Below are 57,030 nucleotides of genomic sequence, written 5' to 3' on the forward strand. Positions count from 1 at the left end.
CTGCTGGAAGCGGCGCTGGAGGCTGGCTGCGTCACCGACGCCGTGGTGGCCGAAAGCCTGGCGCAGGCCGCGCAGTTGTGGCACATCCGCGAGAGCATTCCGCTGGCGCAGGCCGAGGAAGGACTGAACATCAAGCACGACATCAGCGTGCCGATCGCGCGCATTCCCGCCTTCGTGGCCGAGACCGACGCGCTGCTGGAGCGCGAAGTCCCCGGCGTGCGGCTGGTGGACTTTGGCCACCTGGGCGACGGCAACCTGCACTACAACGTGCAGGCGCCCGAGGGCGGCGACGCGCGCGCCTTCCTGCAAAACGAGGAGGAGCGCATCAACACCCTGGTGTTCGACGCCGTGGCGCGGCACCACGGCTCGATCAGCGCCGAGCACGGCATCGGCAGCCTGAAGGCCACCAAGCTGCCGCGCTACAAGTCGCCGGTGGCGCTGGGGATGATGCGGGCGATCAAGGGCGCGCTGGACCCGCGGGGGATCATGAATCCGGGGCGGGTGCTGGCGGAGTGACCGCGCGGCGCGCCGTCAGATCATCGCCTCGATGAGGCGCGGCCCGCGCCCCTGCATCGCCGAGGCGTACTGCGCGGCGAATTCCTCGGCCGTGGTCGCCCGGCTGGCCTCCATGCCCATGCCTTCGGCGATGCGGACCCAGTTCATCTCGGGGTTGTGCAGGTCGAGCATGGACAGCGCCTTGGGCCCCGCGCCCTCGGCGCCGACGCGCTGCAGCTCGATGTTGAGGATGGCGTAGGAGCGGTTGGCGTAGATCACGGTGGTGACGTCGAGGTTCTCGCGCACGATCGTCCACAGCGCCTGCAGCGTGTAGGCGGCGCTGCCGTCGCCGTACGGGCAGATTACCTTGCGCCCCGGCGCGGCGATGGCGGCGCCCACGGCCACCGGCAGGCTCTGGCCGATGGAGCCGCCGGTGAGCGCCAGGTGCGTGTAGGGGCGCCCGGTGGCCAGGCTCAGGGCCAGCGGGCGGCCGGAGGTGTTGGCTTCCTCGGCGAAGATGGCGTCGTCGGGGGTCAGCGCGGCGATGATCTGGCCGATGCTGCGCGGGCTCAGTGCGCCGGTGGGCAACTCGGGCAAGCGCAGCGGCACGCGCGCGGCGGGCTGCGGCGGCGCGCCGACGGCGTCGGCCAGCGCGCGCAGGGCGCCCGCGCCGTCCTCGTGCGGGTGGGCCAGGGGGACGATCTCGCACGTCTCGGGCGTGCACCAGCTCGGCTTGCCCGGATAGGCGAAGAAGGACACGGGCGGGTTGCTGCCGACGAGGATGAGCTGATCCAGACCTTGCAGGAACTCGACGATCTGCTCGGCGAAGTAGGGAATGCGCTCGATCGGCACGCGGCCCGCGCCCAGCTCGGTCTGGGGCGCGAAGGTGTCGCACAGCAGCCGCGCGCCGGTTCTGGCCTGGATGCGGCCGGCCGCCTCCAGGCCCTCGCCCAGCAGCGCCTTGCCGCGCAGCAGCAGGGCCGTCTTTTTGCCGTTGGAGACGCGCGCGGCGATCTGCTCGACGACGTCGGCGGCGACCGGGGCCGGCCCGATGTCGGCCAGCGGCTGGGCGGGATGGAAGGCCGGCTCCCAGGCCGTGTCGGCCGGCAGGATCAGGGTGGCGATGCCGCCGGGCGCGGCGCGCGCGGCCTGCACGGCGCGCGCGGTGTCGGCCGCCACGTTGCGCGCGCTGGTCGAGCTGTGGACCCAGCTCGACACCGGGCGGGCGAAGCCGGCGACGTCGGAGGCCAGCGGCGCGTCGTAGCGCGCGTGGTGGGTGGCGTGGTCGCCCACCACGTTGACGATGGGCGTGGCGGCGCGGCGCGCGTTGTGCAGGTTGGCCAGCCCGTTGGCGAGGCCCGGACCCAGGTGCAGCAGCGTGGCTGCAGGCTTGCCGGCGATGCGGCCGTAGCCGTCGGCGGCGCCGGTCACCACGCCCTCGAACAGGCAGAGCACGGCGCGCAGGCCGGGCGCGCTGTCGAGCGCGGCGACGAAGTGCATCTCCGACGTGCCGGGGTTGGCGAAGCAGACCTCGACGCCGCAGTTGACCAGCGTTTTCGTCAGCGATTGGGCACCGTTCATGGGAAGCGTCTCCTCGGTTTCTGGACCTTGGATGTTAGAGCTTCCCGGCGGTGATCACTCCAGGCCGGCGACCGCGGGGCCGCCGGCCGGGCGCGCGGTCTCAGCGCCCCGGCGTGTAGGCCTTGGCGCGAGGACCGGTGCCGCGCGCGGCGCGCTCATGTGGCGCCTGGCGACTATCTTTTTGATAGCTTCCGGCGCTTTTCCCATGCGGGCTAAAGGCCGATTTGTCCTTGAAACTGGGTTTGAAGCCGCTGCCCGCCAGCTTGGGGCCGCGGCGCGGCTCGTCCTGGCGCGGGCCGCTGCCGCGCCGCGCGGGGCCGGCGCGGCGGCCGAACGCGGCCTCGGTGATGGGCGGGAAGTGGCGCGTCGGCTCCAGGCCCTCGATCATCAGGGGCTTGAAGGGCTGCTGGGTGTAGGCCTCGATGTCGGACAGGCGGCGGCGGTCGCGGATCTCGGCCAGGGTCACGGCCAGCCCCTCGCGGCCGGCGCGGCCAGTGCGGCCGATGCGGTGGGTATAGTCCTCGGCCTTCATGGGCAGGCCGAAGTTGATGACGTGCGTGATGGTGGGCACGTCGATGCCGCGCGCGGCGACGTCGGTGGCCACCAGGATCTGCACCTTGCCTTCGCGCAGCGCCATCAGGCGCCGGTTGCGCATGCCCTGGCTCAGCGCGCCGTGCAGCGCCACGGAGGAGAAGCCGGCCTGCTGCAGCTCGATGGCCAGCTCGTCGCACTCGATCTGGGTGCAGGCGAAGACGATGGCCTGGCCGATGGCCGGGTCGCGCAGCCAGTAGTCAAGCAGGCGGCGCTTGTGGTCGGGGGTGTCGGCCCAGTACAGCTCCTGGCGGATGTGGGTGTGGCGCTCCTGCGGCGAATCGACCTGCAGCCGCTGCGCCCGCGCGCCGCCCTCGTGCATGACGCGCAGGGCCAGTTGCTGGATGCGCGGCGCGAAGGTGGCCGAGAACATCATGGTCTGGCGCCGGGCGCGGGTGAGCTGGTGGATGGCCTCCAGGTCGTCGGCGAAGCCGAGGTCGAGCATGCGGTCGGCCTCGTCCACCACCAGGAAGCGCACCTGGTCGAGCACGATCTGCCCGCCGCGCTGCAGGTCGAGCAGGCGGCCGGGCGTGGCAACGACGAGGTCGGCGTTCTGCAGCCGGGCGATCTGCTGCTGGTAGGGCATGCCGCCGACGATGGTGGCGATGCGCAGGCCGCGGCAGTGCTTGACCAGGTCGATGGCGTCGCTGGCCACCTGCTGCGCCAGCTCGCGCGTGGGGCACAGCACCAGCGCGCCGGGCACGGCGGGCTTGAAGTGGCGCGCATCCAGCGGGCTCTTGCGGCGCGGGCGCTTCGGGGCCGGCTCGCCCTTGGCCAGGGCCTCGGCCACCTTGGCGTCCCACTCGGCCTTCTCGCGCCCGGCCTCCTCGGCGCGCAGGCCGAGCAGTGTGTGCAGCACGGGCAGCAGGAACGCCGCCGTCTTGCCGCTGCCGGTCTGGCTGGACACCATCAGGTCGGTGAAACCGCCGGCCTGCGGCGCCAGCGCCAGCGGGATGGCGCGCTGCTGCACGGCCGTGGGCGCGGCGAAGCCCAGGTCGGCGACGGCGGCCAGCAGCTCGGGCGCGAGGCCCAGGGCGGCGAAGGGGTTGGGGGCGGCCGGCGCGTCCAGGGCCTGGAGGGCGGCGGGTTGCAGGGTCTCGTCCAGCGCCAATGCGCTGCTTTCCTCGAAGGAGGCCATTTCGGTTTCTCGCTTTCTGCGTCCGCGCGCAGCCGAAAGCCGGCGGCGCGAGCGCGGTCACATGGCGGACGCGGCGGCGCCCTGGGGTTTCATGAATCGACACCCACCATCTGACCCAAGCGGGCGCTGTCTTTGCCACAGGGGCGAAAGGCCAGTGCCTGAACACAGCCGCCGCGGGTTTTATGGCAAACCACGGCGCTGGAGACAAGGCCGGCGCCCAGGAAGGGCGGCGGCATGCAAGAAAGAAGGAAGATGCGGCTGGGGAAATCTCGCGCCGGCCCGCCGGCCCACTGCGCGAAGCCTGCGATTATCGCACGCGGCTGCTTTTCGTGCAGGGCGGACGCAAGGCGCCGGTCTGCGGGAGCCCCGCGCCGGACGCCCAACCCGCCGCCCGGCGTCGGCTATGCTCGATCGCGCGCACCCAGAAAAAGGAAGCCCCGCCATGCCCCTGCTGAATGAAACGCACGACCCCGGCCTGACGAGCTGGGTCGCCTCCGCCAACGACGGCCGCACCGACTTCCCCATCCAGAACCTGCCGTTCGCCGTGTTCCGCCGCCAGGGCAGCGGCGAGGCCTGGCGCGGCGGCGTGGCCATCGGCGACCGGATCGTGGACCTGGCCGCCGCCGTGGCGGCCGGCGTGTTCACGGACGAGGCGCTGGCGCCGGCCCGGGCGGCGGCCGGTAGCACGCTCAACGACCTGATGGGTTTAGGACCCAAGTCCGCGTCCGCATTGCGCCATGCGCTATCAAAAGGATTGCGAACCGGCGCCACCGAGGAAGCCGCCCTGAGCGCCTGCCTGGTGCCCCAGGCGCAGGCCGAGTACCAGGTGCCCGCGCGTATCGGCGACTACACCGACTTCTACACCTCGGTGCACCACGCCACCAACATCGGCAAGCAGTTCCGCCCCGACAACCCGCTGCTGCCCAACTACAAGTGGGTGCCCATCGGTTACCACGGGCGCTCGTCCAGCATCGGTGTGTCGGGCCAGTCGTTCCGACGCCCGCACGGCCAGGCCAAGGCGCCCGACGCCGACGCACCCGTGGTGCGCCCCAGCCAGCGCATGGACATCGAGTTGGAGATGGGCGTGTTCATCGGCGCGGGCAACGCGCTGGGCGAGCCGGTCGGCATCGGCGAGGCCGAATCGCGCATCTTCGGCCTGGTGCTGCTCAACGACTGGTCGGCGCGCGACATCCAGCCCTGGGAATACCAGCCGTTGGGCCCCTTCCTGGCCAAGAACTTCGCCACCACCGTCTCGCCCTGGGTGGTGACGCTGGAGGCGCTGGCGCCCTTCCGCGCGCCCTTCACCCGCCCCGAGAACGATCCGCAGCCCCTGCCCTACCTGAGCAGCGATGCCAACCGCGCCGAGGGCGGGCTGGACATCCAGCTCGAAGCGCTGATCCAGACCCCGGTGATGCGCGAGCAGGGCGCCGCCCCGGCGCGCCTGGCCCTCACCAACTACCGCCACGCCTACTGGACGGCGGCGCAGATGGTGACGCACCACACCGTCAATGGCTGCAACCTGCAGCCGGGCGACCTGCTGGGCACCGGCACCCTGTCCGGCCCCACGCTGGACCAGGCCTGCGCGCTGATCGAGCTGACCTGCGGCGGCAAGCACCCCATCGCGCTGCCCAACGGCGAGCAGCGCGCCTGGCTGGAGGACGGCGACACCGTGGTGCTGCGCGGCTGGTGTGAGCGGCCCGGCGCCACGCGCATCGGCTTCGGGGAGTGCGTGGGGACGGTGTTGCCGGCGGTGTGATTGCTTTTGTTTTGCCAGCATCTGGCGATTGGTGGAGGGGTGCTGGAGGCCGGTTTGACTTAGGAAACTTGGCTTGTGGTGGATGGGCTGTTGGCCGGGATGTGCGCCCGGCGGCGCACCTACTTTTCTTTGCTTTCTTGCGCGTGCAAGAAAGTAGGTCGCCCGCCGGGGCGAATTCCCGGCCAACAGCGCCTCCAACAAAAAGGCCCGACGCCCCCCAGGCCCTTCAGCGCGCAGTCAAATTCAGCTCGGCGCCCGGCGACCAGGCCCTGCCCGCGGCACTGGCGGTACTGGCCGGCGCGCTGGCCGCGTCGGTACTGGCGGCGGCGGCACCGGTGCGCGCGGCGCCGAGGAACAGGCGCTCGGCCGGCAGGTTCTTGCCCGCCAGGTAGTCCTTGACGGCCACGCCGCGCTGCACGGCGAGCCGGCGCATGGCGTCCTCGTCCACGTCGATGTGCGCCATCAGCAGCGACTCCATCTCGGCCACGGGCAGGTCGCGCGGAAAGCCGATGGCGTTGCGCGGCTTGCCGGGGATGTCGGCGCGACGGTACAGGCGCTTGAGCAGCTCGGGGTATTCGGCGTCCGTCACGGCCACGACAGGAGTTTCAGCTTCGAAAACCGATCCAGCCAGCGCGGATGCTGCGCCAGTAGCTCCTGAAACAGGAGCATTCGTGTCCCCCACCGCATCCGGCGCCGAGGCGACGGCGGCCGGCGCGGCGCCGCGCTTTTCGGCCGCCACCAGCGCCCGCAGGCGCTCGCGCCGATAGCCCTCGCGCTCGGGCGCCAGGCGGGCGGTGCCGGCGACGGTCAGCTTGAGCTGCGGGCGGTCGGCCAGCGCCTTGGCCACCTTGTCGAGCTGCTCGCGCGCCTTGTCGCCCAGCCGCGCGCTGCCGGGCTCGAAGGCCACGTGGGCCATGTCGTCCCCGCCGCCGCCCAGCGCCCGCGCCAGCAGGGTGAAGGGCGCGGTGATGGCCTTGCCGATCAGGTTGATGATGGCCTTGACGATGATCGGCCCGATCGAGAACTGCGGGTCGTTCAGCGAGCCGCTGATGGGCAGGTCGAGGTCGATCACGCCGCGGCTGTCGGCCAGCAGCGCGGTGGCCAGCCGCACCGGCAGGCTGGCGGGCGCGCCGGCCACGGGTTCGCCGAATTCGAGCTGGTTCAGCACCAGCTTGTTGCTGGCCGTCAGGCGCCCGTCGGGCTCGACCTTGTAGGCCACGTCCATGCTGAGCTTGCCGCGCTCGATGCCGTGGCCGGCGTACTTGACCGAGTACGGCGACAGCGGGGGCAGCTCCAGATCGGTGACCTTGGCCTGGATGTCCAGCGCCAGCGGGTCGGCCAGCGGGTTGAGCCGGCCGGCCACGTCGAGCGCGGCGGAGCCCTCGGCGCGGCCGGTGAGCTTCAGCTCGGCCATCTGCGGCGCGCCGCCCGGCGCCACCGAGGCGAAGGCGCCCAGGGTGCCGTTCAGCTCGCTCAAGTTGGCCGAGTAGTTGGGGCGGATGAAGCGGTCGGAGAAGTCGATGCGCCCGCTCGCCAGCCGCGTCGGGCCGAAGCGGAAGACCGGCGCCATGGGATCTGCCTTCCTGGCTGCAGCCGGTGTCCCGCTTGCGCCGGCTGCTCCTGACACCGCAGCGTCGGCATTGCCCTCGCCCGCCGCTGGCTGGCCGCCGGGGGGCGCGCCGGCCGCAGCCGGCGGCGGTGCGCCAGCGGCGGCGCCCTCCTCCGACTTGACCACGTCCTGCAGGTTGATGCGGCCGTTGGGATGGATGACGAGGCGGGCGTAGAAGTCGGACAGCAGCGTGTCCTTGACCTCGACCTGGGGCGCCTGGCCGGGCTCCAGACGCACGTCCAGGCCGGCCAGGCGGAGCTGCTTCCAGCTCAGCAGCTCTTCGCCCAGGCTGGCGCGCACGCCCGCGCCCCCCGGCGCCAGCGGCGCGCGCGAGGCCGCGGGGGCGCGGGCGGCGGCCACGGGCGCCGTGGCGTCGCCGGCGCTGGCGGCGGTGCCGGGCCGGCTGTGGGTGCGCAGCTCTTCCACCCGGGCGTCGCCGGCGAGGCGGGCGCGCGGCCCCTGCGCGGTCTGCGTGAAGGCGAGCTGGCCCTTGAAGCTGGCGTCGGCGCGCAGAATGTCCGCGTTGAGCGCCTCGCCGAAGTACGGCTCGAACACGTGCACCGGCAGCCGCTCGGCCTCGACCGCGCCCTGCGCGGCCAGCGGCTCCAGGCCGACGCTGCCGCGCCAGGACAGGCGCCCCGGCTCGCCCCGCGCCCGCCCGCCGGGGCCGATGCGCGCCGACAGGCTGACGGGCATGGGCTGGCGGCCGGCCAGGTCGATCTTCTGGGCTTGCACCTGCACCTGCGTCAGCTCGGCCTGCACGGGCTTGGCCGGGGTGCTGTCGCGCCAGCCGATGGTGCCGCCGCTCAGGGCCAGGTCGTTCACCACCACCTTCCAGGGGAAGTCGGCCTGAGGGCCGCCGGGCGCGGACTTCCCGGCGGCGGGCTTGGGCGGTGCGGCGGTCGCGGCGGCGGCGGGCTGGCGCAGCCAGTGCTCGGCCATCCAGCGCTGGTCGGCGCCGCGCTCGACGGCCAGGCGCGGCGCGCGCACGCCGAGCTGGCCGACGGTGACGGCGCGCGTGCGCAGGTCGACCAGCACGTCGGCCAGCTCGACGCGCTCGATGCTGGCCAGGGGCTCGCCGCGGCGCGGCGCGGCGGCCCTGCCCGGCCCGGCCGGCGCGGCGCCATCGCCAGCCAGCATCAGCCGACTCAGCACCAGCCGCTCGGCGGCGACCTTCAGCTCGGGCGGCAGGTCGCGCGCCTTGGGCGGCGCCCACTGCAGGCCGACGTGGGCGTCCAGCGCGCCGGTCAGGCGCGGCACCAGGTAGGGCGACAGGTAGGGGCCGGCCAGCGCCAGCGGCACGCCGGCCACGCGAGCGTTGACCTCGGCCTGCCGCGCGCTGGCGCTGCCCTGGAATTCGAGCGTGGGCGCGCCCGCGCCGGGCGCCGGCGCGGCGGCCGAGGCCACGGCCACTGGCGCGGCGCGCCGGGCGCGCCGGGCCGGCGCCGGGGCGGTCTCGGGCAGCGGCGGCGTCAGGCCCTCGGTGCCGGCCAGCGCGGCCGAGCCGCTGAAGCTCATCGGCTGCGTCAGCGGGTAGGCGACGGACGCGGCGGCCAGTTCCAGCGCGTTCAGGCGGACCACGGCGGCGGGCGCGTCGGCGCCGGCGGTGCTCTCGTCGGTGAAGTCCAGCGTGCCGCCATGGACGGCCAGCTTGTCGATGGCCAGCGCAAACGCGGGGGCGGCCGGCGCCCCGCTGGCGGCGGCGCTGGCGCGCGAGGCGGCCGGCGCGGCGGATTTACCGTCAGATCGGCCGCCAGCCCGTTCTGAATCTTCGCCATCAGCTATTTTTTCAGTAGCATCCGGCGGGGGCAGCAGGTTGATCTGCCCGTCCTTGCCGCGCCGCACGGCGATGCGCGGGCCGGTCAGCTCCAGCGAGGCCAGGTGCAGCTTGCGCTCCAGGGGGCGGGCCTCGGCCAGGTGCAGCTTCAGCGCGTCGAAGGCCAGCGCGTCGGCGCCCTGGGCATCGACGGACTGCAGGCCGGTCACCGCCAGCGTGCCGTCGATGCGCAGCGAGGGCTGGGGCGTCTGCTCGAAGCCCAGGCGCAGGTCGGCATCGACCATGGCCGCCTGCAGCCGCACCGGCAGGCCGGCGGGCAGGTAGCCCAGGTAAGGCTTCAGATCCAACCCGCTCAGGCGCAAGGTCGCGTCGGTGTGGCGCGAGTCGGCGAAGGGCAGCGCCTGCGCGCGCGAGTCGAACCGGCTGCCGTTGGCGGCAAAGGCCAGTTGCGGTTGCACCCTGACCTCGCGCGCCGAGGGCAGGTTGCTGATGAAGGGCAGGCTCAGGTGCAGGTCCGCCACCTCGTGCCGGCGGCCAACCGCCTGGTCGTCGAACTCGACGCGCCCGTCCCGCAGGTCGATGTTGTAGAGCGCGAAGCGCGCCGGCTCGCCCTCGTCCTTGGGCTGCGGGCGCGCCGCCAGCCGGGCCAGGATGTCGTCCACGTCGTAGTGGCCGCCACCCTGGTGCGCGAGGCGCAGCACGGGCGCATCGACCTGCACCGCGTCGATCACCGGCGCCAGCCGGAAGACCGACTGCAGCGCCGCGTCGGCGTACAAGCGCCGGGCGCTGAACAGCGGCGGCGCTTCGCCCAGGCCGGCGATGGAGACGTCGCTGAGAGTCAGCTCCAGCGTCCAGGGCTTGAACTCCACCGCGCCGATGCGCACGGCGCGGCCCAGCTGTTCGCTGGCGATCTTCTCGCCCTGCCACTTCAGCAGCGGCGGCACCGCCAGCCAGCCCACGGCCCACAGGCCCAGCACGCCGGCGGCGCCCCAGATGGCGCGGCGCGCCCAGCGATGGGGCGGCAGGCGCACCCACCGGCGCGGCCCGGACGACGGAGAGGCTGGGCTGCGCCGGGGCGAATCAGGGGACTGCGATTGGCCGGACATGTTGGATCGGGATTGTCGCCCCTGCCCGGCGGCGGCGGCCGCGGCGCGGCGGCGGCAAGGCAACAGATCGCAAACAATTTTCACGCGCCAGGCACCGCGTGCCATGAGAAAGCCCGGCGTTCGGGCCTGAGGCCTGAGCGCCGGGCTGGGTGGCAGTGCGACAAAAGCGTCCTCGTCTGCCTTGGTCCGCAAGTCGGAAAGCGCGTTGTTTCCGGCTGCGGGGAAGGCAATGATTGCCTTCTTCAAAAAGGCTGGAGGCGGCCCCATTCGCTGTATCGCTACAGCCGACGGGTGCCTATCAACCCAATGCCCGAGTAGCTCGGACGCCTTCACTTTAAGGGCACCGGGGCTGCGGCGCCAGCCATGAAATTCAATCCCGCGACCCGCCCGCATTGGCACGATCAATCACGCCGTGGGCACCGCGCTGCGCGGCGCGGCGGGCCTCGCTCGGGCGCTCCCAAGGCCCGAGCAGACGCCGGCGCGCCGACTCCGCTTATATGAAAAATAGAATTTGCACTCCAAAAATTAGGATTGACCGCGCATTAGAACGCCTCCTAAAATCCACTGTTCCGTCAAAAAATACTGGGAAACCCTGATTCCCTGCCGATCACGGCAAGCCGCGTTGCGAGGAGTGGAGAGACAAGCGCCCGATGTCACAGGCGCCGCGACGCAAGCCATCGACTGACCCTCAAGACGCCCGTCGTCTTTGCCCAGCGCCCCCGCCCGCTCCCGCCGAGCGAACGCGGACGCTGCCAGGCAAGGCGCCGGGCGCCAGGATCAAGGAGTGCTATGACAGCGTCTGACAATCTGGCCGCCCTGGGGCGCGGCCTCAAGACCTTCGCCGGTGACGTGGCGGAGGGTTTTTTCGAGATCACCCACAACGGCCTGGCCTTGCTGGGCGTGGTGGTGGTGCTGGCCGTCGCGCTGCTCAGCGCCCGGCCCGACCTGCGCCAGCAGGGCGAGGAGCGCCTGGCCGACTGGCTGACCGCCCGCAAGGTGGCGGCCCTGGGCATCACCCCCGAGCTGGGCGCCATCGACCGCGCCACCGCCGCCAACCCCAAGGACCTGCCGCGCGAGCAGGCCAACGTGGCGTTGTGGATCGCCAAGAAATACCGCGTGGCGCCCGAGCCGCTGGCCGCCCTGGTGGCCGAGGCCTATGAGGTCGGCCGCGCCAACAAGCTCGACCCGACCCTGATCCTGGCCATCATGGCGATCGAGTCCAGCTTCAACCCCTTCGCGCAAAGCTCCGTCGGCGCGCAGGGGCTGATGCAGGTGATGACGCACATCCATTCCGACAAGTACGAGCTGTTCGGTGGCCACTACGCCGCCTTCGACCCCAAGACCAACCTGCGCGTGGGCGTGAAGGTGTTGCAGGAGTGCATCGACCGCGCCGGCTCCGTCGCCGGCGGCCTGAAGCACTACGTGGGCGCCGCCAACCTGCCCAGCGACAGCGGCTACGCCGACAAGGTGCTGGCCGAGCATGCCCGCCTGCACCAAGTGGCCAAGGGCAAGCCGCTGCCCGCCGCGCCCAGCCTGCGCGCCGCCAACCCGCCCGCGCCGGCCGCCGAGCCACCGGCGGTCAAGGTGGCTGCGCTGTCCTGATCGCCGGCGGCACGGCCTTTCCGCGCCGCGTCGGCTACACTCCCGCGCGTGCGCGACTGGCGATAGGCGCCCTCCCCGCAGGGCGCCGACGTGGGTCACCACGGGGAAGCGCACCGCCCGACCCGACCGGGTGTTCGGCCGTTCGCCTGGGCAGCCCTGGTTTCACGACACCGGGATTCACCTTACCCCAAGGACTGCCATGTTCAACCGCGCCACCGACACCATCGCCCGCACCGACCCCGAAGTCTGGGCCGCCATCCAGGCCGAGCACCAGCGCCAGGAAGACCACATCGAGCTGATCGCCAGCGAGAACTACACCTCGCCTGCCGTGCTGGAGGCCGCCGGCACGCAGCTCACCAACAAGTACGCCGAGGGCTACCCCGGCCGCCGCTATTACGGCGGCTGCGAGTACGTGGACATCGCCGAGCAGTTGGCCATCGACCGCGTCAAGCAGCTCTTCGGCGCCGAGGCCGCCAACGTGCAGCCGCACTGCGGCGCCAGCGCCAACGAGGCGGTGTTCCTGGCCTTCCTCAAGCCCGGCGACACCATCATGGGCATGAGCCTGGCCGAAGGCGGTCACCTGACGCACGGCATGCCGCTGAACATGTCGGGCAAGTGGTTCAACGTGGTCAGCTACGGCCTCGACCAGAACGAGGCCATCGACTACGACGCCATGGAGCGCAGGGCGCACGAGACCAAGCCCAAGCTGCTGATCGCCGGCGCCAGCGCCTACTCGCTCGAAATCGACTTCGCCCGCTTCGCCAAGGTGGCCAGGGACGTGGGCGCGATCTTCATGGTGGACATGGCGCACTACGCCGGCCTGATCGCCGGCGGCGTGTACCCCAACCCGGTGCCGCACGCCGACGTGGTGACCAGCACCACCCACAAGAGCCTGCGCGGCCCGCGCGCCGGCTTCATCCTGATGAAGGCGCAGCACGAGAAGGCCATCAACTCCGCCGTCTTCCCCGGCCTGCAGGGCGGCCCGCTGATGCACATCATCGCCGCCAAGGCGGTGGCTTTCAAAGAGGCGCTGCAGCCCGAATTCAAGCAGTACGCCGCCCAGGTCAAGAAGAACGCCCAAGTGGTGGCCGAGACGCTGACCCAGCGCGGCCTGCGCATCGTCAGCGGCGGCACGCAAAGCCACGTGATGCTGGTGGACCTGCGCCCCAAGGGCATCACCGGCAAAGAGGCCGAGGCCGTGCTGGGCAGCGCCCACATGACCATCAACAAGAACGCCATCCCCAACGACCCCGAAAAGCCCATGGTGACCAGCGGCGTGCGCGTCGGCACCCCTGCCATGACCACGCGCGGCTTCAAGGAGGACGAGGCGCGCGCCACCGCCCACCTGGTGGCCGACGTGCTGGACAACCCGCGCGACGAGGCCAACCTGGCGGCGGTGCGCGCCAAGGTGGCCGAGCTGACGCGGCGCTTCCCGGTCTACGGCTGAGCGCGAGGGCAGCGCCGATCGCTATGTTTTCAATAGCTTCCGGCGCAATGCCCATGCGGGCTATAGCCCTGAAACACTAGTAAAAGCCGATGCGCTGCCCCTTCTGCGCCCACACCGAGACGCAGGTGGTGGACAGCCGCGTGTCCGACGAGGGCGACGTCATTCGCCGCCGGCGCCAGTGCGCGCACTGCGGCAAGCGCTTCACCACCTACGAGCGGCCGGACGTCAGCTTTCCCACCATCGTCAAGAAGGACGGCCGGCGCGTGCCCTATGCGCGGCCCAAGCTGGAGGCCTCGCTCCAGCTCGCGCTGCGCAAGCGCCCGGTCAGCACCGAGCAGATCGACGCCGCCATCGAGCGCATCGAGGAAAAGCTGCTGGCCACCGCCGCGCGCGAGCTGCCCTCCTCGCGTCTGGGCGAGCTGGTGATGCGCGAGCTTAAAAAACTGGACAAGGTCGCTTACATCCGCTTCGCCAGCGTGTACCGCAGCTTCGAGGACATCGACGAGTTCCGCGCGCTGGTGGACGAGGTGCGGCCAGCCAAGCGCGGCGGCTGACGGCCTGCGCCTAACGCGGCAGGTGCGCCCGCGCCCACTGGGCGATCTGCGCCGGGCTGCTCAAGGCCCCGGCCTGCCGCGCCACCTCGCGCCCGCCGACGAACAACGCCAGCGTCGGGATGCTGCGGATGTTGTAGCGCGTGCCCAGCGCCGGCGCGGCCTCGGTGTTGACCTTGGCGACGCGGAACCGCGGCTCGAGCTGCCCGGCGGCCTGCTCGTAGGCCGGCGCCATCATGCGGCAGGGACCGCACCAGGGCGCCCAGAAGTCGACCAGCAGCGGCAACCGCGAGCGCTGCAGGTGGCGGTCGAACAGCGCCGCGTCGTCCAGCGCCAGCGGGCGGCCGGTGAACAGCGGCTGGTGGCACTTGCCGCAATCGGGCTGGCTGGCCAGCTGGACGGGCTGGACGCGGTTGATGGCCTGGCAGTGCGGACAGACAAGGTGCAGGGGCTCGGTCACGGCCGCGCCTCTCAGATGGCCGCGGCGTCCGGCGCGGCGGCGCCGGGCTCGGGCTTGCGCCGCGCGGCCTCGATGGCCTCGCGCGCGGCGACCTCGGCCGCCACGGCCTGGTCCAGCGGCGCGTGGCACAGGCCGGCCTCGGCGTAGTGAAGGTTCTCGTACACGGTGGCGGCGGCCGGGCTCTGCGCCAGCAGGGGCTGCCAATCGACATCCGGGTCCAGCATCAGGCCGGCCAGGCGTTCGGCCACGATGCGGTACTGGTGGGCGTCCACCGGGACACGTCTGGCATCCAGCCGCTCCAGCAGTCGCGGCACCACGGTGGCGGTGCGGGTGGGTGCGTGGAGGGTTTTCATGCCTCTTGAGTTGAGGCCGCCGCCGGCGATTGCAAGATCGGCAAGCCCTGCGTGCAGTGGCATCGATACTATGAAATTAATAGCTATTTGCGCAATACCCATGCGGGCTGATGCCCTATTTCTGGGATTGCTAAATAGGTATTGATATCTCAACATCCCAGAGCCGCCGGCATGTGATCTCGCCGGCCTGGGGCGCCAGCGCGTGGCCGAACTTGCGCTGCCACACAAACAGCAGCGAGTCGCGCAGGTTGAGCGCGCTCTTGGAGTAGCAGTGCGTCTTGCAGGCGCAGCCGCGCCAGATAGCAGCGCAGCTTGTTGTTCATGCTCTCGATGATGTGCGTGTGCGCCTTGCCTTGGGTGTGCTGCCCGGCGGGGAAGATGGCTGCGTAGCAGCGCCAGTGGTCGGTGCAGTACTGGATGTGAGGGCCTTGAGGAATCTGCGCGCCCAGCGCTCGGGCTGCTCGGGTGTCACGATCGCCCAGCGCCCAGCCGAGAATTCGGCAGGAAGTGCGATCAATAGCCCACCACAGCCAAATTGGTCTTTTTTGAACCCACGTAGCTCCACAGCTCATCGGCCTCGACGTACTGCACCTGCGCCGCATCCAGGCGCGCCAGCGCCTGACCAGCAACCTCCTGGCGCACCCAGCCGATGATGGTGTTGTGACTGGGCCCCACCAGCCGCTCGGTGGCCCGCAGGCCCACGCCTTCGGCGTAATGGCGCAAAGCGCTTTGCTTGATCGCCGGGTCAATGAGCCGGTGATCGCGCTCGCCGAAGGTCAGCGCGCAGCCCTTGCAGCGCCAGCGCTGGTGGCCGTGGCGGCTGCGGCCATTCTTGACCACCTGATCGGTCAAGGTGCAACGTGGGCAAGCGAGGTTCATCCGGCAATCTTGAGGGAAAAATGCAAGTGTATCAATACCTGTTTAGCAATCCCCTATTTCTCTCCAAATCTGGCGCCCGCCCCTGGCGTCAGCCCAACGCGCGCGCCAGCCGGCCGACGCCCTCGCGGATCCGGTCTTCGTCGGCCGTGGCGAACGACAGGCGCAACGTGCCGGGGTCGGGATCGGCGCAGAAGAACGGCGCGCCGGGCACGAAGGCCACGCCCTGCGCGATGGCGCGCCGAGCGAATTCGTTGCCGTCCGCCAGCTTGCCGCCGGTGCCCGTCAGCCGCGCCCACACGAACAGGCCGCCCTGCGGCTGCACGAAATCGATGGCCGCGCCCAGCTCGGCGCGCAGCGCGTCGCCCATGGTCCGGGCGCGCTGTCCGTAGACCTGGCGCACGCGCGCCAGCGTGGCCGGCATGCGGCCGGCGGCCAGGTACTGCGCGGCGGTGGCCTGGGCGAAGGTGCTGGTGTGCGCGTCGGAGAACTGCTTGCACATCGTCGCCTTGGCCAGCAGCTCGGCCGGGGCCACCATCCAGCCCACGCGCAGGCCGGGCGAGAGCACCTTGCTCAAAGATCCGCAGTGCACCAGCCAGTCGCGGCTGCCGGGCACCTCGTGGCTCAGCGCCAGCAGGCTGGGCGGCGGCGGGGCGTCGAAGTAGAGGTCGCCATAGGGGTCGTCCTCGATGACCAGGGTCTGGTACCGCACCGCCAGCTCCAGCACGCGCCGGCGGCGCGCCAGGCTCAGCAGGGCGCCGCTGGGGTTGCCGAAAGTGGGGATGAGGTAGACGAACTTCGGCCGGTGGGTCTGGATCAGCCGCTCCAGCTCGTCCACCTTCACGCCGTCGCCGTCGACCGGCGCGCTGACCAGCTCGGCGCCGTAGAGGCGGAAGCACTGGATGGTGGCCAGGAACGTGGGCCCCTCGACGATGGCCTTGCTGCCCGGATCGACCAGGGTCTTGCCCAGCAGGTCCAGCGCCTGCTGGCTGCCGGTGGTGACGATGAGGTCATGAGGCGCCACGCCCTGCGCGCTCTTGTGCGCCATGAATTGCGCCAGTTGCTCGCGCAGCGGCTGGTAGCCCTCGGTCGCGCCGTACTGCAGCGCGCCGCCGGGCTCGCTGGCCAGGGCCTGCTGGACGGCGGCGGAGATGCCGTCCACGTCGAACATGGCGCTGTCGGGGAAGCCGCCGGCGAAGCTGATGATGCCGGGCTTGCCGAGCAGCTTGAACAGCTCGCGGATGGCGGAAGTTTCGACGTTGTCGAGGCGTTGGGCGAAAGGCAGCGGCATGGGCGGATCGGATCAGGGCACGAAAGAAGCCCCGCATTGTCGCCAATTCAGGCTGGCTAAACTGCCCGCATGACCCCCGCCCAGATCGAGCGCTTCTTCGCCACCCTGCAGGCCGCCAACCCGCGGCCCGCCAGCGAGCTGGAATTCACCAGCGTGTTCGAGCTGCTGACCGCCGTGCTGCTGTCGGCCCAGGCCACGGACGTGGGGGTCAACAAGGCCACGCGCCGGCTGTTCCCGGTGGCCAACACCCCGCAAAAAATCATCGACCTGGGGCTGGACGGGCTGGAGGGGTACATCAGGACCATCGGCCTGTTCCGCACCAAGGCCCGCAACCTGATGCAGACCTGCCGCATCCTGCTGGAGCGGCACGGCGGCGAAGTGCCGCGCACGCGCGAGGCGCTGGAGGCGCTGCCCGGCGTGGGCCGCAAGACCGCCAACGTGGTGCTGAACGTGGCCTTCGGCGAGCCGACCATGGCGGTCGATACGCACATCTTCCGCGTCGGCAACCGCACCGGCCTGGCGCCCGGCAAGACGCCGCTGGCGGTGGAACTGCAATTGCTGAAGCGCGTGCCGGCGCGCTACATGGTGCACGCGCACCACTGGCTGATCCTGCACGGGCGCTACGTCTGCCAGGCACGCAAGCCGCGCTGCTGGGAATGCGCGGTGGCCAGCTGCTGCGACTTCACGCCCAAGACGCCGGCGCCGGCGCCGGGTCAGGTGTAGCGCTTTCCGTCAGCCGCGGCGTGGCCAGGCGCTGGGGCAGCGCGCGGATTTGGGGCGCGGGAGCGCTGTCCTACACTGGCGCGCATCCGCACACCGCATCGCCTGGCCCCATGGACTGCAACGACCCGCTCGCCGCTCCGCCGTCCACCCAGCGCCTGGACTCGCGCGATCTGCCCGGGCGCGACAAGTTCGCCGCGCTGCGGGACATGAGCCGCGAGCTGATGGGCTTCGACCTGCAGCGCCACGGCCGGGCCGACCCGTCCCGGCCGTTCGCGTTCTCCAGCACCGTCACCAGCCTGGGCGGCCAGATGCTGTACGGGCGCACCACGCACACGCCGCTGCGCGGCCTGCGCACGCCCGCGCTGATGCGCGATGGCCTGGACGACGTCTATCTGTGCCGGGTGGACGACGGCATGCTGGTGCGCCGCCCCGATGGCGAATTCACCGTGCCGCCCGGCGGGCTGGTGCTGTCGTCCAAGGCGCGCGCGCACGAGAGCATCACCCCGCCGGGCCGCAGCACCACCTCCACCGGCATCCTGATGCCGCGCGCCGGCCTGGCGCAGCTTGTGCCCCAGCTTGAAGAAGCGCCTTTTCTGCTGCTGCCGCCGGGCGCGTGCGGTGCGCCCGCCGCCAGCCTGGCGCTGGCCTATGCCGAGCTGGTGGCGGGCAGCGCCGCCGCCTTGCCGCCCGCCGACCTGCAGCGCGCCACGGCCCACCTGCGCGAGCTGATCGCCGGAGCCATCGCCCCCGCCTGGGCCGCCGCGCAGCCGCCCGGGCGCGACGCGGAGATCGCGCCCCGCCTGGCGCTCATCCAGCGCGACATCCGCGCCCGGCTCGACTGGCCGGGGCTGGACTTGCACCACGTCGCACGCCTGCACCACCTCACCCCGCGCAAGGTGCAGCGGCTGTTCGCGCACCAGGGCACCAGCTTTTCCGACTTTCTGCGCGAGGCGCGCATGGAGCACGCCCGCGCCCTGCTGGCCGACCCGCAGCACCGCCACCGCCGCGTGCTGGAGATCGCGCTGGACTGCGGCTTCGACGACATCTCCGCGTTCAGCCGCGCGTTTCGCCGCCGCTGGGGGATGACGCCGTCCGACGCGCGCTGATGGATGGACCGACGGCCCGGCGCACGTTTAGCACGCCGGGCACAGCGAATGGCACCGTGGGCACAGACGGGCCGCCGCCGCTTGCGAAGAATCGCGCGCTACGCTACCAGGTTCATCCCATGCCCGCATCCCCTCGCACCCTTCGCCGCGCCAGTGCGCTGGCCATCGCCACCGCCGCCGCGCTCGCCCTGCCCGCACAGGCCCGCACCTGCACCTGGACGGGCGCCACCGACCACCTGGGCGCCACCGGCACCAACTGGGACTGCGACGGCGCCACGGGCAACGGCCCGCCCACCGGCGGCGACGATCTGGTCTATCCCGCCGGCGCCGCCCACAAGGCGGACTACGAACACAACTTCGCCGTCCCCGTACCGGTCTTCTACAACATCGACATCGGGCCCGGCTACACGATGGTGGGCAGCTATGCGCTGCGCTTCAGCAACAGCCTGTACGTCACCGCCCCGTTCACCGGCCACACGATGATCGACGGCCGGGATACCGGCGTGCTGGCCGTGCGCGAGTCGGCCCCGCCCGGCAGCGTTGTGTCCTTCATCGGCACGTTGACGCGGCTGGGCGGCGCGTCGTCGGTGGGCGAGGGCGGGTCGGACGACGCGGTGCGCGTGTTCGTCAACGGCACCGGCTTTGGCACGCCCGTGCCGCTCACCGTCTATCAGGGCGGGCGGCTGTCGGTGACCTTTCCGGGGCAGGTCCAGTTCTCCACCCTCACCGTGCGGCCCGGCGGCACCCTGGCGGTGTCCGACGTGCCGCCGGGCCAATTGCCCCCCACCAACCTGGGCGACGGCCAGGTGACCGGCACGCTCGACCTGCAAAGCGGCGCGGTGCTCGAATACCGCGTGTATTCCAACGGCTTCAACGCTGGGGGCATCGAGATGGCGGCGGGCTCTACCGCGCACTTGGCCGGCGCCGTGCTGCGCCTGGTGCTGGACGACCCCGGCGCCGCGCCCGACCCCATCGGCACCGAGCGCGCGTTCCTGTACTACGCCGCCCCCGGCACCACCATCAACGGCACTTTCGCGGGCCTGCCCGAAGGCGCCACCGTCGAGGCCAGCAACGCGCCCGGCATCTTCTACCGCATCAGCTACGGCACGCCCGGCGACCGCAACGTGCGCCTCACCCGCGTGGCCGCCCCGCCGCCGGGGCCGCAGCCTGCGCCCGGCCCGGCCGCCCCCGTGCCCACGCTGGGCCACCTGGCGCTGGCGCTGCTGGGCGCGCTGGTGGGAACTGCGGGCCTGCGGGCGCGGCGCCAGCGCGCCCGATAGAGGCACCGGGGCGACGGAAATGCTATCCAATCAGTAGCTTTAGACGTAATATCCACGCTGACCAAAGCCCGATTTCCACGGGCCTCATGCCCGACAAGACGCCGTTGGTGGTGGAGCTGAAGCTGCTGCAGCTCCGCGCCAAAGAAGCCGGCGCCGGCTCAGGTGTAGCGCTTCTCCAGCGCATCCCATTCGGGCTTGCCGACCAGCCGCTGGCGCTCGGCGAAGGGCGCCACCAGCCCGCTGGCTTCCTGCACTTCCTTTTCATCGCGCAGCACCGTCAATGCTTTCTGCATGCCCGCCACGGCGCCCTGCAGCGCGGCATTGGCGTACAGCACGATGCCGTAGCCCAGCTCGCCCAGCTCCGTCGCGTTGAAGATCGGCGTGCGGCCACCGATCACCATGTTCATCAACTGGGGCTTGGGCAGGCGCCGGGGCAGCGCGCGGATCTCCTCGGCGGTGGTCACGGCCTCGACGAAGAGGATGTCGGCGCCGGCCTCGGCGAACTTCTGCGCGCGCTCGACGGCGGCCTCGAAGCCGTGCGTGGCGGCGGCGTCGGTGCGGGCCATGATCAGCAGGTCGGCGTCGCGGCGCGCATCGACGGCCGCCTTGATCTTGCTGACCGCTTCTTCGGTGGAGATCACTTCCTTGCCCGAGAAATGACCGCAGCGTTTGGGCGCGACCTGGTCCTCGAGCTGGATGCAGTCGGCGCCGGCGCGCTCCAGCGTGCGCACGGTGTGATGGACGTTCAGCGCGTTGCCGAAGCCGGTGTCGGCATCGACGATCAGCGGCAGCGCGACGGCATCGCGGATGCGCGCCGTGTGGTCGGCGATCTCGGCCAGGCCCATGAAGCCCTGGTCCGGCATGCCGAACCACATGTTGGTGACGCCCGCGCCGGTGATATAGATCGCCTCGAAGCCCAGGTCTTCGATGACCTTGGCCGAGAGCGCGTTGAACGCGCCGGGCACAAGGACGCCGCGCCTGGCTTCGGCCAAGGCCTTGAGTTGCTGTCGGGTGTTCATGGCACGGCTTCAGTCCAGCGAGATGTTGGCCTTCTTGATCACCGGCGCCCACTTGGCGCGCTCCTGGCTGATGAACTGGCCATACGCCTCGGGCGTGCCACCGGCGACGATGCCGCCGGTGCCTTCGATCATCTGGCGGATGTCGGGCTGCTTGAGCGCCTCGTTGACGGCGCTGTTGAGCCGCGCGACGACGGCGTCGGGCGTGCTGGCGGGCGCGATCATGCCCAGCCAGTTGTACGACTCGAAACCCTTGATGCCCGCTTCCTGAAGCGTGGGCACGTCGGGCAGCACCTTCACGCGCTGCTTGCTGGAGACGGCCAGCGCCTTGATCTTGCCGGCCTGGATGGACGGCAGCGCCGCGTAGCCCATCTCGAACATGAACGCCAGGTGCCCGCCCAGCAGGTCGGTGGCCGCCAGCGAGCCGCCCTTGTAGGGCACGTGGACCATCTTGGTGCCGGTATCGAAGGCCAGCAGCTCGCCCGACAAGTGGTGCGCGCCGCCCACGCCCGAGGAGCCGTAGGTGAGCTTGCCCGGGTTGGCGCGGGCATGGTCCACCAGTTCCTTGACGTTCTTGAAGCTCTGGTTCGGCGCGATGGTGAGGAACAGCGGCGCCTCCTCGATGAGGATGATGGGCTTGAACGCCGTCTGGGCGTCGTAGGGCATCTTCTTCATCAGCATGGGGTTGGTGACCAGCGGGGCCGGGGAGCCGAAGCCGAAGGTGTGGCCGTCGGCGGCCTTGGCGATCAGGTCCGTGCCGGTGACGCCGCCGGCGCCGCCGCGGTTGTCCACGATGACGGGCTGGCCCAGCACCTTGCCCAGCGCATCGGCGATCTTGCGCGCGCGCGTGTCGGCGAAGCCGCCCGCCGCGTAGGGCACGATGAGCTTGACGGTCTTGCTGGGCCAGGCCTCCTGCGCATGCGCGGGCAGGCTGGGGACCAGGGCGGCCAGGGCGGCGCAGGCGAGCAGGGTACGGCGGGCGGTGTTCATCGGTGAAAGTCTCCTGTTGGTGTAAGGGGGTGCCAAGCAGGCACTGTGCCACAGGTCAGGCCGCCAGCACCTCGCCCGGCACGCGCACCCAGCCTTCCATGAGGATGCGCGCGCTGCGGCTCATCAGGGCCTTGGTCACCCGCCACTGACCATCAGCCAGCCGGGCCTCTGCGCCCACGCGCAGGGTACCCGAGGGGTGGCCGAAGCGCACGGCCTGGCGCTCGCCACCGCCCGCCGCCAGGTTGACCAGCGTGCCGGGAACGGCCGCCGCCGTGCCGATGGCCACCGCGGCCGTGCCCATCATCGCGTGGTGCAGCTGGCCCATCGACAGCGCGCGCACCAGCAGGTCGATGTCGGCCGCGCGGACGGCCTTGCCGCTGGAGGCCACGTAGTCCCGCGGCGGCGCGACGAAGGCGATCTTGGGCGTGTGCTGGCGCGCGGCGGCTTCGGCCGCGTCGCGGATCAGGCCCATGCGCACGGCGCCGTGGGCGCGGATGGACTCGAAGCGTGCCAGCGCGGCCGGATCGCCGTTGATCGCGCCTTGCAGCTCGCAACCGGTGTAGCCCAGGTCCTGGGCGTTCAGAAAAATGGTGGAGATGCCCGCGTTGATCAGCGTGGCCTGGAACGTGCCGACGCCCGGAACGTGAAGGTCATCCACCACATTGCCGGTCGGGAACATTGCCCCGCCCTCCTCGCCCGCGTCGGCCGGATCGAGGAACTCCAACTGCACCTCAGCGGCCGGAAAGGTCACGCCGTCCAGCTCGAAGTCGCCCGTCTCCTGCACCTGCCCGTCGGTGATCGGCACATGGGCCACGATGGTCTTGCCGATGTTGGCCTGCCAGATGCGCACGGTGGCGCTGCCGTTTCGCGGCATCCGCGCGGGGTCGATCAGGCCCATGTGGATGGCGCACGGTCCGACGGCGGCCGAGAGGTTGCCGCAGTTGCCGCTCCAGTCCACGACGGGCTGGTCGATGGAGACCTGCCCGAACAGGTAGTCCACGTCGTGCCCTGGCCGCGTGCTGCGCGCGAGGATCACGGCCTTGCTGGTGCTGGAAGAGGCGTTGCCCAGCCCGTCGATCTGCTTGCCATACGGATCGGGGCTGCCCAGCACGCGCAGCAGGAGGGTGTCGCGCACGGCGCCGGGCTGCTGCGCAGCCTCGGGCAGGTCTTCGCGTTTGAAGAACACGCCCTTGCTGGTGCCGCCGCGCAGGTAGGTGGCGGGGATCTTGATTTGCGGGTGATGCGTCATGGTCTATCTCCCCTCTCCCCTTGCGGGAGAGGGGCCGGGGGAGAGGGGGCGGCCGCAGGCAAGGCGGCCCAGATGGCTTCCAGCACGCCATTCGTGCGCAGCAAGATGTCGTCGTTCCAGAAGCGCAGCACGGTGAAGCCCTGGCGGCGCAGCCAGGCGTCGCGCACCGCATCGTGCGGCGAGTCGGCGTGCTGGCCGCCATCCGCCTCGACGACCAGGCGCGCGCCGAAGTGCACGAAGTCGACGATGTAGGGACCGATCGGCTGCTGGCGACGGAATTTCTGACCGTCCAGGCGATGGGCGCGCAGGTGCTTCCACAGCCGCTGCTCGGCGTCGGTCATGTTCTGACGCAAGGCTTTGGTGAATTCGCGCGGGTGCATACCCCTCTCCCCAACCCCTCTCCCGCAAGGGGAGAGGGGAGAAATCAGGTGCGTCATGGTTTTTGCTTCTATATTGATAGCTGCCGGCGATTTATCCACGCTGGCTTGGTGCCGATTTGGCCAGGAAATCCTGCGCGAAGCGCTGCAGCACGCCGCCGGCCTCGTAGATCGAGGCTTCCTCGGCCGTGTCCAGGCGGCAGGTCACGGGAACCTGCACGGTCTCGCCGTTCCGGCGCCGGACGACCAGCGTGAGGTCGGCACGTGGGGTGCGTTCGCCGGCCACGTCGTAGGTCTCGGTGCCGTCCAGGCCCAGCGTGAGGCGGTTGATGCCCGGCTTGAACTCCAGCGGCAGCACGCCCATGCCGATCAGGTTGGTGCGGTGGATGCGCTCGAAGCCTTCGGCCACCACCGTCTCCACCCCGGCCAGGCGCACGCCCTTGGCGGCCCAGTCGCGGCTGGAGCCCTGGCCGTAGTCGGCGCCCGCGACGACGATCAGCGGCTGGCGGCGATTCAGGTAGGTCTCGATGGCCTCCCACATGCGCATCACCTTTCCCTCCGGCTCGACGCGCGCCAGCGAGCCTTTTTGCCCCGCCATCTCGTTGACGAGCTGCGGGTTGGCAAACGTCGCGCGCAGGGCCGTCAGGTGGTCGCCGCGGTGGGTGGCGTAGGAGTTGAAGTCCTCCTCGGGCAGGCCCATCCTGGCCAGGTACTCGCCGGCCGCGCTGTCCGCCAGGATGGCGTTGGAGGGCGAGAGGTGGTCGGTCGTGATGTTGTCGGGCAGCAGCGCCAGCGGGCGCATGCCAGTCAGCGTGCGCGGGAAGGCGGCCAGCGCGCCCACGCCTTCCGTGTCCCAGTAGGGCGGGCGGCGGATGTAGGTGGACTGGGGGCGCCAGTCGTACTGCGGGCTCACGCGCTCGCCGTTGGCCGGGCGAATGGCGAACATGGGTTCGTACACGGCGCGGAACTGCTCGGGCTTGACGGCCCGGGCGACGATGGTGTCGATTTCCTCGTCGCTGGGCCAGATGTCCTTCAGGCGGATGTCCTGGCCATCGACGACGGCCAGCACGTCCTGCTCGATGTCGAAGCGCACCGTGCCCGCGATGGCGTAGGCCACCACCAGCGGCGGCGAGGCCAGGAACGCCTGCCTGGCATGGGGGTGGATGCGCCCGTCGAAGTTGCGGTTGCCCGAGAGCACGGCGGTGGCGTAGAGGTCGCGGTCGATGATCTCCTGCTGGATCTTCGGATCGAGCGCGCCGCTCATGCCGTTGCAGGTGGTGCAGGCGAAGGCGACGATGCCGAAGCCCAGCTTTTCCAGATCGCCCAGCAGGCCCGCTTCCTTCAGATACAGCTCAACCGCTCTCGAGCCGGGCGCCAGCGAGGTCTTGACCCACGGCTTGCGCGCGAGGCCCAGCCGGTTGGCATGGCGCGCCAGCAGCGCGGCGGCGATCACGTTGCGCGGGTTGCTGGTGTTGGTGCAGCTCGTGATGGCGGCGATGATCACGGCGCCATCGGGCATCAGGCCCTGAGCCTCTTCGTCCTTGCCGGCGGCCAGCTTGGCCGCGTCGGCGATGCCGCGCTCCTGCAGGGCCGACACGGGCAGGCGGCGGTGCGGGTTCGACGGGCCGGCCATGTTGCGCACCACGCGGGAAAGATCGAACGCCAGCACGCGCTCGTACTGCGCGGTTTGCAGACTGCTCGCCCAGAAACCGGCTTCCTTGGCGTAGGTCTCCACCAGCCTGACCTGTTCGGGGCTGCGGTCGGTCAGCCTGAGGTAGTCGATGGTCTGCGGGTCGATGTAGAACAGCGCGGCCGTGGCGCCGTACTCGGGGCACATGTTCGAGATGGTCGCCCTGTCTCCGATCGAGAGGCTGTCCGCGCCCTCGCCGAAGAATTCGACGTAGGCGCCCACCACCTTTTCGCGGCGCAGGAACTCGGTCAACGCCAGCGCGATGTCGGTCGCGGTGATGCCGGGCTGGCGCTTGCCGGTGAGCCGCACGCCCACTGTTGTTGGCAGGCGCATCCACGACGCGCGGCCCAGCATCACGTTCTCGGCCTCCAGCCCACCCACGCCGACGGCGATCACGCCCAACGCATCGACGTGCGGCGTGTGGCTGTCGGTGCCCACGCACGTGTCGGGGAAGGCCAGGCCATCCTGCACGCAGACCACGGGCGACATCTTTTCCAGGTTGATCTGGTGCATGATCCCGTTGCCCGCGGGGATCACCTGCATGTTGGCGAAGGCCTTCTTCGTCCACTCGATGAAGTGGAAGCGGTCCTCGTTGCGGCGGTCCTCGATGGCGCGGTTCTTGGCGAAGGCATCCGGGTCATCGCCGCCGCACTCCACGGCCAGCGAATGGTCCACGATGAGCTGCACCGGCACGACCGGGTTCACCGCCGCCGGGTCGCCGCCGGCCGACGCAATCGCATCGCGCAGGCCAGCCAGGTCCACCAGCGCGGTCTGGCCGAGGATGTCGTGGCAGACCACGCGCACCGGAAACCAGGGGAAATCGCGGTCGCGGCGGCGCTCGATGATCTGCCACAGGCATTCGTCGAGGATCGCGGGATCGCAGCGGCGCACCAGGTTCTCGGCATGCACGCGCGCGGTGTAGGGCAGCGCGTCCCAGGCGCCGGGGCGCAGCGCATCGACGGCCGCGCGGGCGTCGATGTAGTCCAGCGCGGTGCCGGGCAGGCGTTTTCCGTAGCGTAAGTTCATGGGGCGAAAGAGGCCTTCAGCCGCGCCCCCGATGGGCACGAAGCGCAGATCCTCGGGGCCGGTGTCGCGGGCGCTGGGCCGGATGATCTTATTGTCGATGCGCTGGTCGATCACGTGCGCGCCCCGCAAGCGCGTCGCGGCGCCAGCGCCGTGCGGCATCAGGCCAACGCTCGCCCGCCTCGCTGCCGCGCCCAGGCATCGCGCGCCAGCGTCTGCTCGGCCAGGCGCAGCACCGGCGCATCGACCATGCGGCCATCGAGCACGCACACGCCGCCCTGCGCGTCCTGCATGGCCCGCAGCACGGCGCGCGCGCGCTCGACGCTCTGCGCGTCGGGCGCGAAGACGCCATGCACGGCGGCCACCTGCGCGGGGTGGATGCACAGCTTGGCGCCAAAGCCCAGGCGCAGCGCCCGCTGGGTGTCGGCGGCGGTGTGCTGCATTTCCTGCGTATCGACGGTCACGCCATCCACGGGCGCGGCCAGCCCGGCGCGGCGCGAGGCGAACACCAGGGCCGTGCGCACGGGCAGCAGTTCGTCCTCCCGCGGCCCGCAGCGCAGGCCCGTGTCCACCTGGAAGTCCAGGTGCCCGAAGGCCAGCCGCGCCACCTGCGGCGCGCGGGCCAGCGCGTCCACGGCGTCCAGCCCGGCCAGCGACTCCACCAGCGGCAGCAGCGCGCAGGCCGGGCCGGCGGCGCACGCCACCCGCGCCAGCACCTGGGGATCCTCGGCCTTGGACACCACGGCGCCGCACGCGCCCCGCGCCACCAGGCGCGCCAGCGCGGCCACGTCGTCGTCGAACCAGGGCGTGCCGAAGGCGTTGATGCGCACCAGCAGGCGGGCGCGCTGCGCCGGCGACAGGTGCGTGCCGGCCTGCTCCAGCGCCTGGCGCGCCGCCGGCTTGTCGGCCGGAGCCACGGCGTCCTCCCAGTCGGCGATGACCATGTCCGCCCCGCTGGCCAGCGCCTTGGCCAGCCGCTCGGGCCGGCTGGCCGGGACGAAGAGGAAGGAGCAGGCGTTGCGCACGAGTTCGGTCATGGCGGTGGTCCGAAAAAATCAGGCGTACTCGGAAATCTCGATCAGGTTGCGGTCCGGGTCGCGCACGTAGAGCGATCGGATCGGCCCGCGCGCGCCGGTGCGCTGCACCGGGCCGCATTCGATGGCGATGCCGTGCTCGGCCAGGCGCCGCTCCACCTGATCGAGCGGCACGGCGGCGATGAAGCACAGATCCAGCGCGCCCGGCGTGGGGTGCAGGGCCTTGGGCTCGAACTCGCGCCCCTTCAGGTGCAGGTTGATCTTCTGGCCGTTCCAGACGAAAGCCTGGCGGCCCTCGCCGAAGGTCTGCAGCGCCATGCCCAGCACGGTGCAATAGAAGTGCACGCAGGCCGCCTCGTCGGCCGTGGTGAGGACGAGGTGGTCCAGGCGGTCGATCAGGCAGGCCACGGGCGCTCACTCGGCCGACACGCCGGCGGCGGTGATGACCGTGCGCCAGCGCGCCACCTCGGCCTCCAGGTGCTTGCGCAGCCCTTCGGGCGTGGCCTTGTCGGGCGAGACGAGGTCGGCGCTCAGCTCGGCGATGCGCTTCTTCACCATTTCGTCCTTCAATGCCGCGTTCAGCGCCTTGTTGAGTTTGTCGATCACGTCCTTGGGCGTGCCCTTGGGCGCGTACATGCCGTGCCACACCTTCACGTCGAAGCCCTTGAGGCCCTGCTCGTCCAGCGTGGGCAGGCTGGGCATGGACGCCAGGCGCTGCGGCGTGGTCACGCCGAAGACCTTGACGCGCTTGCCGTCCTGGATCACCGGCACCGTCGACGTGGTCTGGTCGCACAGCAGGTCCACCTGGCCGCCCATGAGGTCGTTCATCGCCGGGCCGGTGCCCTTGTAGGGCACGGTGATCAGCTTGGCGCCGGACTGCTGCGCGAACACCATGCCGCACAGCTGCGAGACGGCGCCGGTGCCGGCATTGGCCAGCGTGACCTTGTCCGGGTTCTTCTTCACGTAGTCCAGCAGCTCGGGCAGGGTGTTGGCCGGGAAGTCCTTGCGCGACAACAGCGTCATGGGCACGTCGAGCACCTGGCCGATGTACTCGAAGTCCTTGAGCGAGTCGTAGGGCAGCTTCTTGTACAGCGTCATGGCCGTGGCCATGCCCATGTGGTGGATCAGAATGGTGTTGCCGTCGGCCTTGGCGCGGGCCACGCGCGCGGGTGCCAGCGTGCCGCCCGCGCCCACGGTGTTCTCGACGATCACGGTCTGCCCCAGCGACTGGCCCATGGGCACGGCCAGCAGGCGCGCCACCACGTCGGTGGGGCCGCCGGCGCTGTAGGGCACGACCAGGGTGATGGGCTTGTCGGGCCAGTTGGCGGCCAGGGCGTTGCCGGCCAGGGCCAGCGCGGCGCAGGCGCAGGCGCAGGCCACGGCGCGGCGGGTGATGTGGATTGCGTTCATGGTTTGTCTCCTTGGGTTGTAAACATGGGTTGTTGAATGCAGACCAGCCGCTGCACGCGCGGCCACCGCGCCACCTGCCACAGCCGCTGCACGGCGGCCTCGGCCTCGCTGGCGGGCACGGCGGCGCCGTACTCGGCCAGGCGCAGGGCCTTGGCGGTGATCTCGTCGCGCGAGAGGGTGTTGCCGGGATCGCCCTTGGGATCATCGACGCGGCCCTGCAGCGCGCGGCCGTCAAAGGTCCGCACGGTGACCTTGCCGATCCAGCGCCGCGGGTAGGCGGCATCCACCTCGGCGTCCAGCTCCATGCGCACCTTCTCGCGCAGGGCCACGGTGTCGGGCGCGAGGTAGTCGCGGTCGAACTCGGTCAGCCCCGCGTGGCCGTGGCGCGCGGCCAGCGCGAGCACCGTGCCCATCGAGAACTTGCTCTGGTGCACCGTGGCGGGCGAGACCACGGGGCCCAGCACGTCGATGGCGCCCTGGTGCACGTGGCAGGTGACCTGCGCGATGTCGCCGGTGCCCACGCCGTGCTCGCGCATGACCTGCAGCAGCGCATCGGCCGCCGGGTGCGTGTGGCGGCACGAGGCATGCCATTTGAAGCTGGTCTCGGCCGTGGCCCAGCGCGTGCCCAGCCCTTCGGTGAGCTTGGCGGGATTGGCGTCGCTGGACATGCCGGCCGCCATGCCCTGCGGGCCGGTGAAGATGTCCTGCGCGCCGGTGAAGCCGTCCTTCGCCAGGTACGCCGCCATCAAACCGGCGGCGGCGGCGTGGGCCGTGTGCAGTTGCTTGCTGTCGGCGGCGGTGCGCAAGAATTCCCACAGCCCCGCCGACTGCGTGCCGGCCGAGCCGAAGGCGTGCTGCATCTGCGCGGGCGTCAGCTCCAGCAGGCGGCCCACGGCGGCGGTGGCGGCCAGCGTGCCGGCCGTGGCCGTGGTGTGGAAGACCTTGTAGTGGCTGCGGCCCAAGAACTCGCCCACGCGGATGCCCACCTCGTAGCCCGCCACGCAGGCGGCCATGAGCTGCGCGCCGCTCGCGCCGATCTGCTGCGCCACGGCCAGCGCGGGCGGGAAGACCACGGCGGCCGGGTGGAACACCGAGCCGTTGTGCACGTCGTCCTGCTCGGCCACGTGGCTGGCGGCGGCGTTGGCCAGCGCGGCCATCATGGGCGAGCTGCTGGCGCCCAGGCCGATCACCTCGCTGGGCCCCTGCGCCGGGCCCTGCGACAGCGCGAAGCGCGCGATGCTGGCCACGGGCCGCGCCTGGCAGCCCGCGAGCACGGAGCCGAACCAGTCCACCCACAGGTCTTCCGCACGGCGCTGCACGGGCGCCGGCACGTCGCTCCACCGGAGCTGGGCGGCGAACTGGGCGAGGGGGTGGATGCTCACTTGGGTTTCTTGCTTCATTTTGGCCTCCAAGGCTTATGGGACAAGCGCGGGCAGCTATGGTTTTAGATAGCCTGGGGTGCCTGCAGCGCGTCGATCTGCTCGGCGCTCCAGCCCAGCTCGGCCAGGATGGCGGCGTTGTGCTGGCCCACGGCGGGCACGGCTTCCATGCGGTACTCGAAAGCGCTGTTCACGCCCGGCGGCAGCGGCGCGGGCACCTCGCCCGCGGGCGTGGCCACGGTGCGCCAGCGGCCCCGCGCCTGCAGTTGCGGGTGCGCCCACAGGCCGGCCATGTCGTTGACGCGCGCGTTGGCGATGCCGGCGGCGTCCAGCCGCTCGACGACCTGCGCGGCGGTCAGGGCGGCGAAGGTTTCGAGGATCAGCGCCTGCAGCTCCACCCGGTTGGCGTTGCGCTTGGCGTTGGCGTCGAAGCGCGCGTCGCCCGCCACTTCGGGGCGTTGCAGCACGGCGTCGCAGAAGGTCTTCCACTCGCGCTCGTTCTGCAGGCCCAGCATCACCGTGCCGCCGTCGCCGGCCTGGAACGGCCCGTAAGGGTAGATGCTGGCGTGCGATGCGCCGGTGCGCGGCGGCGGGGGCGCGCCGTCGAAGGCGTAGTACATGGGGTAGCCCATCCATTCGCCCATGGCTTCGAGCATGGAGACGTCGATGTGGCAGCCCTCGCCCGTCTTGCCGCGCAGCAGCAGGGCCGACAGGATGCTGGTGTAGGCGTACATGCCCGCGGCGATATCGGCGACCGAGATGCCGGCCTTGGAGGGCGTGTCGGGCGTGCCGGTGATCGAGAGAAAGCCCGCCTCGCTCTGGATCAGCAGGTCGTAGGCCTTCTTGTCGCGGTAGGGGCCGTCGCTGCCGTAGCCGCTGATGTCGCAGACGATGAGCCTGGGGTTGTGGCCCTTGAGCGCTTCGTGGGACAGGCCCATGCGCGCCGCCGCGCCGGGCGCGAGGTTCTGCACCAACACGTCGGCGGTTTGCAGCAGTTGCAGCAGCGCGGCCTTGGCCTGGGGCTGCTTGACGTCGAGCGCCAGGCTTTCCTTGCTGCGGTTGATCCAGGTGAAGTGCGAGGACTGGCCCTTCACGCGCTGGTCGTAGCCGCGCGCGAAGTCGCCGCCGCCGGGGCGCTCGACCTTGATGACGCGCGCGCCCAGGTCGGCCAGCTGGCGCGTGCAGAACGGCGCGGCCACCGCGTGTTCGAGCGTGACGACGGTGATGCCGTCCAGCGGTCGTGTCATGGCGCGGTCCTCAGAACGAACGCGGCAGGCCCAGCACGTGCTCGGCCACGAAGGAATAGACCAGGTTGGTGGAGATCGGCGCCACCTGGTACAGGCGCGTCTCGCGGAACTTGCGCTCCACGTCGTATTCGCAGGCGAAGCCGAAGCCGCCGTGGAACTGCAGGCAGGCGTTGGCCGCCTCCCAGCTCGCCTTGGCGGCCAGGTACTTGGCCATGTTGGCCTGCGTGCCCATGGGCTGGCGCGCGTCGAACAGCTGGCAGGCCTTCCAGCGCATCAGATTGGCGGCCTCCACCTCGATGAAGGCATCGGCGATGGGGAACTGCACGCCCTGGTTCTGGCCGATGGGGCGGCCGAACACGTTGCGGTCCTTCACGTAGTTCGTCACGCGGTCGAGGAACCAGTAGCCGTCGCCGATGCACTCGGCGGCGATCAGCGTGCGCTCGGCGTTCAGGCCGTCGAGGATGTACTTGAAGCCCTTGCCCTCCTCGCCGATCAGGTTCTCCTCGGGGATCTCCAGGTCTTCGAAGAACAGCTCGTTGGTCTCGTGGTTGACCATGTTGAGGATGGGGCGCACCGTCATGCCCTTCTTCTCGGCTTCGCGCAGATCGACCATGAAGATCGACATGCCCTCGCTCTTCTTCGTCACCTCGGCCAGCGGCGTGGTGCGCGCCAGCAGGATCATCCAGTCGCTGTGCTGGATGCGGCTGATCCACACCTTCTGGCCGTTGACCACGTAGCGGCCGTCCTTCTTCACGGCGCTGGTCTTGATCTTGGTGGTGTCGGTGCCGGTGGTGGGCTCGGTCACGCCCATGGACTGCAGGCGCCATTCGCCGGTGGCGATCCGGGGCAGGTACTTGTCCTTCTGCGCCTGCGAGCCATGGCGCAGCAGCGTGCCCATGTTGTACATCTGGCCATGGCAGGCGCCGGAGTTGCCGCCGCAGCGGTTGATCTCTTCCATGATGACCGACGCCTCGGTCAGGCCCAGACCCGAACCGCCGTACTCCTGCGGGATCAGCGCGGCCAGCCAGCCGGCCTTGGTCAGCGCATCGACGAAGGCCTCGGGGTAAGCGCGCTGCTCGTCGATCTTGCGGAAATATTCATCGGGGAACTCGGCGCACAGCGCACGGATGGCGTCGCGGATTTCGGGGAAGTTGTTCGATTGGGTGTGTTCGATCATTTCTCAAGCCTTTTTGGCCTCCGGCCTTTATGGAATAAGCGCAGTAAGCTAGATTTTTAATAGCAAACTCAGGCCAGCGTGGCCGTGGCCCGCATGGTCAGCCAGCCCTCGTGGTCCTGCGCCCACAGCGCCACGGTCCGGCCATCGGCGGACGGCTGGCCGTGCACGCTGAACGGGTTCAGGTCGAACGTGGGCCGCACGGCCTTGAACTCGAAAGCGGCCACCCGCGCACCGGGCAGGCTGCGCCGCGACAGGTCGACGAGCAGCGTGGCGATCAGCGGGCCGTGCACGATCAGGCCGGGGTAGCCCTCGACCTCGGTGACGTAGTGGCGGTCGTAGTGGATGCGGTGGCCGTTGAAGGTGAGCGCGGAGTAGCGGAACAGCAGCACGTCGTCCGGCACGATGGTGCGCGACCACGCGGCTTGCGCTGGGGGCTTTTGCGGCGGCGGCGCCGGGTCGCCTGCTTGAGCGGCGGCGCGGTAGACGATGTCGTGCTCCTCGGTCAGCGCCACGCCGTGCTCGTTGGAGAAGCGGTGCTCGACCAGCACGAACAGCAACTCGCCCGAACGGCCGCCCTTGTGCGTGATGGACCGGATGGTGGAGGTGCGCCGCACGTCCTGACCCACCCGCAAAGGATTTTTCACATCCCAGCGCAGCCGCCCGCCAGCCCACATGCGGCGCGGCAGCGGCACGGGCGGCAGGAAGCCACCGCGCCTAGGGTGCCCGTCGGGCCCGATCTCGCTCTGGCGCGCGTGCGGCAAAAAATACAGCCAGTGCCCCAGCGGCGGCAGCGCCGTGCCGGGCACGGGCGCCGGATCATCGCGGTCCAGCGTGGCCGACAGGGCGCGCACGGGCGCGGCGGTGAGGGTGTCGGGCGTGGTTTCGCTCCTGCCCTGCCAGCTTTGCAGGTGCGCCAGGGCGGCGGCGTCGATGGTGGCGGTCATGGTCTGGTTCCTCAGTTGATCGTGGCGCCGGAGGCCTTCACGATGCGCGCCCACTTGGCGATGTCCTGCTTCAGGATGGCGGCGAACTCGGCGCCCATGACGGGCTTGTCGGGCGTGCCGGCCAGCTCCACGCCCTGCGCCTCCAGCTTGTCGCGCATCTCCTTGTCGGCCATGGCCTGGCGCATGCCGTCCCGCAGCCGCTCCATCACGTCCCTGGGCACGCCCGCCGGCGCGAACAGGCCGATCCACAGCGTGCCGCTGTAGCCCGGCACGAATTCGCCCAGGGCGGGCACGTCCGGCAGCACGGGCGAGCGCTGGGCACTGCTCACGGCCAGCGCGCGCAGCCGGTCCGCCTTGATGTGCGACAGCGTGGACGGCAGGCTGCCGAACAGCAACGGCAACTGCCCGCCCAGCACGTCGTTGAGCGCCGGGGCCACGCCCTTGTAAGGCACGTGCCGCAGCTCGACGCCGGCCATCTGGTTGAGCATCTCGCCCAGCAGGTGGTTGAGCGTGCCGTTGCCGGCCGAGGCGTACTGCAGCTCGCCCGGCCTGGATTTGGCCAGCGCCAGCAGCTCGGGCACCGTCCTGGCGGAAAACGAGGGGTGAGCCAGCAGCACGTTGGGCACGGCGCCGACCAGGCTGACGGGCTGGAAGTCGGCCACGGGGTCGAACCCCGGCGCCTTGTAGAGCGCCGGGTTGATGGCCTGGCTGCTGCTGATCGTCATGAGCAGCGTGTAGCCGTCCTTGGGCGCCCTGGCCACGGCCTGGGTGCCGATGTTGCCGCCCGCGCCGGGGCGGTTGTCCACCACGGCACTGCCGCCCAGCTTGTCGGCCAGCTTCTGGCTCACCACGCGGCCCACGATGTCGTTGGTGCCGCCCGCGGCCTGGGGAACGATCATCACGATCGGGCGGCTGGGATAGTTGCCCTGCGCGAAGGCGCCGGGCATGGCCGTCAGGCCAGCGGTCAGCAGTGCACCCGTGCAGAGCGTGCGGCGCGACATGGCCGTGAAAGAAGCAGCGAACACGTGATTTGTCTCCCCGGATGCGTGGAAAAGCCGTGGTGCGCAACGGCTTCGGGCATGGCTCGAAGCAAATGAGGTGGCGCCGTCGGAAACCCGATGATCTCCGTCTTCGACGGTGTGAACAATCTGCGAATCCAGAACCAAGCCTTCGGAAATACCGAAGCCTGGTTCAGAATGCGCCCATGCAATTCGACCTGACCGACCTGCGCCTGTTCGTGCGCGTCGCCGAGGAAGGCGCCCTCACCCGCGCCGCCGCGCGCCAGTTCCTGTCGCTGGCGGCGGCCAGCGCGCGCGTCAAGACGCTGGAGGAGCAGGCCGGCGTGCCCCTGCTCTACCGCGAGGCGCGCGGCGTGCGCCTGACGCCGGCGGGGGTGGCCTTCCTGCACCACGCGCGCGGCGTGCTGCGCCAGACCGCCCAACTGCGCGCCGAGCTGCAGGAATACGGCGGCGGCCTGCACGGGCACCTGCGCGTGCAGGCCAACACCACGGCGGTGATGGACTTCCTGCCCGAGCTGCTGCCGCCCTTCCTGTCGGCGCACCCGTGCGTCAACATCGACCTGCAGGAGAAGCCGAACGCCGAGATCGCGCGCGGCGTGCGCGACGGCCGCGCCGACCTGGGAATCGTGGCCGGCGACGTGGACGCGGCGGGCCTGCGCGCCACGCACTTCTCCACCGACCGGCTGGTGCTGGTGGTGTCGCGCCAGCACCCGCTGGCCGGCCAGCGGACGATCGCCTTCGCCGACACGCTGGAGCACGACTACATCGGCATGCACGCCGGCAGCACGCTGCAGGCTTACCTGAGCCGCATCACCGAGGACATCGGCCGCCCGCTCAAGCTGCGCATCCAGCTGTCCAGCTTCGACGCCATGTGCCGCATGATCGGCGCCGGCGTCGGCATCGGCGTGGTGCCCGAGAGCGCGGCGCGGCGCAACCTGGCGACGATGAAGCTGGCGCGCATCGAGCTGACGGACGAATGGAAGTGGCGCGAGCGGCGCGTGCTGGTGCGCGAGGGCGAGGCGCTGCCGGGCTACGCCGAGGCGCTGATCGTGCTGCTCTGCGAGCACTTCCGCAAACCCGCACGCTCGTCCGCCTCGGGCCGGCCCGGCGGCAGGAAATGAGCCGGATCAGCGCGGCGGCGCCACCCCCGGCGCCGGCGTTTCGAGCCACGGCGCCTGCCAGCCGCCGCCCAGCGCCTGGATCAGCGCCACCGCCGCCTGCTGGCGCTGCAACTGCAGTTGCAGCAGCCCGCGCCGCGCGCTCAAGGCGCCGGCCTGGGCGGTGACGACCTCGGTGTAGGCCGACAGGCCGGCCTGGTAGCGGTTGAGCATCTGCTGCTCGATGCGCTCGGCCGCGTCGGCGCTGGCGCGCGCGTGCCCGGCCTGCTCGGCCAGGGTGGCCAGGGCGCTGAGCTGGTCCTCGACCTCCTTCATCGCCGCCAGCCCGGCCTGGCGGTAGCGCGCCACGGCGGCGTCGCGCGCGGCCAGGGCCTGATCCACCCGGGCGTCGCGCGCGCCGCCATCGAAGACGGTCTGCGCCAGCGCCAGGCCCAGCGACCACAGCAGGCTGGGCGCCGACACCAGGTCGGCCAGGTGGCCGGCGCCCGCGCCGAGGCTGGCGCTCAGGCTGAAGTCTGGGAAGTACGCGCTGCGCGCCACGCCGATGCGCGCGTTGGCGGCGCTGACGGCGCGCTCGGCGCCGGCCACGTCGGGGCGGCGCAGCAGCAGCAGCGACGGCACCTCGGCCGGCACTTGCGGGGCCACGCCGGCCCAGGGCGCCGCGGGCAGCGAGAAGGTGGCCGGCGCCTCGCCCACCAGCAGGGCGATGGTGTGCTCGTAGGCGGCGCGGCTGCGCTGCAGCGCCACGCGCGTGGCCTGGGCGCCGCGCAGCGTGGCCTGGGCCTGGAAGGTGTCGGTGCGCGGCACCACGCCGACGTCGTAGCGGTTCTGCGTGATCTTGGCGGCGCGCTGGTAGCCGGTGATGATCTCGTCCATGAGGGCGATCTCGGCGTCCGTCTCGCGCAGCGCCAGGTAGGCCGCGGCCAGGCTGGCCTGGGCCGACAGGCGGGCGCCGGCCAGGTCGGCCTCGCTGGCCTGGACGCTGGCCGACTGCGCGCTCACCGCGTCCCGGATGCGGCCCCACAGGTCGGGCGCCCAACTGGCGCCCAAGGACAGGCTGGCCGATCCGGTGGCGGCGCGGTCGTCGCCGCCGCTGCGCTGCTGGACCAGTTGCGCGCCCACCTGGGGCCAGCGCTGGGCCTGCTGCTCGCGCAGCAGGGCCTGCGCCTGGGCCACGTTGGCGGCGGCGAGCTTCAGGTCCTGGTTGGACAGCTCGACGCGCGCGGCCAGCGCGTCGAGCACCGGGTCGCCGAAGAGCCGCCACCATTGCCCCGCGTCCCAGGCGCGCGCCTGGCTGGCGCTGGCCCAGCCGGGCGCGGGGGCGGGGGCGGCATGCTTCCACGCGGCGGGCACGGCCAGCGGCTCCATCGGCTGCACGGGGGCCAGCGAACAGGCCGACAGCACGCCCGCCGCCGCGACGGCGATTACAAGCCTTTTTGGCCTCCAGCCCGCGTGGATATTGCTCATAAAGCTATTCATTCAGTAGCATCCTTCAGCTCATGCCGCGCGCCAGCTTCGCTTCTCCGGCCGGACGGCGGCGCAGCCTGTCGAGCAGCACGTAGACCACCGGCGTGGTCAGCAGGGTGAGCAGCTGGCTGGCGATGAGGCCGCCGACGATGGTCACGCCCAGGGGCTGGCGCAGCTCGGCGCCCTGGCCGAAGCCGACGACCAGCGGCAGCGCGCCCAGGCCGGCGGCCAGCGTGGTCATGAGGATGGGACGAAAGCGCAGCAGGCAGGCCTCGCGCACGGCCTGCACCGCCGTCAGCCCGCGCGAGCGCTCGGCGTCGAGCGCGAAGTCGATGATGAGGATGGCGTTCTTCTTGACGATGCCGATGAGCAGGAACACGCCGATCAGCGCCATGATGGAAAAGTCCATGCGCATCGCCATCAGCGCGACCACCGCGCCGAAGCCGGCCGAGGGCAAGGTGGTGAGCACGGTCACGGGGTGGATCAGGCTCTCGTACAGGATGCCCAGCACGATGTAGATGACGACGATGGCGGCCAGCACCAGCAGCCACTGCTGCGCCTGCTGCTGCTGCGCCGCCGCGGCCGCGCCGGAGAACACGCCGCGCACGTTGTTGGGCAGGCCGATGGTGGCCTCGGCCTCGCGCACGGCGCGGCGCCCCTCCTCGATCGACACGCCGTCGGCCAGGTCGAACGACAGGGTCGACGACAGCTCGCCGCCGTCGTGCATGACGGCCGAGGGCACGGCACGCTCGCGCACGGTGGCGAAGGCCGACAGCGGCACCATGCGGCTGGCGCTGCCCGACAGCGGCTGGCCGGTGGAGGCGCTGCGCAGCGCGGGATTGGCCGACGTGGCCGCGGCGGCCGGCGCGTCGGATGCCGCCGCGCCCGGCGCGGTGGCGGCGGCGCCCGCCCGGCCGGCCGGCACGTACAGGTCGCGCAGCACCAGGGGCGACTGGGCGTATTCGGGCGCCCACTCCATCACCACCGAATACTGGTTGAGGTCGGCGTACATGGTGGCCACGCCACGCTGGCCGAAGGCGTTGTAGAGCGCGCCGTTCAGCGCGCTGGTGCTGACGCCGAGCTGGGCGGCGCGGTCGCGGTCCACGACGATGGCGGTTTCCACGGCGTTGTCGCTCTGGTCGTCGTCCACGTCGGTCAGGCGCGGATCCTGCTTGAGCGCGTCGGACAGGCGCTTGCCCCAGGTCTTCAGGTCGGCCTGGTTGTCGGCCTTGAGCGTGAACTGGTAGGTCGAGTTGCTGCCGCGCCCGCCCATGCGCAGCTCCTGCGCCGGGCCGAGGAACACGCGCAGGCCGGTCATCTCGCCCAGCGGCGCGCGCAGCCGGTTGATGACCTCGCGCGTGCTCTCGCGGCGCTCGCCGGCAGGCTTGAGCACGGCCGACAAAAAACCCCCGCCCCCACCGCCGCCCGCGAAGCCCACCACCGTGGCGACGGCCGGGTCGGCCCGGATGATGTTCACCGCCTGCTGCAGCTTGTCGGCCATGGCGGTGGAGGAGATGCTCTGGTCCGCCCGCAGGCCGCCCACCAGCTGGCCGTTGTCCTGCTCCGGGAAGAAGCCCTTGGCGATGGCGCCGAACAGGTAGACGTTGAGCGCCACCACCACGGCCAGCACCGCCAGCACCGTCCACGGCGAGGCCAGCGACCCGTCGAGCGCGTGGCCGTAGCCGCGCTGCAGGCCGGCCTGGGCGCGCTCCAGGGCACGGGCGACGGCGCCGCGCCCGCGCTGCGCCAGGCCGCGCCGCTCCTGGCCGGGGCGATGCGCCTTCAGCAGCACGGCGCACATCATCGGCGTGGTGGTGAGCGAGATGACGAGCGAGATCATCACGGCGATGGACAGCGTCATCGCGAACTCGCGGAACATGCGCCCCACCTGCCCGCCCAGGAACAGGAGCGGAATGAACACCGCCACCAGCGACAGGCTGATGGTCAGCACCGTGAAGCCCACCTCGCGCGCGCCGCGCAGCGCCGCCTGCCGGCGCGGCTCGCCGCGCTCCAGGTGGCGCGTGGTGTTCTCCAGCACCACGATGGCGTCGTCCACCACGAAGCCGGTGGCCACCGTCAGCGCCATCAGCGTCAGGTTGTTGAGCGAATAGCCCAGCAGGTACATCACCGCGAAGGTGCCCAGCAGCGACACCACCGTGGCCACGGCCGGGATCAGGGCCGCGCGCAGGTTGCGCAGGAACAGCCCCACCACCAGCACCACCAGCAGCACCGCGATGGCCAGCGTCAGTTCCACCTCGCGCACGGAGGCGCGGATGCTGCCGGTGCGGTCGATCGCCACGTCCAGCGCGATGTCCCGCGGCAATTGGGCGCGCAGGCTGGGCAGCAGCGCGTCGATGGCGTCGGCGGTCTCGATCAGGTTGGCGCCGGGCTGCTGCGTGACGTTGACGATGATGGCCGGCTGTCCGTTGAACATGCCGCGCCGGCGCGTGTCCTCCACGCCGTCGGTGACGCGCGCCACGTCGGACAGGCGCACCTGCGCGCCGCCGCGCGAGGCGACGACCAGGCCCTGGTAGTCCGCGGCGCGCAGACCGGGCGCGGGCGTCAGCACCTGCAGCGCGCGGCCGTCCGTGCTGCCGCCGACCTCGACCGTGCCCTTGGGCCGGTTGGCGTTGTTGGCCTGGATGGCGGCGCGCACGTCCTCGCTGGACACGCCCAACTCGTGCAGCGCGAAGGGGTTCAGCTCCACCCGCACGGCGGGCAGCGAGCCACCGCCCAGCTCCACGTCGCCCACGCCCGGCACCTGCAGCAGGCGCTGGCTGACGACGTTGCTCATCGCGTCGTAGATCTGGCCCGGCGTGCGCGTGGCCGAAGTCAGCGCCAGCGTCAGGAAGGGCTGCGCGGCCGGGTTGCGCTTGCGGTAGGTGGGGTTGCTGCGCAGCGTGGCGGGCAGGTCGGCCCGCGCGGCGTTGATGGCCGCCTGCACCTCGCGCGCGGCGCTGTCGATGTCGCGCTCCAGGTCGAACTGCAGCGTGACGCGGGTGGAGCCGGTGCTGCTGAACGAGGTCATCTCGTTGACCCCGGCGATGCTGCCCAGGGTGCGCTCCAGCGGCGTGGCGACCGAGCGCGCCATGTCCGCCGGGCTGGCGCCGGCCAGGCTGGCGCTGACGGTGATGACCGGGAAGTCCACCGCCGGCAGGCGCGCCACCGGCAGCAGGAAGAACGACACGACGCCCGCCAGCGCCAGGCCCAGGGTGAGCAGCGCGGTGGCGATCGGCCGCTCGATGAAGGGGCGCGACAGGTTCACCGCGCGCCCTCCTCCGCCGCCTGGCTGGCGCCCCTGCCCGAAAACCCGCGGCCCAGGCGGTCGAAGGCCAGGTACACCACCGGCGTGGTGAACAGCGTCAGCAACTGGCTCAGCACCAGCCCGCCGAAGATGGCGATGCCCAGCGGGCGGCGCAGCTCGGCCCCGTCGCCGAAGCTGAGCATCAGCGGCAGCGCCGCCGCCAGCGCCGCCAGCGTGGTCATCAGGATCGGGCGGAAGCGCAGCAGCGCGGCTTGGTGGATGGCCTCGCGCGGCGCCATGCCCTGCGTCCGCTCGGCGTCCAGCGCGAAGTCGATCATCATGATCGCGTTCTTCTTCACGATGCCGATCAGCAGGATCAGGCCGATGATGCCCACGATGTCCAGCGCGTGCCCGGTGGCCCACAGCGCCAGCAGCGCGCCCACGCCGGCCGAGGGCAGCGTGGACAGGATGGTGAGCGGGTGCACGTAGCTCTCGTACAGCACGCCCAGCACGATGTACACGCACACCACGGCCGCCAGGATCAGCCAGAGCTGGTTGCCCAGCGAGCCGAGGTAGGCCCCGGCGGTGCCGGTCATGCGCAGCGTGACGGATGGCGGCAGCCCCTCGGCCGCCGCGGCCGCGCGGATGGCATCGACGGCCGCGCCCAGCGACACGCCCGGCGCCACGTCGAAGCCCACGGTGGCGACCGGGTACTGCGCCACGCGCGTGACCTGCAGCGGCGCCGGCTGCTCGGCGATGCGGGCGATGGACGACAACGGCACCGCGCCGCCGCCGCTGGTGCGCAGCGGCAGGTTCATCAGCGCGTGCAGCGACGCCGCCTCGTCGCGCCCGGCCTCCAGGATCACGCGGTACTGGTTGGTCTCGGTGAAGATGGTGGAGACGATGCGCTGGCCGAAGGCGTTGTACAGCGCGTCGTCGATGCCGCTGGCCGCCAGACCCAGGCGCGCGGCGCTGTCTCGGTCCACCTGCACGAAGGCCGAGCGCCCCTGGGCGCCGGCGTCGGTGGTGGCGGTGCGCAGCTCGGGCAGCGCGCGCAGGCGCTCGGCCAGGCGCCGCGCCCACTGGTTGACCAGGGCGGTGTCCACGCCTTCGAGGGCGAAGCGGTATTCGGTGGGGCCACTCTCGCTGTCCACCGTCAGGTCCTGCGTCGGCTGCGCCTGCACCGTGATGCCGGGCGCGGCGGCTTCGGCGCGCTCGCGCAGCCGCTGCATCACCGCGGCCTGGCCGTCGTCCAGCACGCCGAGCGGGCGCAGGTTGACCACCAGCCGCCCGCTGCTGAGCATGGTGTTGTTGGCCGCGTCCACGCCGACGACCGAGCTGAGCGAGCGCACCGCCTCGTCGGCCAGCACCGCGCCCGCCGCCGCCTGCTGCAGCGCCGCCATGCGGTCGTAGGACACGTCGGCGGGGGCCTGCACGCGCAGCTGCAGCTGGCCGGTGCTCTGCGTCGGGAACAGGCCCTTGGGGCTGGCCCAGTACATCAGCGCCGTCAGCACCAGCGTGCCCACGGCCACCAGCAGCGTGAGCCCGGCGTGCGCCAGCACCCAGGTCAGGCTCCGGTCGTAGCGCGCGACGACGCGGTCCATGCCGCGCTGCACCCAGGCGCCGATACCGCGCTGCGTGGCATGGCCCAAAGCCCCGCCGCCGCCCGGCCGCCCGAAGGCGGCGGGAGCCCCCTCGGGGGGCAGCGCACCAGGCGCAGCCGGGGAGCGTGGAGGCACGTTCCCCAGCCAGCGGGCGGACATCATCGGCACCAGGGTCAGCGACACCACGGCCGAGATCAGGATGGTGATGGCCAGCGTGACGGCGAACTCGCGGAACAGCCGCCCGATCACCTCCTGCATGAACAGCAGCGGGATCAGCACCGCGATCAGCGACACGGTGAGCGAGATGATGGTGAAGCCGATCTGCGCCGCGCCCTTCATGGCGGCCTGCAACGGCGGCTCGCCCTCTCGATGTAGCGCGAGATGTTCTCGATCATGACGATGGCGTCGTCCACCACGAAGCCGGTGGCGATGGTCAGCGCCATCAGGCTCAGGTTGTTGAGCGAATAGCCCAGCAGGTACATCACGCCGGCCGAGCCGATCAGCGAGATCGGCACCGCGATGCTGGCGATGACCGTGGCGCGCAGGCTGTGCAGGAACAGGAAGATCACCAGCACCACCATGGCCACGGCCAGCAGCAGCTCCATCTGCACGTGGCGCACCGAGGCGCGGATGCCCTGCGTGCGGTCGGCCAGCACCTGCACGCGCACGCTCTCGGGCAGGCCGGCCTGCAGCTCGGGCAACTGGCGCGCGATCGCGTCGGCGGTGGCGATCACGTTGGCGCCGGGCTGGCGCTGCACGTTCAGGATGATGGCCGGAGCCAAGGGCGCGGTTTCAGGTGAAACACCCGTCTTGCCCGCATCCGAACTGCGTGGATCGCTATTATTTTTGATGCCTGCCCAGGCGCCCAGGCGGCTGTTCTCCGAGCCGTCGATGACGCGCGCCACGTCCTTCAGCCGCACCGGCGCGCCGCCGCGCCAGGCCACCACCAGCTCGCGGTAGTCGCTGGCCGTGAGCAACTGGTCGTTGCTGTTGATGGCGTAGGCGCGCAGCGGGCCGTCGAAGCTGCCCTTGGCGCCGCTGGCGTTGGCGCCGGCGATGGCCGTGCGCACGCTGTCCAGCCCCAGGCCCATGGCGGCCAGCGCGTCCAGGTTGCCCTGCACGCGCACGGCCGGGCGCTGCCCGCCGGCCAGGGTCACCAGGCCGACGCCGCTGATCTGGCTGATCTTCCGCGCCAGCCGCGTGTTGACCAGGTTCTGCACCTCGGTCAGCGGCAGGCTGTCGGAGGTGATGGCCAGGGTCAGGATGGGCGCGTCGGCCGGGTTGACCTTGGCGTATACCGGCGGCGCCGGCAAGTCGGCCGGCAGCAGCGAGCCGCCGGCGTTGATGGCCGCCTGCACCTGCTGCTCGGCCGAGTCCATCGACTCGCTCAGCGCGAACTGCAGCGTGACGATGGACACGCCCGCCGCGCTGGTGCTGCTCATGCGCGAGAGGCCCGCCATCTGGCCGAACTGGCGCTCCAGCGGCGCGGTGACGGTGCGGCTCATCACGTCGGGGCTGGCGCCGGGGTACAGCGTCTGCACCTGGATGGTCGGGTAGTCCACCTGCGGCAGCGCCGCCAGCGGCAGGAAGCGCAGCCCCACCAGGCCCGCCAGCACGATGGCGAGCATCAGCAGGCCGGTGGCCACCGGGCGCTGGATGAACAGGCGCGAGACGTTCATGCGCGGCCCTGGGCGCCGTCAGTCGGCAGCGCGGCGGACGCCGGATGCTGCGTTTTCAGGAGCTGCTGGAGTAGTATCGGTGCGGGTTGATGGCGTATTTCGTTCAAAACCGGCCGAGGCCGCGGCGCGCGGGCCGCTGGCGCCGCCGCGCGGCCCGCGCGCCCGGCCGGCGCCCGAGCCCCGCTCGCCCGGCGGCCGCGCGCCGGCCGGCGCTTCGCCCGCCAGCCGCACGGGCCCGCCGTCGCGCACGCGGTCGCCGCCCTCGGTCACCACGGTCTCGCCGGCCTGCAGGCCGGTGGCGATCAGCACCTCGTCCACCGTGGCGCCGCCGCGCGTGACGGCCCGCATGCGCGCCACGCGGTCGGCGTCCACCACGTACACGTAGTCGCCCCGGGGGCCGGTGCGCACGGCTGTCACCGGCACCAGCACGCCGGGCGTGGCGCCCAGCCGCAGGCGCACGTTGACGAACTGGTTGGGAAACAGCTCGCCGCCGGCGTTGGCGAAGCGCGCCTTGGCCTGCAGCGTGCCGGTGGTGGTGTCGATCACGTTGTCCAGCGTGGAGAACTGCCCGCGCGCCAGCACCTGGCCGCGCCCGCGGTCCAGCGCGGACACCGGCAGCGCCCCATCTTGCGACGGCCCGCCAGCAGCGCGCTGAGCCGCCAGCACCTCGGGCACGCGGTCCTGCGGCACGGCGAACTTCACGTCGATGGGCGCCATCTGGGTGATGGTGGCGATGCCGGTGGCGGCGCCGGCCGAGACCATGTTGCCGGGGTCCACCGCGCGCAGGCCGATGCGCCCGGCGATGGGCGCGGTGATGCGCGAGAAGCCCAGGTTGATGCGCGCCGTCTCCTCGGCGGCGCGGTTGCTCTGCAGCGTGCCTTCGAGCTGCTTGACCAGCGCGGCCTGCGTGTCCACGTCCTGGCGGGCGATGGAGTCCTGACGCCACAGCGTCTCGTAGCGCCCCAGCGTGACGCGGGCGGCCGTCAGTTGCGCCTGGTTCTGCGCGCGCGCGCCCTGGGCCTGCGCCAGCGCTTGCTCGAACGGGCGCGGGTCGATGCGCGCCAGCAACTGGCCCTTCCGCACCGTCTGCCCCTCGGTGAACAGCACCTCGGTCAGCACGCCCGACACCTGCGGGCGCAGCAGCACCGACGCCACCGGCGTCACCGTGCCCAGCGCCTCGATGACCGTGGGCAGCTCGCCCTGGCGCGCCACCGCCGCGCCCACCGTGGCGGCGCCCATCCCGGCCGCGCCCCCCGCGCCAGGCGGCCCGCCGCCGCCGCGGCCCATCGGCGCCGAGCCACCCGCGGGCGCCTTGGCGCGCTGCACCAGCCACCAGGCGCCGCCGGCCAGGGCCAGCACCAGCAGCAGGGCCAGCACGCGCCCGAGCCAGCGGCGCCGGGACGGCGCCGTCGAGGGTGCGGGAGGCAGCGGCGGGACGGCGTGGGGATCGGACATGATCGGCGACGATGGGCGGTGCGCAGCTGGGCGCGGGGTATGTTCTTTTGCTTACATCACATCGTAGCCGCCAGTCGCAACTCGCCGATGAGCGGCGCTTGAAGAAATGTAAAGCTGGCGCGGCTGCATGGACCGGCCGTAGGGGGCGATGCCTTATTCTTCGGCGGGTTGCCGCCGACCTCTGGCGGCCGTGCGTCCGAGGCACGCAAGAACGATACAGGGTGCCGATCAGCCAGGCTCGCCTGCCCGGATCGCGTCCCACGCCGACCTCCGATATGCCCCAAGAAATGCCGCATCATTTGGCCGTTCAAGAAGTTTTCTTTCCAGCAGAAACTGAAGAGTCGTTTGGCGAGCGCTCGTCCGGCGCCAACATCACGATGCCGTCCACGACGTTCACGGCGTACTTCTTGACCTCAAGCGTCGGCGCGCTCGGCTGGCAGACGACATCCAGGTCGAACTTCAGTCCGTGCGCCGGGCAGGTGACGCGCGTGCCTTGCAGCTTGCCGTTGCTCAGCGAGGCGCCCGCGTGCGGGCAGCTGTCGTCGATGGCGTACACCGCGTCCCCGATCCTGAACACGGCCAGGTCCAGCCCGACTTTGCAGACCCGTCGCCCGCGGCCCTCGGGCAGAGCGCTCAGTTCGATCAGCGGGATCGGCGTGCTCATCAGATCACCATTCCACCGTTCGGGCTGATGACCTGGCCGACCAGGTAGTGCTCGTCCGAGGCCAAATAGATCGCGAGCGAAGCGTATTCCTGCGGCGTGCCGAGGCGGCCCAGCGGCATCATCTGGAACAGGCTGTTCTTCTGCTGCTCGGTGGCCGTGGCGAGGTAGGCCTCGAAGGGCGGTGTCATCACGCCGCCACAGGCGATGGCGTTGACGTAGACGTTGGCCCCCGCCACATCGTAGGCGGCGGTCTTGGTCAGGCTGATCACGCCGGCCTTGGTGGCCGAGTAGCCCGGACTGTGCATGCTGCCTGTGCTCAGGCCCGCGATCGAGGCAATGTTGATGATCTTGCCCGAGCGCTGTGGCTCCATCAGCCGCAGCGCCGCACGGGTGCAATAGAACACGCCGTGCATGTTGACACCCCACCACTTGAGCCAATCGTCATCCGACAACGACGAGACAATGCCCAGTGATTGGCGTGGTATCGACGTAGTGGCATAAGCGTAGTGCTTGTTTCGCCGCTCGGTCTCTGCCGGTGAGCTCGGCAGGCGCGCCGCGTTATTGACAAGAATGTCCACTGTGCCGAAGCGCTGAACGGCCTGCGCGAACATCGCGTCGACCGCGGCGCTGTCGGACACGTCGCAGCACACGGCCAAGTGCTCGGCGCCCATTTCTGCGAGCTGGGCCGCGACGGTCTTCAACGCTTCGGGGTTGATGTCGCAGATCACGAGGCGCGCGCCCTCATGCGCCATCGCCGTGGCGATCACGCCGCCCAGGCCCGGCCCGGCGCCGGTGATCAGGGCAACCTTGCCGTTCAGTCGGCCGGTACGGGAGTTGGTTGCGGTGTTCATCAAGAGTCTTCTCCATGCCCGTCGGTCGTGACGGGCGTCATCCAGCGATCGGTGTGCATGCGCGCTGCGACCGCCACCGATCGCGGCAGCGTCTCAGCGGCCACTGCAGCGCCAGGTCGGTGCACACGACCGCGCGCTGGCGCCGCAGCGTTCTTGCCTCAGCTTCCGAGGTCCTGCGGCTTGACGCCGAGGGCGCGCAGCGTGGCGCCTTGCTTGTCGTAGGCCTTCCGCAGGGCCTCGCTCAGTTCCTCCGGCGTCGCGCCGCCGCCCTGGTCGAAACCGAACTCCAGCAGCTTCGCCTTCGCGGCCGGCTGCGCCATCACCTTCAGCGCCGTGTCGCGAACCTTGGCCTGCACGTCGGCCGGCACGTCGGGCCTGATCCACAGGATCATCATCGCCACGTCGTCGATCATCGGGTAGCCCTGCTCGGCGAAGGTCGGCACGTTGGGCAGGGCCGGGTTGCGCTTCGGGCCGCTGACCGCGAAGGCCTTCAGTCTGCCGCCCTTGAGCATCGGCAGCGCGGTCGCCGGGCCGTCGAACATCAGCGCGACATGGCCGCCCATCACGTCCTGCAGCGCCGGCGGCGAGCCTTTGTAGGGCACGTGCGTCATGTCGATGCCGGCAGCCTTGTTCAGCCCCAGCCCCATCGTGTGCGAGATCGTGCCCGCGCTGTACGACGCGTAGCTGACCTTGCCTGGGTTAGCCTTGACGTACGAGATCACCTCGGCGACGTTCTTCGCCGGCAGCGAAGCGTTGCCGACGAAGACGAGCCCACACTGGCCCAGATCGACCAGCGGCTTCAGGTCCTTGAACGGGTCGTAGCGCACCTTGATCACGTGCGGGATCTCGGTAACCGCCGCATTGACCGCGAGGTACAACGTGTGGCCGTCGGCCGGCGACTGCATCAAGTCGTTGACGCCGATCGTGCCGGCGCCGCCGGGCTTGGCGTCGACGATCACCGGCTGGCCCCATGCCTTCTGCATGCCGTCGGCCAGCATGCGCGCCAGGACGTCGGAGGTGCCGCCGGCGGGCGCGCCGATGACGATGCGCACGGGTTTGGTGGGCCAGGCCTGCGCCATCGCGGCCGGCATGGCAGCCAGCAGCGAGGCGCCGGCGATGGCGCCGAGCAGGGCACGGCGCAAAGGGATCTTCGGGTTTTTCATCAAGATGTCTCCAGTGATTGGGGGATCAGCGTTCAGCCGGGCGCTCAGGTCGCCAGGCGCAGCGGCACCCCGCGCTGCATGGGTTGCCGGTTGGGCGCCATGCCGAGGTTCTCCAGTGTTTCGTCGGCGCTCGTCCATTGCCTGCCGATCTGGTAGATGCGATGGGCGTCGTCGCCGGTGGCGACTTCGCGGTTGAGTTCACGTGCGATGCGCACCATCTTTTCGATCTGTTGGACCGACGTGGCACGCTGGCCGTCGGGGCCGAACAAGGTGTCCTCGATGCCCACACGCACGTGCAGGCCCATGGCGATGGCCATGGTCGTCATCGGCGCCACGTTTCGGTTGAGTGTTTCGATGGTCAGCACGGCGCCGTCGGGCGTGCGGCGCACGAACTCCAGCATGTCCGCCGGATGCAGGCCGGCGGCCCCTCCGCCGATGGCCACGTAGTTGAGGATCAGCGGCCCGCAGTAGACGCCGCGCCGAATCATGCGCTCGACCGTCTCCAGCCCTGTCAGGGTGCCCAGCATGAAGTGCGGCTGGATACCGCTGGCCACCAGGCGGCGGATGTGCTCCTCATGCCAGGACGGGTTGGACGGCACGATCATGTCGCGGTACGCGGCCTGTATCGCCGGGTTGGTCAGGGACGTGCCCACGTAGTCGCGCTCGGTCATCAGTTCCATCAGGTTCATCTGGGTGGTGTTGATCGCCACCGTCACCTGATCCGGCCGAGGATTCAATTCGGCCAGCATGTGGCGCGTGTCATCGCTCAGCCATTTCGCTTCCTGGCCCTCGTCTTCCGGCGCAAAGGAGATCGACCCCCCCACCTGCAGCACCATCTTCGGCACCGCCTCGCGCAAGCGCGCCAGCATCTCGTTGAACATCGACATGCGCTTGCTGCCCTTGCCATCGGCTTCGCGCACGTGCACGTGCAGCACGGTGGCGCCGGCGTTGTAGCAGTCGACGGCCTTCTGAATCTGCTCGTCCAGGGTGACGGGAATATCGTCGGAATCGCTGGGCGACCATTGCGGCCCGTAGGGCGCCACCTGGATCACGAGCTTTTCCTGGTTTTCAGGCAACAGGGAATCGTCAAGGAATTGCATGATGAAAGTCTCCGAAGGTTGTGTAGGGGTGGATAAAGCGAAGCGGAAATTCAGGAAGCTGCCTTTGCAGCGGCCAGCTTGCGGCTCTCCAAGGCCGCCAGCTCTTCCAGCAGAATGGGCGCGCCCAGGCTGCAGGTGTGGATGCCCAGCACGCTCACCAGTTGCAGCACGGCGGCGATTTCTTCCTTGGTGGCGCCCAGCTCCAGCGCCATGCGGATGTGGCGGCGCGTACCGGGCGCGTACATGTGGGTGCACGACGCATCCACGGCGATGGCGATGAACTCCACCGTCTTGGGATCGAGCGCGCCCGACTGCTTGTAGTGCGTGCCCATCGCCATGAATTTCTCAGTCCAGATCGGGTCGAGTTCAGCGAAGGGATCCCACGCGGGGTTCCAGGTGCCGGTCGCCCGCATCTGATCGCAGAGGGGGGTCGCGCTCGGGGCGGCTTTGTCGCTGGCTGCTTGGCTCATGGCCTTGTCTCCTTTGGTAAGGGTGGGTTGGGGTGACTGCGAAAGCAGTTCTTGTGTGGAGCTGAGTATGAGGAATCCATCTATTTCGATTTGACATTTTGGGAAGCAGGATTGACATTTCGGGAGCCAAGGGAAAACCACATGTCCCACTTCGTCCGCAGCGCCAGCCTCGTCAACTACGCGGAGATCGCCCATTCGGTGGGCTTGGATCCGCTCTCGCGATTGCGCGCGGTGGGCATCAGCTACCAGGCGCTGCTGGATCCGGACACGAAGATCTCGGCCACGTCGGTCTCCCGCCTGCTTGAGTCCTCCGCGCGTGCGTCCAAGACCGAAGACTTTGGGCTTCGCATGGCCGAGACGCGCCAGCTTGCCAACTTGGGGCCGCTGGCCATCGCCCTGCGCGAAGAGCCGACGCTGCGGCGGGCGGTCGAGGCGATGGCGCGCTACATGCGTCTGCACAACGAAGCGCTTGCGACCCGTATCGAGGAAACCGACGGCCTTGTGATGATCCGGTGCGACACGCTGGGCCGGCAGCTCGGTCCGGCGCGCCAATCGACCGAATTGGTGGTCGGCGTGATGTACCGCATCCTGCAGCTCTTCCTGGGACCGGCATGGCGACCGCGGAGCATCTGCTTCGCACACGCGGCACCGGTCAGCAATGCCACGCATCTGCGCGTATTCAGCATCGCGCCCATGTTCAACCAGGAGTTCGACGGCATCGTCTGCCGCAGCGCCGACCTGGAAGTGGCCCTGCCCTCTTACAACCCCGCGGTGGCGCAGCAAGCGCACCAGTACCTCGACACCCTGCTGGCGCAAAGCAGCGCCTGCATGGCCGACAAGGTGCGGCAAGTGGTGTTGTCCATGCTGCCCGTGGGCTCCTGCTCGGTCGAGCGCGTGGCGCTTCAATTGGGGGTGGACCGGCGCACCGTGCATCACCACCTGAGCGCAACTGGCGAGAGCTACTCGACAATTCTCGCGGCCGTCCGCAAGGAACTCGTCGAGCGCTACGCCGCGAACAAGGAACGCTCGCTGTCGGAAGTCGCCGAACTGCTGGGCTTTGCTTCCCTCAGCGCCTTTTCGCGTTGGTTTCGACACGAGTACGGCTGCAGCGTTTCCCGCTGGCGTGCCCGACCGGCGCCATGAGCCATGGCGCCGAACGTCAACTCCCTGAGAAACGCTGCCCATCGTCGACCGTTATCGTCGACCCCGTGATGAAGGCGCTTGCTGGAGAAGACAGCAGCAGCAAGGCGCCGTCGAGGGCCTCGGGCGTTCCCAGCCGTTGTCGTGGCAGACTCTCCACGGCCTTCTGTCCGGCAGGACTGCGGAACATCGCGCGGTTGATGTCGGTCTCGATGTATCCTGGATTGATGGCATTGACATTGATGCCATGGGATATCCACTCACGGGCCATCGATCGGGTCAGGTGCTCAAGCGCTGCCTTGCTGGCGCCGTAGACCGCCAAGCCCACCGGGTGCGTCTGCGCTGCGAGCGAGCAAATGTTGACGATGCGCCCCTGCAGTTGGCCTGCCAACAAGCGTTGCGCGAAGGCTGCCGCCGCCAGCAGTGCGGCCTTGGTATTGACACCCAGAATCTGGTCGATCTGCTCTGCGCTGACGTCAAGCAAAGGCGCGCGCCCGCCAACTCCCGCGTTGTTGACCAGCACCCACAGCGGCGGCATGTCCCGCTGTATCGCGTCCAATGTCTGGCCCAATGCGTCGCGGTCCGTCACATCGACAGAGAAACTGCGCGCTCGCCCCCCTTGATGTCGGATCAGTTCTTCCGTTTCCTTCAACGGCGGCTTCCGTCGGCCCAGCAAGGCAACCTCGGCGCCTGCAGCCGCCAGAGCCTTCGCGGCCTGCCGTCCCAACCCCGAGCCAGCGCCGGTGACAACGGCAGTGCGGCCGTCCAGGCCGAAGCACCGGGAGAGAAACGTCGTGTCGATGTGGGTCATGAATTGATGCCTTTCGCAAGAGGACTCGGATGGGTGCGGCGCGCGTGCTCTATTCCAGCTTGATGCCGACGCGCTGCACGATGCCTTGGTTGAAACTGGACTGCGCTTTCAACTCGTCGCGTTGTTGCGCCAGCGTCTTGTCCGCTACTGGATCGAAGCCTGCGGCCAGCAGACGCTCGCGCACCGCCGGGGTATTCCATGCGCGCCAGACCGCCTCATGGATCTGGCCTGCCAGAACTTCGGACGTGCGCCCGGTCACCCACAGGCTCATCCATCCGGAAAACTGCAGGTCGGGGAAACCGCGCTCGGCGAAGGTGGGAACCTCAGGCAACAAAGGTGAACGGCTCCCGGCCGCGAGCGCGAAGGCTTTCATCTTTCCGGCCCGGATATAAGGCAGCATGTTTGGCACCACGTCAAAGGCCAGAGCCATGTGCCCGGCGATCAGGTCGGTGATGACAGGCGGCGACCCCTTGTAGGGCACCTGCAGCAGGTCCAGCCCAGCCTTTGCATTGAACAGAATGCCGGCGTACTGCGAGCGGGTGCCTGGGCTGTACGAGGCTATACCGAGCTTGCCGGGGTTCGCCTTGGCGTACTGGACGAGTTCGTCGAGCGTCGTCGCGGGCAGTGAGGCCGTGCCAACCAGCACCATGGGCGAATGCGACAGCTTGGCAACCTGCAGCATCTCCTTGAGCGGGTCGAAGGGCAGCGTCATGACGTGCGGGACCTCGGTCACGATGCCATTGGGACCCACCATGAGGACGGAGCCATCGGGCGCGCTCTTCATCAGCGCGCGCGCTGCAATGGTGCCGCTGGCGCCGGCCATGTTCTCGACGACGAATGGCTGTTTGAACATGGTGCCAAGCCGCTCTGCCAGCAGGCGCGCGGTCATGTCGGAGACACCTCCCGGCGGAGCCGGCACCAGCACACGCACGGGGCCTTGCGGCCAGGGGGGCGCCGCTGTGGCGTTGCCTCCCGCCAGCATCACGAGCCCACCCAACGCAAGTGGCCTCCAGACCTTGTTCAGCCAAATCCAAGGCGCCATTCGCCCCAGAAATGGGATCAGCTGTTTTGACATGACGATGCTTCCCCAGGTGGTTCGCGATCCGCGCTTTGCTATTCGAGCGTGACCTGCGCGGTGCGCGCCAGTTCCAGCCACTGGGCGACGTCCTCGCGCAGGGTCTGGGCGAACTCGGCGGAAGTCTTCGCCGGAGGCGTGTTCATGTTCTGGTTTTGCAGCGCGGCACGCGTTTCCGGCGTGGTCAGGATGCGGTTGACCTCGGCATGAAGACGCTGCACGATGGGTTGCGGCGTATTTGCGGGGACGAACAAGCCATACCAGCCGTCGCCGCCCAGCGAGTAACCCTGCTCCCGCATCGTCGGCAAGGCCGGCAGAGCAGGAACGCGGTGCGTGCCGGTGATGCCCAATGGCACCAGTTTGCCTGCCTTGATGAAGGGCATCGGGGAAGCGGCGTCCACGAAAGCGATCTTGATCGTTCCGCCTACCAAGTCGGCCACCATCTGCCCCATGGTCTTGTAAGGCACGTGGGTGAGTTTCAGATCCTCCTTGGCCCGAAGCGCCTCCATCGACAGGTGTCCGGTGGACCCGGTGCCCCAGGTGCCGTACGACAGTGGTGTGGGGTTAGCCCGGACGTACTGGACGAAACTGCGCATGTCCTTGGCGGAGATGTCCGGTGCCACCACCAGCAGCACACCACCCGAGCCGATCTGCGCAACGGGCACCAGATCCTTCAACGTCTGGTATGGCATCTTTGCATGCACGGCCGGATTGATGGCCATCGCCGAGGCATTGCTGAACAGCAGCGTGTAGCCGTCGGGAGCAGCCTTGGCCACACTGTCGTTACCGATGATCCCGTTGGCGCCGGCCTTGTTGTCGAAGACGATCGTCTGCTGCAACGCTTGCCCCAAGCGTTCGCCGACCAAGCGCGCGAAAATGTCCGTGCCCGTGCCGGCGCCGCCGGGGATGACCATCCGGATCGGACGGGCTGCGGGCCACGCCGGCTCGGCGGCGAACGCATGGGCGCACAGCGCCAGCGGAAGGGCCGCCAGCAATTGGCGCGCGAAAACGATGATCGAGGTTCGTTTCATTGGTTTCTCCTGGCGCCAGCGAGGACGGGCGCACGATGAAAGGGGCTACCGGGTGAGGCAGCTTCAGTCCGGATACAGATTCGCCTTGAGCTCGACGCCGGGCAGCCGGATTCCGTCCGGACGCCCGCTGACGGTTCGACCCTGGAATTCAGTGGTCATGTAGTCGGGCAGGGACGGACCATCGGGGCAGGCCAACCACAAGCGCAGCAAGTGGCGCCTGCGCTCAGGCTCGGGCCAGTCCTCGTAGGAGGTGCGCGAATGCAATATCGAATGGTTGCACAGGAACTGCATGTCACCCGGTTGGAACGCCATGTCCAAACGGATGCCATCCTCCGATGCAAGTTCGTTGACGAAGGCGATGGCGTCGCGCTGCCGCGGTTCCAGCGGCTCCACGCCGGGCAACGCCTGCCCCTTTTCGATCGCCCCTGCAACGAATACGGCAATCATCCGCCCCTCGTGCGCGTGAAACAGGGGGATGTGGAAATACGGCCTCTGCCCAGGTCGCACTTCACCCCAGCGGGTGAAGCTGTAACTGCGCAGCAGTTCTGCGGCCAGATCGGGGCGGCGACGCACGGCCTCGTTCCATACGGTGGTAGAGCTGGCGATGCGAGAGAGTCCCCCCGAGCGCGCTCCGCGAATGCACATCAGGCCCACGATGTCGGCAGCGTCTGTGTGGAAACGCAGTTCGGCGGGCGTTTGGTAGCCGCGTGTGGTCGGGTCGGAATAGTCCAGACCCAGATTGGCGACGTGGCCGAGGACGTGGCCCTTGGCGTTCTGCGACACCGCCTCGCCGAAATGAGCGCCAACGCCGCGGAAAGCATAGGCTTTCTCCACGAGAGTCAATTCCATGGTGTCGAGGCCGCGGATCAGTGCGAAGCCGCGCCCGTGCTTGAGGTCATGGCCGATAACTTTCAACCTAGCGCCGAGGGTGGCGAGCGGGAAATCCTCTGCCTTCATTGCCACCAAGTCGACCTCGCCGGCAATGGCCCGTGCGACCGCTTGGTGCACTTCCCTCTGTTCGTCGTCGGACAACTCGTGGATCCAATCGGTGCGCTGCTGCAGGTCCTTGCCGTACCAGCTCTGGCCGTTCTCATATAGGGGCAGTTCGCGGCTGCTGGGGATAGCGAGTGTGGTCATTGGAAATCCTTCTTTCTTGATGGCAGCGCGCATTCAATGTGCGAGTTCGGCATGCACCGCCGAGAGGTCGAAGATCGGCGGCCGAGGATGCTGAAGCCACGCACGCATGTCGGCGTAGCGCTCTTCGTAGGAAGGCGGCAGCTTCGGGATCAGGCCTGTGTCGAGCCACAGGCGCAGCAGGTAGCGGCGACGCTCCGGGTCCGCCCCGTCCGCATAGTCGGTGCGGGAGTGAAGCGTGGTGTAGTTCGAAATGAACTGCATATCGCCACGCTTGAGTTCCATCGAGAGATGCAGCCTGGGGTCTTCGCACAGTGCGTCGATCCGTGCGGTAGTCAAGGCCGAGATTGGTCACGTGCCCCAACAGGTCGCCCTGCGCGTTCTGCGCCGCGCCCGTGCCCATCTGCATGCCCAGGCCCCAGTAGGCCAAGGCGGCGTCCTCCAGCGAATAGCGATCCATGTCGAAGCCTTCCAGCTGCACGAAGCCGCGACCGTGCATGACTTCCTGCTGAATGTGCTTGAGCTTGTCGGCCAGAGGGCCGAGGTCCAGGTCGGCCTGCGCCAGGGCGGGGATGCCCAAGCCTCGCGCGCGCGCCCGCAACACTTTGTCGTGCAGCACATCGTTGTCGCGATCGTCCAACTGCACGATCCATTCGCTCGTACGACTCATCGCTTCGCCGATCCATGCGCTGGAGTGCTGATAGGGAAGGTAGGCCTCACCGGTCATCTCGTTCGCTCCGTCGAAAAGAAGATGGTTGGAGCTTAGATTCCACCCGCTTATTTCATTTACCCTATCCGGACATTCGATTTACATTCTCGGACATCGAGGGAATACCATGATCTCGCTGGTTCGCAGTGCTGCCTTGACCAACTACGCTTCGCTGGCACAAGCAGCCGGGCTCGATCCGCTACGCATGCTCAGGGGTTTCGGGCTGGATCCAGCGTGCTTGGACAATCCAGATCTGAAGATCCCGGCATCCGCCGTTGGCCGCTTGCTGGAGGATTCTGCGAAGCGCTCGGGTTGGCAGGATTTCGGACTGCGGCTCGCGGAAACGCGCCAGTTCGCCGTGTGGGGACCACTGGCGTTGCTGGTGCGCGAGCAGGCCAAGCTGCGCCACGCCATTGGCGCGCTGGCGCGCTACCTTTCCGTGCACCACGAATCCTTGCACGTCTGGCTGGAAGAGGACCACCAAACCGCCGCTATTCGCCTCGAATTCCTTGGGCGCGAAGGCCCGGTCCGCCAGTCGCTGGAGTTGTCCGTGGGTATGTTGTACCGGCAAATCCAGCAGATGCTTCCGGAGGCGTGGCGCGCTCGTCGCGTGTGCTTCATGCATGCTGCACCGCCAGACGCGCGCGTGGCACGCCGCCTGTTCTCGAACCGTGTTGAGTTCGCAGCGCCTTTCAATGGCATCGTGTGTGCAGTAGCGGACTTGGAGACGCCGCTCGCCACCTATGCACGACTGGAGCAGTACGCGCAACAGTATGTGGAGTGGATCAGTTCTGACCAGAACCGTTCATCGACGGAAACGGTGCGCCAACTGGCACTGACGCTGATGCCGTCCGGAACCTGTACGTTGGGACGAATTGCGAAGCTTCTGGATGTGGACGAACGCACTGTGCGGCGCCATCTTCTGAACGAAGGTACCTCCTATCACGAGCTGCTGAACCAGATACGCAGAGAACTGGTGCAGCGACATTTGGGCAATGCACCACGCAAGCACGCGGAGATCGCCTTGCTGTTGGGCTTCAGTGGACCGACACAGTTCTCTCGCTGGTTTCGCCAGCAGTTCGGCTGCAATGCCTCGGCGTGGGCCGGCACCACTTGGGTACGCTGACAAGGAGTTCCGTCGGAACTGGTGAAAAAATCCGTACAGCTGTCCACAAGACCGCAGCGGCCATGCCGATGTAGGAGCGGCAGGCCGCGAGCACACGAACTGATCGTGGAGCTGACAAATCTTTAACATCTGATCGTTCCAGCAGTCGATGTCCTGCCTATCGCAGACTCTGCGGCGAAGTTTTCCTTCCGTTAGGCTATCTACCTTTGACCTCGACATGCGTAACCCGGCACCTGTCGCTCATCGACAAGGACTGCCTGCACCCCATCGACAAGGCCGCCGTGACGGTGGCCGTCTACACCGGGCCGCGATCGAACGAGCTATTTGCCCTGACGATGGAGGACGTGGTGCGGGACTTCAGCAAGATCACGGCGCGCCGCTCGATCACGCAATCGGTGACGTTCAAGATGCCCAAGACGAAGAAGGGGCGTACCGTGCTATTGCAGCCCCCGGCGCGCGATGCCTTGAAGGTGCTCGTCGCCGATGCCGAGAAATGCGAAGCGGCCGATCTGACCGTTTGGCTGAACCGTCATGAATCGCGCACCGACCATGTGCGCGTGCTGCTGTCGCCCAAGACGCAGACGCGCAAAGCGGTCGTCAACGATTACTTCGTGCCGAGCGCCTGGAACACCAAATGGGCAACCCTGGTCCGGCGCGCCGAGATCCGTGCGCGTTCGGCCTACCAGACCCGGCACACCTACGCCTGCTGGAACCTCACGGCCCGGGGCAACCTGGCCTTCATCGCCAACCAGATGGGGCACAAGGACTACTCCATGCTCGTGACGGTCTACGGCCGATGGATAGACACGGAGTCCTCCAAGGAGCTTGAGCGCATCTGGGAGGGCATGCAAAACATGGCTCAGATTACACCGAAATTACACCAAAAAGTGAC

Annotated in this window: 47 protein-coding genes, 1 pseudogene and 1 riboswitch (2 of these 49 running past the window's edge); of the genes and pseudogenes, 13 read left to right on the forward strand and 35 right to left on the reverse strand. The window is 69.8% G+C overall.

The features are described from left to right. Positions 1-516: the 3' portion of an FAD-binding oxidoreductase gene (locus IPG65_RS18860; RefSeq protein WP_293192811.1), read on the forward strand. Its footprint begins 906 nt before the window's first position; the window shows 516 of its 1,422 coding nt (coding positions 907-1,422); its start codon lies beyond the left edge, outside the window; it ends in the stop codon at positions 514-516. Positions 517-531: 15 nt separating this feature from the next. Here the strand turns inward: IPG65_RS18860 and IPG65_RS18865 are convergent, their stop codons facing one another. Beyond that, on the reverse strand, positions 532-2,076 hold the full coding sequence (locus IPG65_RS18865) for an acetolactate synthase large subunit (RefSeq protein WP_293192813.1): 1,545 nt from the start codon (positions 2,074-2,076) through the stop codon (positions 532-534). A gap of 100 nt (positions 2,077-2,176) precedes the next feature. After that, entirely contained in the window at positions 2,177-3,805 is a 1,629-nt protein-coding gene (locus IPG65_RS18870; protein WP_293192815.1) for a DEAD/DEAH box helicase, read from the reverse strand. A gap of 442 nt (positions 3,806-4,247) precedes the next feature. Between IPG65_RS18870 and fahA the strand changes: the two genes are divergently transcribed. After that, on the forward strand, positions 4,248-5,561 hold the full coding sequence (gene fahA, locus IPG65_RS18875) for a fumarylacetoacetase (protein ID WP_293192817.1): 1,314 nt from the start codon (positions 4,248-4,250) through the stop codon (positions 5,559-5,561). Positions 5,562-5,787: 226 nt separating this feature from the next. On the opposite strand, the gene IPG65_RS18880 is transcribed toward fahA, so the two are convergent. Continuing rightward, complete coding sequence (locus IPG65_RS18880; RefSeq protein WP_293192819.1) at positions 5,788-9,978, reverse strand: DUF748 domain-containing protein; 4,191 nt, start codon at positions 9,976-9,978, stop codon at positions 5,788-5,790. An 864-nt stretch (positions 9,979-10,842) separates the two neighbouring features. On the opposite strand from IPG65_RS18880, the gene IPG65_RS18885 reads away from it, so the two are divergent. From IPG65_RS18885 to nrdR, 3 genes are all read left to right on the forward strand, one after another. Continuing rightward, positions 10,843-11,655, forward strand: a complete 813-nt coding sequence (locus IPG65_RS18885; protein WP_293192821.1) for a lytic transglycosylase domain-containing protein — start codon at positions 10,843-10,845, stop codon at positions 11,653-11,655. A gap of 42 nt (positions 11,656-11,697) precedes the next feature. Continuing rightward, positions 11,698-11,814, forward strand: a riboswitch (ZMP/ZTP riboswitch). A 40-nt stretch (positions 11,815-11,854) separates the two neighbouring features. Next, positions 11,855-13,102, forward strand: a complete 1,248-nt coding sequence (gene glyA / locus IPG65_RS18890; RefSeq protein WP_293192823.1) for a serine hydroxymethyltransferase — start codon at positions 11,855-11,857, stop codon at positions 13,100-13,102. 89 nt (positions 13,103-13,191) lie between these two features. Continuing rightward, positions 13,192-13,656: a transcriptional regulator NrdR gene (nrdR, locus tag IPG65_RS18895; RefSeq protein ID WP_293192825.1), complete on the forward strand. Its 465-nt coding sequence runs from the start codon at positions 13,192-13,194 to the stop codon at positions 13,654-13,656. A 10-nt stretch (positions 13,657-13,666) separates the two neighbouring features. Here nrdR and trxC read toward each other — a convergent pair whose 3' ends face one another. From trxC to IPG65_RS18915, 5 genes are all read right to left on the reverse strand, one after another. Then, positions 13,667-14,113, reverse strand: a complete 447-nt coding sequence (gene trxC / locus IPG65_RS18900; RefSeq protein ID WP_293192827.1) for a thioredoxin TrxC — start codon at positions 14,111-14,113, stop codon at positions 13,667-13,669. An 11-nt stretch (positions 14,114-14,124) separates the two neighbouring features. Continuing rightward, the gene (locus IPG65_RS18905; RefSeq protein ID WP_293192829.1) at positions 14,125-14,466 is read right to left on the reverse strand and encodes a hypothetical protein; all 342 of its coding nucleotides are present in this window, start codon (positions 14,464-14,466) and stop codon (positions 14,125-14,127) included. A gap of 149 nt (positions 14,467-14,615) precedes the next feature. Next, on the reverse strand, positions 14,616-15,068 hold the full coding sequence (locus IPG65_RS19450; protein WP_366932149.1) for an IS1 family transposase: 453 nt from the start codon (positions 15,066-15,068) through the stop codon (positions 14,616-14,618). Then, positions 14,980-15,345 (reverse strand): IS1 family transposase, encoded by a 366-nt coding sequence (locus tag IPG65_RS18910; protein WP_293188723.1) that lies wholly within the window; start codon positions 15,343-15,345, stop codon positions 14,980-14,982. Before IPG65_RS18910 ends, IPG65_RS19450 begins: the two co-directional genes overlap by 89 nt. Before the next feature lie 88 nt (positions 15,346-15,433). Then, positions 15,434-16,627 carry a PLP-dependent aminotransferase family protein gene (locus IPG65_RS18915; RefSeq protein ID WP_293193072.1) on the reverse strand — a complete coding sequence of 398 codons (1,194 nt, stop codon included), beginning with the start codon at positions 16,625-16,627 and terminating at the stop codon, positions 15,434-15,436. Positions 16,628-16,702: 75 nt separating this feature from the next. Between IPG65_RS18915 and nth the strand changes: the two genes are divergently transcribed. The 3 genes from nth (at position 16,703) to IPG65_RS18930 (ending at position 19,742) form a co-directional block, all read left to right on the forward strand. Next, a complete protein-coding gene (gene nth, locus IPG65_RS18920) occupies positions 16,703-17,356 on the forward strand; it encodes an endonuclease III (protein WP_293192831.1) in 654 nt (217 codons plus the stop codon). Positions 17,357-17,466: 110 nt separating this feature from the next. After that, a complete protein-coding gene (locus IPG65_RS18925) occupies positions 17,467-18,462 on the forward strand; it encodes a helix-turn-helix transcriptional regulator (protein ID WP_293192833.1) in 996 nt (331 codons plus the stop codon). A gap of 119 nt (positions 18,463-18,581) precedes the next feature. After that, positions 18,582-19,742, forward strand: coding sequence for an IPTL-CTERM sorting domain-containing protein (locus IPG65_RS18930; protein WP_293192835.1), 1,161 nt, complete (start codon positions 18,582-18,584; stop codon positions 19,740-19,742). Between the two features lie 158 nt (positions 19,743-19,900). Here IPG65_RS18930 and IPG65_RS18935 read toward each other — a convergent pair whose 3' ends face one another. The 13 genes from IPG65_RS18935 to IPG65_RS18995 all read right to left on the reverse strand — a co-directional run bounded on the left by IPG65_RS18935 (position 19,901) and on the right by IPG65_RS18995 (position 34,225). Further along, positions 19,901-20,761 carry an isocitrate lyase/PEP mutase family protein gene (locus tag IPG65_RS18935; protein ID WP_293192838.1) on the reverse strand — a complete coding sequence of 287 codons (861 nt, stop codon included), beginning with the start codon at positions 20,759-20,761 and terminating at the stop codon, positions 19,901-19,903. A gap of 9 nt (positions 20,762-20,770) precedes the next feature. Continuing rightward, positions 20,771-21,748, reverse strand: a complete 978-nt coding sequence (locus tag IPG65_RS18940) for a tripartite tricarboxylate transporter substrate binding protein (RefSeq protein WP_293192840.1) — start codon at positions 21,746-21,748, stop codon at positions 20,771-20,773. A 55-nt stretch (positions 21,749-21,803) separates the two neighbouring features. Next, positions 21,804-22,997, reverse strand: a complete 1,194-nt coding sequence (prpF, locus tag IPG65_RS18945) for a 2-methylaconitate cis-trans isomerase PrpF (RefSeq protein WP_293192842.1) — start codon at positions 22,995-22,997, stop codon at positions 21,804-21,806. Further along, positions 22,994-23,377 (reverse strand): DUF559 domain-containing protein, encoded by a 384-nt coding sequence (locus tag IPG65_RS18950; RefSeq protein WP_293192844.1) that lies wholly within the window; start codon positions 23,375-23,377, stop codon positions 22,994-22,996. The genes prpF and IPG65_RS18950 overlap by 4 nt, the downstream gene beginning before the upstream one ends. Positions 23,378-23,468: 91 nt before the next feature. Continuing rightward, positions 23,469-26,090 carry a Fe/S-dependent 2-methylisocitrate dehydratase AcnD gene (acnD, locus tag IPG65_RS18955; protein ID WP_293193074.1) on the reverse strand — a complete coding sequence of 874 codons (2,622 nt, stop codon included), beginning with the start codon at positions 26,088-26,090 and terminating at the stop codon, positions 23,469-23,471. A 158-nt stretch (positions 26,091-26,248) separates the two neighbouring features. Continuing rightward, a complete protein-coding gene (locus tag IPG65_RS18960; protein ID WP_293192846.1) occupies positions 26,249-27,124 on the reverse strand; it encodes a CoA ester lyase in 876 nt (291 codons plus the stop codon). A gap of 18 nt (positions 27,125-27,142) precedes the next feature. Then, the gene (locus IPG65_RS18965) at positions 27,143-27,520 is read right to left on the reverse strand and encodes a VOC family protein (RefSeq protein WP_293193076.1); all 378 of its coding nucleotides are present in this window, start codon (positions 27,518-27,520) and stop codon (positions 27,143-27,145) included. A gap of 15 nt (positions 27,521-27,535) precedes the next feature. Beyond that, positions 27,536-28,531 (reverse strand): tripartite tricarboxylate transporter substrate-binding protein, encoded by a 996-nt coding sequence (locus tag IPG65_RS18970; RefSeq protein ID WP_293192849.1) that lies wholly within the window; start codon positions 28,529-28,531, stop codon positions 27,536-27,538. After that, a complete protein-coding gene (locus IPG65_RS18975) occupies positions 28,528-29,931 on the reverse strand; it encodes an MmgE/PrpD family protein (RefSeq protein WP_293192852.1) in 1,404 nt (467 codons plus the stop codon). The genes IPG65_RS18970 and IPG65_RS18975 overlap by 4 nt, the downstream gene beginning before the upstream one ends. Positions 29,932-29,975: 44 nt before the next feature. Next, on the reverse strand, positions 29,976-31,157 hold the full coding sequence (locus tag IPG65_RS18980; protein WP_293192854.1) for a CaiB/BaiF CoA-transferase family protein: 1,182 nt from the start codon (positions 31,155-31,157) through the stop codon (positions 29,976-29,978). A gap of 10 nt (positions 31,158-31,167) precedes the next feature. Then, on the reverse strand, positions 31,168-32,334 hold the full coding sequence (locus tag IPG65_RS18985; protein ID WP_293192857.1) for an acyl-CoA dehydrogenase family protein: 1,167 nt from the start codon (positions 32,332-32,334) through the stop codon (positions 31,168-31,170). A 68-nt stretch (positions 32,335-32,402) separates the two neighbouring features. Then, positions 32,403-33,278 (reverse strand): MaoC family dehydratase N-terminal domain-containing protein, encoded by an 876-nt coding sequence (locus IPG65_RS18990; protein WP_293192860.1) that lies wholly within the window; start codon positions 33,276-33,278, stop codon positions 32,403-32,405. 11 nt (positions 33,279-33,289) lie between these two features. Continuing rightward, a complete protein-coding gene (locus IPG65_RS18995; protein WP_293193079.1) occupies positions 33,290-34,225 on the reverse strand; it encodes a tripartite tricarboxylate transporter substrate binding protein in 936 nt (311 codons plus the stop codon). A gap of 257 nt (positions 34,226-34,482) precedes the next feature. Between IPG65_RS18995 and IPG65_RS19000 the strand changes: the two genes are divergently transcribed. Continuing rightward, complete coding sequence (locus IPG65_RS19000) at positions 34,483-35,418, forward strand: LysR substrate-binding domain-containing protein (protein ID WP_293192862.1); 936 nt, start codon at positions 34,483-34,485, stop codon at positions 35,416-35,418. A gap of 6 nt (positions 35,419-35,424) precedes the next feature. On the opposite strand, the gene IPG65_RS19005 is transcribed toward IPG65_RS19000, so the two are convergent. The 9 genes and pseudogenes from IPG65_RS19005 to IPG65_RS19045 all read right to left on the reverse strand — a co-directional run bounded on the left by IPG65_RS19005 (position 35,425) and on the right by IPG65_RS19045 (position 49,112). Further along, positions 35,425-36,882 (reverse strand): efflux transporter outer membrane subunit, encoded by a 1,458-nt coding sequence (locus IPG65_RS19005; protein ID WP_293192864.1) that lies wholly within the window; start codon positions 36,880-36,882, stop codon positions 35,425-35,427. 25 nt (positions 36,883-36,907) lie between these two features. Continuing rightward, positions 36,908-40,147 carry an efflux RND transporter permease subunit gene (locus tag IPG65_RS19010; protein WP_293192865.1) on the reverse strand — a complete coding sequence of 1,080 codons (3,240 nt, stop codon included), beginning with the start codon at positions 40,145-40,147 and terminating at the stop codon, positions 36,908-36,910. Next, a pseudogene (locus tag IPG65_RS19015) lies at positions 40,144-43,409 on the reverse strand (efflux RND transporter permease subunit). Before IPG65_RS19015 ends, IPG65_RS19010 begins: the two are co-directional and overlap by 4 nt. Positions 43,410-43,427: 18 nt before the next feature. Beyond that, entirely contained in the window at positions 43,428-44,864 is a 1,437-nt protein-coding gene (locus IPG65_RS19020; RefSeq protein WP_293192868.1) for an efflux RND transporter periplasmic adaptor subunit, read from the reverse strand. 307 nt (positions 44,865-45,171) lie between these two features. Further along, positions 45,172-45,528, reverse strand: a complete 357-nt coding sequence (locus IPG65_RS19025; protein ID WP_293192871.1) for a Rieske 2Fe-2S domain-containing protein — start codon at positions 45,526-45,528, stop codon at positions 45,172-45,174. Beyond that, positions 45,528-46,379, reverse strand: a complete 852-nt coding sequence (locus IPG65_RS19030; RefSeq protein WP_293192873.1) for an SDR family oxidoreductase — start codon at positions 46,377-46,379, stop codon at positions 45,528-45,530. Before IPG65_RS19030 ends, IPG65_RS19025 begins: the two co-directional genes overlap by 1 nt. A 158-nt stretch (positions 46,380-46,537) precedes the next feature. Next, on the reverse strand, positions 46,538-47,542 hold the full coding sequence (locus IPG65_RS19035; protein ID WP_293192875.1) for a tripartite tricarboxylate transporter substrate binding protein: 1,005 nt from the start codon (positions 47,540-47,542) through the stop codon (positions 46,538-46,540). A gap of 44 nt (positions 47,543-47,586) precedes the next feature. After that, positions 47,587-48,642, reverse strand: a complete 1,056-nt coding sequence (locus IPG65_RS19040) for a 3-keto-5-aminohexanoate cleavage protein (protein WP_293192877.1) — start codon at positions 48,640-48,642, stop codon at positions 47,587-47,589. 50 nt (positions 48,643-48,692) lie between these two features. Continuing rightward, on the reverse strand, positions 48,693-49,112 hold the full coding sequence (locus IPG65_RS19045) for a carboxymuconolactone decarboxylase family protein (protein ID WP_293192879.1): 420 nt from the start codon (positions 49,110-49,112) through the stop codon (positions 48,693-48,695). 141 nt (positions 49,113-49,253) lie between these two features. Here IPG65_RS19045 and IPG65_RS19050 point away from each other — a divergent pair, with 141 nt between their 5' ends. Beyond that, positions 49,254-50,255: an AraC family transcriptional regulator gene (locus IPG65_RS19050; RefSeq protein ID WP_293192881.1), complete on the forward strand. Its 1,002-nt coding sequence runs from the start codon at positions 49,254-49,256 to the stop codon at positions 50,253-50,255. A gap of 16 nt (positions 50,256-50,271) precedes the next feature. On the opposite strand, the gene IPG65_RS19055 is transcribed toward IPG65_RS19050, so the two are convergent. The 5 genes from IPG65_RS19055 to IPG65_RS19075 form a co-directional block, all read right to left on the reverse strand. Beyond that, on the reverse strand, positions 50,272-51,063 hold the full coding sequence (locus IPG65_RS19055) for an SDR family NAD(P)-dependent oxidoreductase (protein ID WP_293192883.1): 792 nt from the start codon (positions 51,061-51,063) through the stop codon (positions 50,272-50,274). Between the two features lie 49 nt (positions 51,064-51,112). Continuing rightward, entirely contained in the window at positions 51,113-51,952 is an 840-nt protein-coding gene (locus tag IPG65_RS19060; protein WP_293192885.1) for a tripartite tricarboxylate transporter substrate binding protein, read from the reverse strand. Positions 51,953-52,176: 224 nt separating this feature from the next. Continuing rightward, on the reverse strand, positions 52,177-53,169 hold the full coding sequence (locus IPG65_RS19065; protein ID WP_293192888.1) for a tripartite tricarboxylate transporter substrate binding protein: 993 nt from the start codon (positions 53,167-53,169) through the stop codon (positions 52,177-52,179). 63 nt (positions 53,170-53,232) lie between these two features. Beyond that, positions 53,233-54,306, reverse strand: a complete 1,074-nt coding sequence (locus tag IPG65_RS19070; RefSeq protein ID WP_293192891.1) for a TauD/TfdA family dioxygenase — start codon at positions 54,304-54,306, stop codon at positions 53,233-53,235. 33 nt (positions 54,307-54,339) lie between these two features. After that, positions 54,340-54,588, reverse strand: coding sequence for a TauD/TfdA family dioxygenase (locus IPG65_RS19075; RefSeq protein ID WP_293192894.1), 249 nt, complete (start codon positions 54,586-54,588; stop codon positions 54,340-54,342). On the opposite strand from IPG65_RS19075, the gene IPG65_RS19080 reads away from it, so the two are divergent. From IPG65_RS19080 to IPG65_RS19090, 3 genes are all read left to right on the forward strand, one after another. Then, the gene (locus tag IPG65_RS19080; RefSeq protein ID WP_293192896.1) at positions 54,578-55,069 is read left to right on the forward strand and encodes a hypothetical protein; all 492 of its coding nucleotides are present in this window, start codon (positions 54,578-54,580) and stop codon (positions 55,067-55,069) included. The genes IPG65_RS19075 and IPG65_RS19080 overlap by 11 nt on opposite strands. A 70-nt stretch (positions 55,070-55,139) precedes the next feature. After that, positions 55,140-56,138: an AraC family transcriptional regulator gene (locus tag IPG65_RS19085; protein ID WP_293192898.1), complete on the forward strand. Its 999-nt coding sequence runs from the start codon at positions 55,140-55,142 to the stop codon at positions 56,136-56,138. A 206-nt stretch (positions 56,139-56,344) separates the two neighbouring features. Next, a protein-coding gene (locus tag IPG65_RS19090; RefSeq protein ID WP_293192901.1) for a tyrosine-type recombinase/integrase crosses the window boundary here: on the forward strand, positions 56,345-57,030 show its 5' portion. 7 nt of this gene lie beyond the right edge of the window; only the first 686 of its 693 coding nucleotides appear in the window; the start codon lies at positions 56,345-56,347; the stop codon falls past the right edge of the window.

Origin of the sequence: Ottowia sp. (assembly GCF_016703145.1) — a bacterium.
In the GTDB taxonomy this organism is placed as follows: Bacteria; Pseudomonadota; Gammaproteobacteria; order Burkholderiales; family Burkholderiaceae_C; genus Ottowia.

What these genes read in the sequence shown, in the direction of transcription:
- IPG65_RS18960 (WP_293192846.1), bottom strand. Translation starts at nt 27,124, where the DNA reads ATGACCGAACTCGTGCGCAACGCCTGCTCCTTCCTCTTCGTCCCGGCC.
- IPG65_RS19075 (WP_293192894.1), bottom strand. Translation starts at nt 54,588, where the DNA reads ATGGAACTCAAGCGTGGCGATATGCAGTTCATTTCGAACTACACCACG.
- IPG65_RS19035 (WP_293192875.1), bottom strand. Translation starts at nt 47,542, where the DNA reads ATGAAAAACCCGAAGATCCCTTTGCGCCGTGCCCTGCTCGGCGCCATC.
- IPG65_RS18885 (WP_293192821.1), top strand. Translation starts at nt 10,843, where the DNA reads ATGACAGCGTCTGACAATCTGGCCGCCCTGGGGCGCGGCCTCAAGACC.
- IPG65_RS18970 (WP_293192849.1), bottom strand. Translation starts at nt 28,531, where the DNA reads ATGAACGCAATCCACATCACCCGCCGCGCCGTGGCCTGCGCCTGCGCC.
- IPG65_RS19065 (WP_293192888.1), bottom strand. Translation starts at nt 53,169, where the DNA reads ATGAAACGAACCTCGATCATCGTTTTCGCGCGCCAATTGCTGGCGGCC.
- IPG65_RS18930 (WP_293192835.1), top strand. Translation starts at nt 18,582, where the DNA reads ATGCCCGCATCCCCTCGCACCCTTCGCCGCGCCAGTGCGCTGGCCATC.
- fahA (WP_293192817.1), top strand. Translation starts at nt 4,248, where the DNA reads ATGCCCCTGCTGAATGAAACGCACGACCCCGGCCTGACGAGCTGGGTC.
- IPG65_RS19055 (WP_293192883.1), bottom strand. Translation starts at nt 51,063, where the DNA reads ATGACCCACATCGACACGACGTTTCTCTCCCGGTGCTTCGGCCTGGAC.
- IPG65_RS18985 (WP_293192857.1), bottom strand. Translation starts at nt 32,334, where the DNA reads ATGATCGAACACACCCAATCGAACAACTTCCCCGAAATCCGCGACGCC.
- IPG65_RS19020 (WP_293192868.1), bottom strand. Translation starts at nt 44,864, where the DNA reads ATGTCCGATCCCCACGCCGTCCCGCCGCTGCCTCCCGCACCCTCGACG.
- IPG65_RS18995 (WP_293193079.1), bottom strand. Translation starts at nt 34,225, where the DNA reads ATGCCCGGCGCCTTCGCGCAGGGCAACTATCCCAGCCGCCCGATCGTG.
- IPG65_RS19000 (WP_293192862.1), top strand. Translation starts at nt 34,483, where the DNA reads ATGCAATTCGACCTGACCGACCTGCGCCTGTTCGTGCGCGTCGCCGAG.
- IPG65_RS19050 (WP_293192881.1), top strand. Translation starts at nt 49,254, where the DNA reads ATGTCCCACTTCGTCCGCAGCGCCAGCCTCGTCAACTACGCGGAGATC.
- nrdR (WP_293192825.1), top strand. Translation starts at nt 13,192, where the DNA reads ATGCGCTGCCCCTTCTGCGCCCACACCGAGACGCAGGTGGTGGACAGC.
- IPG65_RS19005 (WP_293192864.1), bottom strand. Translation starts at nt 36,882, where the DNA reads ATGAGCAATATCCACGCGGGCTGGAGGCCAAAAAGGCTTGTAATCGCC.
- IPG65_RS18925 (WP_293192833.1), top strand. Translation starts at nt 17,467, where the DNA reads ATGGACTGCAACGACCCGCTCGCCGCTCCGCCGTCCACCCAGCGCCTG.
- IPG65_RS19045 (WP_293192879.1), bottom strand. Translation starts at nt 49,112, where the DNA reads ATGAGCCAAGCAGCCAGCGACAAAGCCGCCCCGAGCGCGACCCCCCTC.
- IPG65_RS18935 (WP_293192838.1), bottom strand. Translation starts at nt 20,761, where the DNA reads ATGAACACCCGACAGCAACTCAAGGCCTTGGCCGAAGCCAGGCGCGGC.
- nth (WP_293192831.1), top strand. Translation starts at nt 16,703, where the DNA reads ATGACCCCCGCCCAGATCGAGCGCTTCTTCGCCACCCTGCAGGCCGCC.
- IPG65_RS18905 (WP_293192829.1), bottom strand. Translation starts at nt 14,466, where the DNA reads ATGAAAACCCTCCACGCACCCACCCGCACCGCCACCGTGGTGCCGCGA.
- IPG65_RS18910 (WP_293188723.1), bottom strand. Translation starts at nt 15,345, where the DNA reads ATGAACCTCGCTTGCCCACGTTGCACCTTGACCGATCAGGTGGTCAAG.
- IPG65_RS18975 (WP_293192852.1), bottom strand. Translation starts at nt 29,931, where the DNA reads ATGAAGCAAGAAACCCAAGTGAGCATCCACCCCCTCGCCCAGTTCGCC.
- IPG65_RS19040 (WP_293192877.1), bottom strand. Translation starts at nt 48,642, where the DNA reads ATGCAATTCCTTGACGATTCCCTGTTGCCTGAAAACCAGGAAAAGCTC.
- IPG65_RS19025 (WP_293192871.1), bottom strand. Translation starts at nt 45,528, where the DNA reads ATGAGCACGCCGATCCCGCTGATCGAACTGAGCGCTCTGCCCGAGGGC.
- IPG65_RS19085 (WP_293192898.1), top strand. Translation starts at nt 55,140, where the DNA reads ATGATCTCGCTGGTTCGCAGTGCTGCCTTGACCAACTACGCTTCGCTG.
- IPG65_RS19060 (WP_293192885.1), bottom strand. Translation starts at nt 51,952, where the DNA reads ATGACCGCGCGCCTGCTGGCAGAGCGGCTTGGCACCATGTTCAAACAG.
- IPG65_RS18950 (WP_293192844.1), bottom strand. Translation starts at nt 23,377, where the DNA reads ATGCACCCGCGCGAATTCACCAAAGCCTTGCGTCAGAACATGACCGAC.
- IPG65_RS18990 (WP_293192860.1), bottom strand. Translation starts at nt 33,278, where the DNA reads ATGACCGCCACCATCGACGCCGCCGCCCTGGCGCACCTGCAAAGCTGG.
- acnD (WP_293193074.1), bottom strand. Translation starts at nt 26,090, where the DNA reads ATGAACTTACGCTACGGAAAACGCCTGCCCGGCACCGCGCTGGACTAC.
- glyA (WP_293192823.1), top strand. Translation starts at nt 11,855, where the DNA reads ATGTTCAACCGCGCCACCGACACCATCGCCCGCACCGACCCCGAAGTC.
- IPG65_RS18870 (WP_293192815.1), bottom strand. Translation starts at nt 3,805, where the DNA reads ATGGCCTCCTTCGAGGAAAGCAGCGCATTGGCGCTGGACGAGACCCTG.
- IPG65_RS19070 (WP_293192891.1), bottom strand. Translation starts at nt 54,306, where the DNA reads ATGACCACACTCGCTATCCCCAGCAGCCGCGAACTGCCCCTATATGAG.
- IPG65_RS18940 (WP_293192840.1), bottom strand. Translation starts at nt 21,748, where the DNA reads ATGAACACCGCCCGCCGTACCCTGCTCGCCTGCGCCGCCCTGGCCGCC.
- IPG65_RS19030 (WP_293192873.1), bottom strand. Translation starts at nt 46,379, where the DNA reads ATGAACACCGCAACCAACTCCCGTACCGGCCGACTGAACGGCAAGGTT.
- prpF (WP_293192842.1), bottom strand. Translation starts at nt 22,997, where the DNA reads ATGACGCATCACCCGCAAATCAAGATCCCCGCCACCTACCTGCGCGGC.
- IPG65_RS18865 (WP_293192813.1), bottom strand. Translation starts at nt 2,076, where the DNA reads ATGAACGGTGCCCAATCGCTGACGAAAACGCTGGTCAACTGCGGCGTC.
- IPG65_RS18980 (WP_293192854.1), bottom strand. Translation starts at nt 31,157, where the DNA reads ATGACACGACCGCTGGACGGCATCACCGTCGTCACGCTCGAACACGCG.
- IPG65_RS19450 (WP_366932149.1), bottom strand. Translation starts at nt 15,068, where the DNA reads ATGCGGCGCAGGTGCAGTACGTCGAGGCCGATGAGCTGTGGAGCTACG.